58 protein-coding genes are annotated in these 55,342 nt (G+C 61.7%); 29 read left to right on the forward strand and 29 right to left on the reverse strand.

Features of this window, described 5'->3' with window-relative positions:
- The 18 genes from AC1Q7F_RS29865 to AC1Q7F_RS29950 form a co-directional block, all read right to left on the reverse strand.
- On the reverse strand, positions 1-3,305 hold a 3,305-nt coding region (locus AC1Q7F_RS29865), incomplete at its 3' end, for a conjugal transfer protein TraG N-terminal domain-containing protein (RefSeq protein WP_492512212.1).
- Between the two features lie 151 nt (positions 3,306-3,456).
- On the reverse strand, positions 3,457-4,854 hold the full coding sequence (locus AC1Q7F_RS29870) for a conjugal transfer protein TraH (protein WP_298325044.1): 1,398 nt from the start codon (positions 4,852-4,854) through the stop codon (positions 3,457-3,459).
- Positions 4,844-5,656 carry a conjugal transfer protein TraF gene (locus AC1Q7F_RS29875; RefSeq protein WP_298325047.1) on the reverse strand — a complete coding sequence of 271 codons (813 nt, stop codon included), beginning with the start codon at positions 5,654-5,656 and terminating at the stop codon, positions 4,844-4,846. Before AC1Q7F_RS29875 ends, AC1Q7F_RS29870 begins: the two co-directional genes overlap by 11 nt.
- Positions 5,628-8,261: a conjugal transfer protein TraN gene (locus AC1Q7F_RS29880; RefSeq protein WP_492512213.1), complete on the reverse strand. Its 2,634-nt coding sequence runs from the start codon at positions 8,259-8,261 to the stop codon at positions 5,628-5,630. The genes AC1Q7F_RS29875 and AC1Q7F_RS29880 overlap by 29 nt, the downstream gene beginning before the upstream one ends.
- The gene (locus AC1Q7F_RS29885) at positions 8,246-9,487 is read right to left on the reverse strand and encodes a hypothetical protein (protein WP_492512214.1); all 1,242 of its coding nucleotides are present in this window, start codon (positions 9,485-9,487) and stop codon (positions 8,246-8,248) included. Before AC1Q7F_RS29885 ends, AC1Q7F_RS29880 begins: the two co-directional genes overlap by 16 nt.
- Entirely contained in the window at positions 9,480-10,166 is a 687-nt protein-coding gene (gene trbC / locus AC1Q7F_RS29890; RefSeq protein ID WP_492512215.1) for a type-F conjugative transfer system pilin assembly protein TrbC, read from the reverse strand. The genes AC1Q7F_RS29885 and trbC overlap by 8 nt, the downstream gene beginning before the upstream one ends.
- On the reverse strand, positions 10,151-11,155 hold the full coding sequence (gene traU, locus AC1Q7F_RS29895) for a conjugal transfer pilus assembly protein TraU (protein ID WP_298332695.1): 1,005 nt from the start codon (positions 11,153-11,155) through the stop codon (positions 10,151-10,153). The genes trbC and traU overlap by 16 nt, the downstream gene beginning before the upstream one ends.
- The gene (gene traW / locus AC1Q7F_RS29900) at positions 11,152-11,688 is read right to left on the reverse strand and encodes a type-F conjugative transfer system protein TraW (RefSeq protein WP_492512216.1); all 537 of its coding nucleotides are present in this window, start codon (positions 11,686-11,688) and stop codon (positions 11,152-11,154) included. The genes traU and traW overlap by 4 nt, the downstream gene beginning before the upstream one ends.
- Positions 11,689-11,719: 31 nt before the next feature.
- Positions 11,720-12,196, reverse strand: coding sequence for a signal peptidase I (gene lepB / locus AC1Q7F_RS29905; RefSeq protein ID WP_492512217.1), 477 nt, complete (start codon positions 12,194-12,196; stop codon positions 11,720-11,722).
- Positions 12,193-12,555: a TrbI F-type domain-containing protein gene (locus tag AC1Q7F_RS29910; protein WP_492512218.1), complete on the reverse strand. Its 363-nt coding sequence runs from the start codon at positions 12,553-12,555 to the stop codon at positions 12,193-12,195. The genes lepB and AC1Q7F_RS29910 overlap by 4 nt, the downstream gene beginning before the upstream one ends.
- A 279-nt stretch (positions 12,556-12,834) precedes the next feature.
- Complete coding sequence (locus AC1Q7F_RS29915) at positions 12,835-15,444, reverse strand: TraC family protein (protein ID WP_492512219.1); 2,610 nt, start codon at positions 15,442-15,444, stop codon at positions 12,835-12,837.
- Between the two features lie 12 nt (positions 15,445-15,456).
- Complete coding sequence (locus AC1Q7F_RS29920) at positions 15,457-15,879, reverse strand: hypothetical protein (protein ID WP_492512220.1); 423 nt, start codon at positions 15,877-15,879, stop codon at positions 15,457-15,459.
- On the reverse strand, positions 15,879-16,712 hold the full coding sequence (locus AC1Q7F_RS29925) for a DsbC family protein (protein WP_492512221.1): 834 nt from the start codon (positions 16,710-16,712) through the stop codon (positions 15,879-15,881). The genes AC1Q7F_RS29920 and AC1Q7F_RS29925 overlap by 1 nt, the downstream gene beginning before the upstream one ends.
- A complete protein-coding gene (locus AC1Q7F_RS29930) occupies positions 16,709-18,127 on the reverse strand; it encodes a TraB/TrbI/VirB10 family type IV secretion system protein (RefSeq protein WP_492512222.1) in 1,419 nt (472 codons plus the stop codon). The genes AC1Q7F_RS29925 and AC1Q7F_RS29930 overlap by 4 nt, the downstream gene beginning before the upstream one ends.
- Positions 18,120-18,977 (reverse strand): TraK domain-containing protein, encoded by an 858-nt coding sequence (locus AC1Q7F_RS29935; protein ID WP_492512223.1) that lies wholly within the window; start codon positions 18,975-18,977, stop codon positions 18,120-18,122. Before AC1Q7F_RS29935 ends, AC1Q7F_RS29930 begins: the two co-directional genes overlap by 8 nt.
- Positions 18,978-18,988: 11 nt before the next feature.
- Entirely contained in the window at positions 18,989-19,543 is a 555-nt protein-coding gene (locus AC1Q7F_RS29940; protein ID WP_054170000.1) for a TraE/TraK family type IV conjugative transfer system protein, read from the reverse strand.
- Position 19,544: 1 nt separating this feature from the next.
- Positions 19,545-19,859 carry a type IV conjugative transfer system protein TraL gene (gene traL, locus AC1Q7F_RS29945; protein WP_298333562.1) on the reverse strand — a complete coding sequence of 105 codons (315 nt, stop codon included), beginning with the start codon at positions 19,857-19,859 and terminating at the stop codon, positions 19,545-19,547.
- A 6-nt stretch (positions 19,860-19,865) separates the two neighbouring features.
- Positions 19,866-20,210: a hypothetical protein gene (locus AC1Q7F_RS29950; protein WP_492512224.1), complete on the reverse strand. Its 345-nt coding sequence runs from the start codon at positions 20,208-20,210 to the stop codon at positions 19,866-19,868.
- 316 nt (positions 20,211-20,526) lie between these two features.
- Here AC1Q7F_RS29950 and AC1Q7F_RS29955 point away from each other — a divergent pair, with 316 nt between their 5' ends.
- From AC1Q7F_RS29955 to AC1Q7F_RS29975, 5 genes are all read left to right on the forward strand, one after another.
- Positions 20,527-20,748 carry a hypothetical protein gene (locus tag AC1Q7F_RS29955; protein ID WP_298333565.1) on the forward strand — a complete coding sequence of 74 codons (222 nt, stop codon included), beginning with the start codon at positions 20,527-20,529 and terminating at the stop codon, positions 20,746-20,748.
- Positions 20,735-21,283: a transglycosylase SLT domain-containing protein gene (locus tag AC1Q7F_RS29960; RefSeq protein WP_492512225.1), complete on the forward strand. Its 549-nt coding sequence runs from the start codon at positions 20,735-20,737 to the stop codon at positions 21,281-21,283. The genes AC1Q7F_RS29955 and AC1Q7F_RS29960 overlap by 14 nt, the downstream gene beginning before the upstream one ends.
- Before the next feature lie 754 nt (positions 21,284-22,037).
- Entirely contained in the window at positions 22,038-22,418 is a 381-nt protein-coding gene (locus AC1Q7F_RS29965; RefSeq protein WP_492512226.1) for a helix-turn-helix domain-containing protein, read from the forward strand.
- A gap of 600 nt (positions 22,419-23,018) precedes the next feature.
- Entirely contained in the window at positions 23,019-23,240 is a 222-nt protein-coding gene (locus tag AC1Q7F_RS29970) for a hypothetical protein (protein ID WP_492512227.1), read from the forward strand.
- Positions 23,241-23,406: 166 nt separating this feature from the next.
- Complete coding sequence (locus AC1Q7F_RS29975; RefSeq protein WP_492512228.1) at positions 23,407-24,411, forward strand: hypothetical protein; 1,005 nt, start codon at positions 23,407-23,409, stop codon at positions 24,409-24,411.
- Positions 24,412-24,452: 41 nt separating this feature from the next.
- On the opposite strand, the gene AC1Q7F_RS29980 is transcribed toward AC1Q7F_RS29975, so the two are convergent.
- The gene (locus tag AC1Q7F_RS29980; RefSeq protein WP_492512229.1) at positions 24,453-25,442 is read right to left on the reverse strand and encodes a ParB/RepB/Spo0J family partition protein; all 990 of its coding nucleotides are present in this window, start codon (positions 25,440-25,442) and stop codon (positions 24,453-24,455) included.
- A gap of 5 nt (positions 25,443-25,447) precedes the next feature.
- Entirely contained in the window at positions 25,448-26,404 is a 957-nt protein-coding gene (locus tag AC1Q7F_RS29985) for an AAA family ATPase (protein WP_492512230.1), read from the reverse strand.
- Between the two features lie 182 nt (positions 26,405-26,586).
- Between AC1Q7F_RS29985 and AC1Q7F_RS29990 the strand changes: the two genes are divergently transcribed.
- Entirely contained in the window at positions 26,587-27,924 is a 1,338-nt protein-coding gene (locus AC1Q7F_RS29990) for a DUF1173 family protein (RefSeq protein ID WP_492512231.1), read from the forward strand.
- On the opposite strand, the gene AC1Q7F_RS29995 is transcribed toward AC1Q7F_RS29990, so the two are convergent.
- Together AC1Q7F_RS29995 and AC1Q7F_RS30000 are read right to left on the reverse strand one after the other, a co-directional pair.
- The gene (locus tag AC1Q7F_RS29995) at positions 27,849-28,358 is read right to left on the reverse strand and encodes a DUF6884 domain-containing protein (protein WP_492512232.1); all 510 of its coding nucleotides are present in this window, start codon (positions 28,356-28,358) and stop codon (positions 27,849-27,851) included. The genes AC1Q7F_RS29990 and AC1Q7F_RS29995 overlap by 76 nt on opposite strands.
- Positions 28,355-28,831, reverse strand: coding sequence for a hypothetical protein (locus AC1Q7F_RS30000; protein ID WP_492512233.1), 477 nt, complete (start codon positions 28,829-28,831; stop codon positions 28,355-28,357). The genes AC1Q7F_RS29995 and AC1Q7F_RS30000 overlap by 4 nt, the downstream gene beginning before the upstream one ends.
- Before the next feature lie 425 nt (positions 28,832-29,256).
- Between AC1Q7F_RS30000 and AC1Q7F_RS30005 the strand changes: the two genes are divergently transcribed.
- The 6 genes from AC1Q7F_RS30005 to AC1Q7F_RS30030 all read left to right on the forward strand — a co-directional run bounded on the left by AC1Q7F_RS30005 (position 29,257) and on the right by AC1Q7F_RS30030 (position 39,282).
- Complete coding sequence (locus AC1Q7F_RS30005) at positions 29,257-30,432, forward strand: DUF932 domain-containing protein (protein WP_492512234.1); 1,176 nt, start codon at positions 29,257-29,259, stop codon at positions 30,430-30,432.
- 26 nt (positions 30,433-30,458) lie between these two features.
- On the forward strand, positions 30,459-30,785 hold the full coding sequence (locus AC1Q7F_RS30010; protein ID WP_492512235.1) for a hypothetical protein: 327 nt from the start codon (positions 30,459-30,461) through the stop codon (positions 30,783-30,785).
- Positions 30,786-30,959: 174 nt separating this feature from the next.
- Positions 30,960-33,041, forward strand: a complete 2,082-nt coding sequence (locus tag AC1Q7F_RS30015) for a ParB/RepB/Spo0J family partition protein (RefSeq protein WP_492512236.1) — start codon at positions 30,960-30,962, stop codon at positions 33,039-33,041.
- A 73-nt stretch (positions 33,042-33,114) separates the two neighbouring features.
- Complete coding sequence (locus tag AC1Q7F_RS30020; RefSeq protein ID WP_492512237.1) at positions 33,115-33,732, forward strand: hypothetical protein; 618 nt, start codon at positions 33,115-33,117, stop codon at positions 33,730-33,732.
- Between the two features lie 91 nt (positions 33,733-33,823).
- The gene (locus AC1Q7F_RS30025; protein WP_492512238.1) at positions 33,824-38,086 is read left to right on the forward strand and encodes a strawberry notch-like NTP hydrolase domain-containing protein; all 4,263 of its coding nucleotides are present in this window, start codon (positions 33,824-33,826) and stop codon (positions 38,084-38,086) included.
- Positions 38,087-38,376: 290 nt separating this feature from the next.
- Positions 38,377-39,282: a DUF2493 domain-containing protein gene (locus AC1Q7F_RS30030; protein WP_492512239.1), complete on the forward strand. Its 906-nt coding sequence runs from the start codon at positions 38,377-38,379 to the stop codon at positions 39,280-39,282.
- Positions 39,283-39,403: 121 nt separating this feature from the next.
- Here the strand turns inward: AC1Q7F_RS30030 and AC1Q7F_RS30035 are convergent, their stop codons facing one another.
- Together AC1Q7F_RS30035 and AC1Q7F_RS30040 are read right to left on the reverse strand one after the other, a co-directional pair.
- Complete coding sequence (locus AC1Q7F_RS30035; protein ID WP_492512240.1) at positions 39,404-40,612, reverse strand: hypothetical protein; 1,209 nt, start codon at positions 40,610-40,612, stop codon at positions 39,404-39,406.
- A 350-nt stretch (positions 40,613-40,962) separates the two neighbouring features.
- Entirely contained in the window at positions 40,963-41,157 is a 195-nt protein-coding gene (locus AC1Q7F_RS30040) for a hypothetical protein (RefSeq protein WP_492512241.1), read from the reverse strand.
- Positions 41,158-41,365: 208 nt separating this feature from the next.
- Here AC1Q7F_RS30040 and AC1Q7F_RS30045 point away from each other — a divergent pair, with 208 nt between their 5' ends.
- From AC1Q7F_RS30045 to AC1Q7F_RS30080, 8 genes are all read left to right on the forward strand, one after another.
- The gene (locus AC1Q7F_RS30045; RefSeq protein WP_492512242.1) at positions 41,366-41,692 is read left to right on the forward strand and encodes a helix-turn-helix domain-containing protein; all 327 of its coding nucleotides are present in this window, start codon (positions 41,366-41,368) and stop codon (positions 41,690-41,692) included.
- A gap of 351 nt (positions 41,693-42,043) precedes the next feature.
- Positions 42,044-42,688: a JAB domain-containing protein gene (locus AC1Q7F_RS30050; RefSeq protein WP_492512243.1), complete on the forward strand. Its 645-nt coding sequence runs from the start codon at positions 42,044-42,046 to the stop codon at positions 42,686-42,688.
- 286 nt (positions 42,689-42,974) lie between these two features.
- Positions 42,975-43,226 (forward strand): hypothetical protein, encoded by a 252-nt coding sequence (locus tag AC1Q7F_RS30055; protein ID WP_492512244.1) that lies wholly within the window; start codon positions 42,975-42,977, stop codon positions 43,224-43,226.
- 91 nt (positions 43,227-43,317) lie between these two features.
- Entirely contained in the window at positions 43,318-43,539 is a 222-nt protein-coding gene (locus AC1Q7F_RS30060; RefSeq protein ID WP_492512245.1) for a hypothetical protein, read from the forward strand.
- A gap of 55 nt (positions 43,540-43,594) precedes the next feature.
- Positions 43,595-43,849, forward strand: coding sequence for an AbrB/MazE/SpoVT family DNA-binding domain-containing protein (locus AC1Q7F_RS30065; RefSeq protein ID WP_492512246.1), 255 nt, complete (start codon positions 43,595-43,597; stop codon positions 43,847-43,849).
- Entirely contained in the window at positions 43,846-44,178 is a 333-nt protein-coding gene (locus tag AC1Q7F_RS30070) for a type II toxin-antitoxin system PemK/MazF family toxin (protein WP_298333609.1), read from the forward strand. Before AC1Q7F_RS30065 ends, AC1Q7F_RS30070 begins: the two co-directional genes overlap by 4 nt.
- Positions 44,179-44,240: 62 nt before the next feature.
- Entirely contained in the window at positions 44,241-44,459 is a 219-nt protein-coding gene (locus AC1Q7F_RS30075; protein ID WP_298326093.1) for a hypothetical protein, read from the forward strand.
- Entirely contained in the window at positions 44,447-44,737 is a 291-nt protein-coding gene (locus AC1Q7F_RS30080; RefSeq protein ID WP_492512247.1) for a hypothetical protein, read from the forward strand. Before AC1Q7F_RS30075 ends, AC1Q7F_RS30080 begins: the two co-directional genes overlap by 13 nt.
- 13 nt (positions 44,738-44,750) lie before the next feature.
- Here AC1Q7F_RS30080 and AC1Q7F_RS30085 read toward each other — a convergent pair whose 3' ends face one another.
- On the reverse strand, positions 44,751-45,218 hold the full coding sequence (locus AC1Q7F_RS30085; RefSeq protein ID WP_492512248.1) for a hypothetical protein: 468 nt from the start codon (positions 45,216-45,218) through the stop codon (positions 44,751-44,753).
- Between the two features lie 120 nt (positions 45,219-45,338).
- The gene (locus AC1Q7F_RS30090) at positions 45,339-46,259 is read right to left on the reverse strand and encodes a hypothetical protein (RefSeq protein WP_492512249.1); all 921 of its coding nucleotides are present in this window, start codon (positions 46,257-46,259) and stop codon (positions 45,339-45,341) included.
- 740 nt (positions 46,260-46,999) lie between these two features.
- Between AC1Q7F_RS30090 and AC1Q7F_RS30095 the strand changes: the two genes are divergently transcribed.
- From AC1Q7F_RS30095 to AC1Q7F_RS30105, 3 genes are all read left to right on the forward strand, one after another.
- Entirely contained in the window at positions 47,000-47,320 is a 321-nt protein-coding gene (locus AC1Q7F_RS30095; protein ID WP_492512250.1) for a DUF736 domain-containing protein, read from the forward strand.
- Between the two features lie 154 nt (positions 47,321-47,474).
- A complete protein-coding gene (locus AC1Q7F_RS30100) occupies positions 47,475-47,828 on the forward strand; it encodes a hypothetical protein (protein ID WP_492512251.1) in 354 nt (117 codons plus the stop codon).
- Between the two features lie 144 nt (positions 47,829-47,972).
- The gene (locus tag AC1Q7F_RS30105) at positions 47,973-48,911 is read left to right on the forward strand and encodes an SOS response-associated peptidase (RefSeq protein WP_492512252.1); all 939 of its coding nucleotides are present in this window, start codon (positions 47,973-47,975) and stop codon (positions 48,909-48,911) included.
- 266 nt (positions 48,912-49,177) lie between these two features.
- Here the strand turns inward: AC1Q7F_RS30105 and AC1Q7F_RS30110 are convergent, their stop codons facing one another.
- On the reverse strand, positions 49,178-49,534 hold the full coding sequence (locus tag AC1Q7F_RS30110) for a ribbon-helix-helix domain-containing protein (RefSeq protein ID WP_492512253.1): 357 nt from the start codon (positions 49,532-49,534) through the stop codon (positions 49,178-49,180).
- Between the two features lie 491 nt (positions 49,535-50,025).
- Positions 50,026-50,214, reverse strand: a complete 189-nt coding sequence (locus tag AC1Q7F_RS30115; RefSeq protein WP_492512254.1) for a hypothetical protein — start codon at positions 50,212-50,214, stop codon at positions 50,026-50,028.
- 127 nt (positions 50,215-50,341) lie between these two features.
- Here AC1Q7F_RS30115 and AC1Q7F_RS30120 point away from each other — a divergent pair, with 127 nt between their 5' ends.
- From AC1Q7F_RS30120 to AC1Q7F_RS30145, 6 genes are all read left to right on the forward strand, one after another.
- Entirely contained in the window at positions 50,342-51,433 is a 1,092-nt protein-coding gene (locus AC1Q7F_RS30120) for a DUF7146 domain-containing protein (protein ID WP_492512255.1), read from the forward strand.
- 35 nt (positions 51,434-51,468) lie between these two features.
- Positions 51,469-51,654 carry a hypothetical protein gene (locus tag AC1Q7F_RS30125; protein ID WP_054168947.1) on the forward strand — a complete coding sequence of 62 codons (186 nt, stop codon included), beginning with the start codon at positions 51,469-51,471 and terminating at the stop codon, positions 51,652-51,654.
- 19 nt (positions 51,655-51,673) lie between these two features.
- Positions 51,674-52,102, forward strand: a complete 429-nt coding sequence (locus AC1Q7F_RS30130) for a hypothetical protein (RefSeq protein WP_492512256.1) — start codon at positions 51,674-51,676, stop codon at positions 52,100-52,102.
- A gap of 33 nt (positions 52,103-52,135) precedes the next feature.
- Positions 52,136-52,660, forward strand: a complete 525-nt coding sequence (locus AC1Q7F_RS30135; RefSeq protein ID WP_492512257.1) for a hypothetical protein — start codon at positions 52,136-52,138, stop codon at positions 52,658-52,660.
- Positions 52,661-52,931: 271 nt separating this feature from the next.
- Complete coding sequence (locus AC1Q7F_RS30140) at positions 52,932-53,633, forward strand: adenine nucleotide alpha hydrolase family protein (RefSeq protein ID WP_492512258.1); 702 nt, start codon at positions 52,932-52,934, stop codon at positions 53,631-53,633.
- A gap of 371 nt (positions 53,634-54,004) precedes the next feature.
- Positions 54,005-54,592, forward strand: a complete 588-nt coding sequence (locus AC1Q7F_RS30145) for a hypothetical protein (protein WP_492512259.1) — start codon at positions 54,005-54,007, stop codon at positions 54,590-54,592.
- A 119-nt stretch (positions 54,593-54,711) separates the two neighbouring features.
- Here AC1Q7F_RS30145 and AC1Q7F_RS30150 read toward each other — a convergent pair whose 3' ends face one another.
- Entirely contained in the window at positions 54,712-54,942 is a 231-nt protein-coding gene (locus tag AC1Q7F_RS30150; protein ID WP_492512260.1) for a DUF6437 family protein, read from the reverse strand.
- Between the last annotated feature and the right edge of the window lie 400 nt (positions 54,943-55,342).

The following is a 55,342-nucleotide window of genomic DNA, read 5'->3' on the forward strand; positions in this document are numbered from 1 at the left end:
CTGTCAGGAGCAGCAACCGGCACGGGTTGACCCTGAGGCGGTGCGGCTGGACCGGGCACCGGCGTCGTGCCAACCGGATCCAGCGCGGTGTTGGCGCCGGTGGCCAGCATGGTGTGGCTTCGGGTTCCGCCGGCACTGTCAGGAGCAGCAACCGGCACGGTCTGACCCTGAGGCGGTGTGGCCGGGCCGAAAGGTCTCGTGCCGGCCAGTTCGCCCGGTCCAGATGCCAACACCGGGTTGGATTGCGCCGTTGGCGCTGCTGCTAGCTTTTCCCTATCTTTTGCAACGGCATCCCGGCCACCCTGCATGTTCGGCAGCGCCCAATGGGCGCCGCCCGAGGTCTCCGAAAGGGAGGCAATCGCCCGGTCCTTGCCTTCAATACTTTTGTCATACCACTCCAGTTCGGCAGTGCGTTCACCTTCCAGCCCGGCCATATCTCGTCGAGCAGATTGCAGCTCCGCCGGGTGCTCGCCGCTCTCAGCTAACGTCTCGATTTCAGCAGCCTTGGATGTAATCTTCTGATCCAGGGGGCGATCGTCGCCACCGTCGAGCGCCGTTTTCGCGAGGTTCTTGACCCCGGCAGTGATATTGCCCCCGAGCCGTAGCAGCGCATCGCCCGCGGCACCCATGGCTCCGTCTTCCTGCTGCTTCAATAATACGTCGCCTTTGCGCCGCTGTCCCATATCCTCAACCGCGGCAGCACCAGCGCCCACCCCTTGCTCGGCTGCTGCAATCTTGGCATCGACGTTCGTGACCGAACCGATCTGACGGTCTGGTGTGAGCCCTTGTGATGAAGCGGAACTCAACACTGCTGCACCCGCCAACCCTCCAGTGGGCGCTGCCGTTGCCAGCCGTGCCGCCTCATCCTGGTAATCACCCTTGGTAGGCTCAAACGTGCTGGGCGCTGGATTCTGGTCGAGATAAGTGGCGGCACGCTCTTGAATGTACCGGTCGGCGAGCGACCGAACTATCGCCTGGTCCTCCGGTCTCGCAGATGTCGTCAATCCGTCGGCAGTTGTACCGTATGCGGTCCCCGTCCATGGATTGGTCTGCTCACGGGCCCACTCGATGAAGGGCTGCGACAGATTTTGGTGGATCGCAGCACTCTGGAGATCAGTGTCAGTTGCCGCCGTCTGGTATTGCTTGGCGCGCGTATAGTGGGCTTGTGCCTCGGTATCGAGACGCTTCTGTTCACCGTAATCTGATGAGAGACGATGACCGAGGTTCTTTTCGTTTCCATCACGGAAGTCGTTAGACTTCTCACGCATCGCGTTTGTCGCCACGTCTAGTGATCTACGGTAGCCTGTCTGCTGCACGAATTCCTTTGCCTTGGCGTAGGTTTCGCTATCGACCCCTTGGGTATTTAGCGATCCCCCAACAGATCCTTTCACCTTGGGTATAAAACCCAGGCCCGGCGTTTCGCCTTCCACGGCTGCCTGCGCCAGTACAGACGCTGCAACGGCGGAACTGAGGTTGTTGTCCTTCGCGAACCGGTCGGCACCCTGCTTTACTGATTCCAGCGCTTGGACTTCGCTTGCTGACAAGGTTTCTCGAAGTGCGGTAGAGGCCGCAGCCGATGTGGATTGCGTGGACGCATAGTCGATAACGTCATTAAACGATCCGATCTTAGATTCAGCGGATCGTGTGGACAGCTGATCGCCGGCGGATACCTCCTGAGAGCCACGACGCGATAGTTCCCTACCCAGGTTCCTTCCCAGCTCCAAGCCGGTGCCTAAATTGGACGTAGCCCCGGTGTTGTCCGTTATCACACGACCGGAATCACCGATGCGTGTGGTTTGACCACTCCCGCCTTCGATTGAAAAGCCTCCGGCCCTCAGTGAACCGTCAGTGGCAACTTGGTGGAATGACGCGTTGCCGTAGCTGTAGTTATCAGTGCTGTTGTTCCCGAGGGCGACGTTTCCTGTGGCAGTTTCCTCGCCGGCGGCCTGCGCCGCCCGCTGCGGGGCGAACAGTGCGGTTTGAGCAACGCTTGTCGCTGCCATCAGGCCACCGGCAACCGCCGCCGCCAATACCGGTACCGCCAAGTACATATAGGCGCCAGACGCGGCAATTTCCGCATGAACGCCACGGATACCAGACGCGGTGGCGAGCGTCAGGCCTTGACCTCCAGCTGCTGTCAGGGCGGCGATAAGACTGTCAGAGCGCGCGTCTGACGTCGCCACGCGATGCACGATTGCATAGATCGGACCAAAGCTGGCGACCCAGACAAATCCCTGAAGATATGAAATGCCGAGCTTAACGCCGCCCTCTTTTGAAACCATGGCTAGCGGAAAGGACAACACGAATATGCCGACGAACGCCGCCTCCAGCGTCAACTTCAGAAGAGGGAGCCATTTGGTCGCTGCGCGGCCGCCAGCCTGTTGCGCGCGGAGCGTCGAAAGGTCAGTGCGAGCATCGACATAGGCTGTCAGCGCCGCAGTGGAACCGGCTTCCGCGGACGCTTCCCGCATAGCAGCATCGATCACGTTGATCATCATCGACTGCTTGACGGCTTGGCTCGCTGTCTTCGACACCCCGACAAGATACTCATGGGCAACTGGCAATGCAGAAACGAGGAGCGATTGCGCTGTCGTCGCATCGCGGTTTGGAAAGAGCCGCCGGGCGAGCATGTTCACGCCGGAGGTGACCTGGGTGGGCCAGACCAAGTTCAGACGGTCCCGTCCCTCCGTGCACGCAACAATCTCCTTGGTTGTGCCGTTTGTGTAGTCCATGGAAAGCGCTGGGTTGGGTGAGTAGGTGACGGTCAGAAAATTCCAGAGGTCATCCGATTGAGACATGCTGTCTATTGGGATATGACCATTCAGTAGATCATATAGAACGCACTGCTTCATGTAGCTGGAGACATTGCCTCCAAATTCTGAATTGACTATTTCGACCTTTGTGACTTCCTCCATTAATCGCGAGCCAAAGAGCATTCCATTCTTTGCGTAGGTGAGATCGTTTGGGAGCGACGTCAACGCTTCCATTTCACGGGTCGCCCAGTCGCCCACCGTCGTCGTAAGCGACACGATGACTGCAAGCCCAATTGGAACATTGTCAACAACAGCACCGGGTAACGTGGAATTGATACGGTCGACGACCTGGACACGCGCTGGGACCAACAGAAGCGCGTTTATCGCCACCGTCACGAAGACTACCCACTCCATCATAGCCTTAAAGGTCCCGCCAAAGGCGGTCCGGATCAATAGACCGAAGAATCCAACCATTACCGTCAGGGCAAGGAACGATTTGAAGCTATTGACGCTGGACGTTGTTCCAACAAACGAAGCGACGACGTTGAGCATGTCAACATACAGCTCCCCTCCTCCGATTGTCACAACCTGCCAAGCTTCCGTAGCCATGATACCTGTCCCTCAGTAGCCGACAATTTCTGTCATTGGCCGTAAATGCTAGATTTTAACTGCTGCTAATCGGGGTCGCGGACTACAGCGGTGCCTAGCGGCGGGAGAAATTGATATTTGCCGCGAGACGTGGGCCGAGGCGGGACATGAGCTGCCCCTCCACGAACTGCGTGCGTTCGATGAGTTCCATGCTACGATTCATCGTGTCGTAGCTCTGGCTTCGATGTCTGGCCAGAGCCAGTCGGCTCTTAGACAGGGTGTCGAGCCAGTCGCGAAGAAGGGTCTGGTCGGCGATCTGGATCTTCGCGGTGGCGCTCTCTTCCACCATGTCGATCGTCATGCCCAGAAATTCGTAGAGGATGTCGAGCGCGATGATGTCCGCATACTGGTTCGCCTGAATGGCGGCCGCCATAGGCTGGTAGGTAGCCTGAACAGCCAACATCTTCTGGACCGGCAATGTCGTGACCTTCAGAAGGTCGCCTTCTGCGGCTGAATTTGCCTGTCTATTCTTGATGTTACTGATGATGTTGGTGAGCAACCCACTCACCCGCTCCTTGAAGCCCTTGCCGGCAGTGATCGTGATCGTCTCATCGTACCGTCGCAGGTCCAGGCACTTGTTGCCGGCATCCGCGCATCTATGAACCCGGACACTGCCCCCGTTCAGCAACACAGATATCGTTTCAGGGTTGATGACTTGGGGTGGAAGGATGTCCAGCTTGCCTGGTTGGCTGTCATTGTCCGGGGTGACCACCATCATCGTTCCCATGATGGTCAGCAGCAACCGCATGAACTCGGGATCATCGGCAATCAGCGGATGGGCCTTAAGCGCCTCCCAGGTCAGGTTCTTATTGATGGGGATCTGTTCGGCTTCCGGACCGGTGGCTGTCGCCAGCGTGGACGCCAACTGGCCACGCTTCCCGCACCCGTGGCGCGCGGCTGCATAATCGGAAAACAGGCCCTGATTGTTGCCGATCTGCTCACAAATGGCCTTGCTCGATCGTTGCATCTGCGGCCACAGCGAGCCGACCGCTGCCTGCGCTGTCTCGCAACTGTTGATGGACGCCTGATTGATGCGCTGCATCAGATCATTCAGTTCGCCCAGTTTCTCCGCGACGACGGGCGCCAGTGTCTCAATGCCGATTTGGAACGCAAAGCCGGCTGCATTGTTGGCAATGCCCTTCAGTGTGCTCACGAACTCGCCGGCGCTGATGTGGCTGAATGCGCCGGCGAAGGCGTCGATGCCGCCGCAGCCGGCGCGGAAGGATGGCAGCGTGATGGCGGCTAGGTTGGCTTGCCTCACCGGTGTTCGCATGAAGACTCCGCCGCCCGTATAATATCCGGCCTGCTGTCCCTTGCCCGGTTCGGTCACGTTCATCCGGCCGCCCATGTCGGTCCAGAAGTTCGTCATTTTGTTGCCAACGTCGGCCGCGGCCGGCGGCACAGCCAGCAGAGCGACGATGCTGATTGACCCCAGGAGCCGCTTAATAATCATCACCCACCTCCACTCTCGTCTGCAGCAACACGCGCTCGCCGAGCTCGTCGGCCGAGATAGCACCGAAAGCAATCGGAACGACCTGGTTCGTCTCGCTGTCGAACAAGACCGTTGCGGGCACCGGCTTACCGGCGAGGCCCATCTTTGCGACCTGGCCATCATCGAGCTGTGAATCGGGCCATTCGGGCAGCATGGCACCATCCACCGTCACCGGCAGGACGTGGACCCCGTTTGCATCGGCCCAGTGCCGCAGCACGGGGCTATACGCTTGGCAGTAAGGGCAGGTCGACGAGTAGACGAAGATCACGCCGTAGCGTTCGCCCAGAGACGCGGCGGCTTCCTTCTGAGCTTCCCGGCGGGCATCCAGCCAGGTATTTTTCGCCAGGTTGCCAACAGGGCGCTTGAGTGTGTAGTCCAGCTCCGGCCTGGTCCATAGCACGCGCCGCCACGTATCCGAAAAGGTGCCGGCACGATCCACGCTCTCGTTCTGAAGCGCCACGTATTCGGCCACTTTGTCATCGTTTCGTGGATCTAGGAGCGCCGTGGCGCGGGCGCGATCCAGCCGCTGCCTCATTTGAGCGACCTCTTCCAGCGGGTCGATCGCGGTCGGCGCCGGAATCTCGGGTGCAGACGGCGGCTGTGGTCGCGGCCGCTTGGGCGGGTCACAATAGAATGACCACCCCAACTCGCGCTGTTCCGCGCAATAGCTGGTGGCGTCCGCCACTGCCGGCAATGTCACGAACAGGATCACGGCGAGCGTCGCCAGGCCCAGTTCAGTTTCCTGGAGACGGTTGCGAAGCATAGAAGGTCTGAATCCTCTGTTGAAGGTTCTGCTGCGAGGCGGAGACATTGGGAAGCTGGGTTTGCTCGTAGATCTGTGGGTAGAATTCGCGCAGATCGATCCGCGACCAATCGACCGCCTGCAGCTCGTTGATGGTCAGCCCCCGACAATCAGGGTCCTTCGGCGTGCCCCAGGAAATATGCAGTTGTGAACGGCCCTGCTCGTGGACGATGCGGGCCAATCGGGAGTCGAAACCGCAATAGGTGCGCTTCTTTTCAAGGCACACGCCCAGGAACGACGAGGCACAGTAGGTTCCGATATAGACCGTCCGCTTGTCATCCTGCTTTACCCAGAGTTCCTTTTCCTCGGTGTTGCAGGAGGCCAAGCCGATGTCCGTACCCCAACCGGATTCCTCTTTGCAGCAGTTCAACACCCCGGTGAACTGCTTGCGACATTTGTGGCTGTCACCCTTGAACACCTGATTGGTAGCTGGGTCGAAATCCTTCGAGAAGTCGCGTTGCAGGTTCAGCCAAGTGAGTGCCATGGCGAAATCGTCATTGGGCTCCCTGGTGATGCTGTCGCACTCACCATTGATGCAGTAAACCGTCTCACCGCATTGAAGGATCGGCGGGTTCTGCCCGTCCGGGGCGCCCTGCCCGCCACACCGGTAGGTACGTTCATAATTTTTGCAGCGGCCGTATGCATCGGATTGGATGCAGGTCTTGTTTTCGAAGACACAGCTCGCCTCCAGGATCGCGCAATCGTTGGTCACGCTTCCCTGGCACTGGTAGGAGCGCTCCCATTTCCAGCAGGATTTGTGAACCGGCAGGCCATTGATGACCCTGGTTTCTGCGCCCTCGATACAGCGCGTGGTCGGGGGCTGCCCGCATATGTTCCCGTCGGTGTAGGCGCTACAGTCGTTAATGACTTCGTCCCGCGTCACCGTATAGATGGTACCTGTATGGCTGCCGCCGCCGGCTACCGGGTCCGGGCATCGCCAATCCGCTGTCGTGAGATCGCAGCTGCCGTCGAAGAATGTCCGATTGCAGCTGGTCGCGGTCTCTGTGCATCGCCCGTTATAGGCTGAGCAATCGTCGTAGTAGCCCGGATTGGGGCAGGAATAGACGCGCGACCAGGCCCAGCAGTCTCTATAGACCGGTCCACCATTGATCGTCCGCGTCTGCGGCCCTTCGGTGCACCGCTCCGACTGAAGCCCGCAGCCCCGCGAGGTCTGCGACGTGCAGCCGCTGACGACCTCGTCTTTGATGACGGTATATTCGGTGCCGACGCGGCCGCCGCCGCCACTGACCACATCGCTGCAGCGGTAGTTGTGGGTATAGACGGAGCAGCTGCCGTCGAAAGCCGTGCCTGTGCACCGATTGCCGCGATTGCTGCATCCGCTGGCGGCGTAGGCTGTGCAGTTATCAAATGGCGAGGGGTTGGCGCAGGTATAGGTACGGTTCCACTTCCAGCAATCGCGGTGAACGTTCATGCCGTTGATGTTGCGGGTACCGGCCCCTTCGCTACATGTCTCAGATGACAGACCGCAGGTGTTGTTGCCAGTTTGCGCCGTGCAGCCGCTGACGACCTGGTCACGGATCACATCATATCCATAGCCCGTGATCGTGCCGTTACCGGAAACCGGGTCCTCACACCGGTACTCGTAGGAGGTCGTGGCGCAGCTGCCATTGGTGTAGGTCTGGGTGCATCCCAGCGAGGCGACCTGCGCACACCCGTTTCGATATGGGGTGCAGTCGTCACGGTAATCCGGGTTCGCGCAGGTATATGCGCGGTTCCAGGCCCAGCAGTCGCGATAGACATCCATGCCACCAATGTTGCGGGTTCCGGCCCCTTCGGCGCAGGTATCCCCTCCCTGGACACAGGAGCTACGCGATTGCTGGGATGCACAGGCTGCGACATTCGTGTCGCTCACGACACGGTAGACGGTTTGATTCAGCGTGCCGGCGCCGGCGACCTGGTCGGGACAGTTATATGTCGTGCTGTACTGTTGGCAGGACCCGTCCGAATACTGCGACACGCAGCTGGTGCCGCCCGATGTGCAGCCCGGCGCACTGGCATAGGCGGTGCAATGGTCGTAGGGGCTGGGATTGGCGCACATATAGTCACGGCGCCACGCCCAGCAATCCTTCCAGACGTCTTTGCCCCCGATATTTCGGGTTCCCCCTCCCTCGGTGCACACCTCACCGATTTTCGTGCAGGACGTCTCGTGGGACGAGCAACCGTTAACGAGCTCGTCACGAACGATCGTGTACGAGGTATTGATGAGCGTAACGTTACCGCCCTGGGGCGAGCCGCATGTATAGGTCTCGGTATATTCATCGCAGACGCCATCGGCTCCCATCGATGAGCATGAACTGCCGCTGCCGGCGCACGCACCTCGGAGGCCTGCACAATAGTCGGAGTAGCCAGGCCCGCCACACGAATAGGTGTATCTGGTCCGCCAGCAATCCTGATAGACGCTGGCGCCACCGACGCTCCGGGAACCGCCACCTTCTATACAGGTTTGGCCCGATAGGCGGCAGCTCGGGGAGACGGCCGCCGCCGCCCCGACCCAGATGATCAGGATCAGCGCTGCTGTCAGAAGGCGGATCAGATGTTGGCGCATTCGTCCACCATGCTGGCGCCGGCGCCGTTGCAGCAGCCGTAATACCACTGCACCCCACCGGGCGACGGGGCGTTAGTCTGTCGGCACTGGGCGCTAACCGTGACGCTGCTGCGATCGCCTGCCCAACCTTCCGAGATGCTCGGGTTGCCACAGCCACCTCCACTCACCGAGATGCTGTTCTGCGGGGATCCGGATCCAAATGAGACCCCAACATGTGCCATATAGCACCGGTTACCGTTCTGCAGCTGGCAGTCCCACTCCTCCCAGGACAGGGCAACGGCGCCCCCATAGCATTGGCCGATGGAGGTACATTGCGCAGTGTAATAGACGTCACAGGTCTTCGTGACATAGTCACGCGTCCGCTTGCATGAGTAGGTGTAGTCCGCCCGCACATCGATCTGGCGCCCAATGGTGCAAGAGCTAGGGGATTTCTCGCCCGATTTCGCACAGCTATAGATATAGTCGGCATCTGTAGTAACTTGGCGCGTGACCCGGCATTCCTCCGGGCGGGTGGTCGACAGGACATTGCAGCGATAGATCGGGTCGGAATCCACGCCGACATCACGGGTCATCGTGCAGGACTGCGGCGCGGTGGATGACGATACGGTGCAGTCGTACACCGGGTCCTGGTCAACCTGGACATCACGCGTCATGGGGCATTCTTCGGGCCGGCGGTCGTTGGTGCGCTGGCACCGGTAGGTTTGATCCTGGTCAACCTCGACAATCTGCGTGTCGTTGCAGCTCCGCCCCTCGATCTTGGTGTATTCATCGCAGGTGCGGATGCGATCGGTCGGCGGGCTGGTGCCGCCCGGTGCGGACGTGCAGTCGCCGTACTGGCCGGTGAAATCAGGAACGACGCTACGGGGGTCGTTCTGGACGGTCCAATAATTGTCCATCCAAGGATCGTCCCGGCCCACCGGCACCGACGGGCGCCCCTGGAAGGAATCCTTGAGCAGTTGCGCGGCCTCGTCATTGGTCGCGTCGACCACACCGGCATCATACATGTTGCCGTGGATATAGGTCTTCTCGGAAAGGTCCGTGCCGCCATAGCCGGGCACAGTGCCAGCCGCATCGGGCTGGGACAGCGCGTTTCCCGGCAGATTGCTGGTGGCGCCACCAAAGGCCTTCCCGTCCTGGCGGGCCGTTGGCTGCTGACCGCACGCGGGCCACGCCACCAGCGCGATGGTCAGCAGACCGTACCGCAGGTAACGAAAGCAGCTATTCATCGCGCTTGATCCTGGCGAGTCCTTCGGACGCCGTTGCTGCACCAGGTCCGCCTGCGTCCGCGATCGCCTCCAACGCAAACTGCAGCGACACATCGCCCGCGATCCGGTCGTAGTCGGGCAGCCCTTCACACCCCGGTTCACCCTCGCACATGATGGGCCCGACTGCGGAAACCACGACTGCCGGTACAGCATCCACCCGATAGGTGGCGAAAAGGCGAGGATCCACGAGCAGACCCAGCTCCTTCGCCTGGTCGCCAAAGGCTTCGGCCAGGAATGTGGCCGTCTTCGTCAGGCTGTTGTCCACTAGACCGCGCATCACGACCGCTCCGCCGGCACGGCGGGCCTGAGTGGCGGCTGCCTTGATCGACGGCGGGGGCATGGACGAACTGACGAAGATAAGGATCGCGGGCATTCGGGCCCGGTCGGCCGCCGCGCCACTTCCCATGGCAGACGTATCGACCAAAGCCCCCAAGTCGATCCCATTCAGTCCGACGCCGTCGGCCTGCCCCTGCACCGTCAGATCCTTCAGCGCCTCGTGAAGTTCCGTAGCATCGCGCAGAGCCTGAGGATGCTGGCGGAGAATCTGGTTAACGAAATCCTGCGGGCTGTCCTGCCCGGCAGCAACATTCGACGCGACGATGGCCAACCCCGCCGCCAGCAGCTTTAGAGCGCGCAGCAATTCCGCTTCCTCCAGATCAAATAGCCGAAATTCTCGCCGACGACCGGCACCATGCGATTGGATTCATAGATCGTCGTCGTGCGACCGAAGGGGGGGCAGGCATTCGGGCCGCGGCTGGTCGGCACAGGGTTGACCATCTGGCTCCGATACTGGGACTTCCGCATAACCGGCATCGGATAGCGACCGCACATGCCGTCGGAGCCGAATGAACCCCAGAGGATGAGTTCGCGGTGAAGTTTATAGGCCATCCTCTCGGTGGCCAGTAGCGAGCCCTGGACGGCACCGGTCTGTGCCTGGATGTTACCATCGAGCGGATAGAGGCTGCCCTGGCAGCCGGCGCACCAGAACAACGGGTCCAGCGGCAAGCCAGCCGACGCGGCGACACAATCAGCGGCACAAGCCGCCTGCGCAAGCGGCGTGTTGAACAGTGCGGCCTCGGGGTTGATCAGGAACGTGAGTTCGTCGTCCAGCCACATTGGATCGATTTCCGTAATGTAGGCGATATCGAACGTGGACATCTCCAAGCACAGAAAATCGACGAGCAACTCCAACCAATAGATGAGCGGATAGACGTACCAATGTACATGCCAATTGGCATGCCCGGTTCCGCCGCCGCGCGACTGTGTCTTCGCGCCGCCGACCTTGATCGGTGCGGGCAGCTCCAGGCCGCCGAGGTTGACGAAACACCACGGGACATGCGCGACATCGACCAACCGCACCGGTTCCCAGAACCCAATGGCAATCCCAGGCCGGATCAGAAGTGGCGGCGGCGCAGGGCAGGTGCAGAGGGGGAAGCCGGGATTCGAGGTGTCGAGCCGATCGCCACCGACCAGCGTGATCGACCCCAAGGTCAACGGAAATAGGCATGACCAGCAGATGTCGGCGATGGGGTTAACGAACGACCCTGTGCACCCTGAGGAATCGGCCTGTGCTGGCCCTGATCGGAGCAATAGAAGACCAACGAGGCATGCGGCCAACCAGAGTTTCATAGCGCCTCCTCCCTGATGCGGAGTGCTTCCCCATCCTGCTGGACGGTCGCCGGCACCGCCTTGATGCCCCATCTCGTGGTCAGGCGTCCGCCTTGATCGAAGTAGACGGGCACAGACAATGCCCGCATGGCATCGAATACATCGCCGCTTGTCAGGATGATCTTCGCCGTCGGTCCAAACGTCGCGGTCGCATGCCGCACCCAATCGATTTGTGCAGGATCATCGCCATCCAGGAAGATCAAGGTCTTTGTGAATGGCGCATAGGAGAGCGGGTTGACCCGCGTTCCCGCCCGCACGAAGACCACGCCGCGGTGGTCGGCGATGTCGCGCTCCGCAATGACCGACGGATCCACGAGCCAGGTTCTGTTGGTGGACGCGCGCTGGATGCCCGGCACGGGAGGCGGCCGCCGCGCGTTGCGGGTGACGCGGTTGACCATCTCAGCATTCAGCTTGGCCAGCTCTCCGCTCGCCTCCATGCTGGCGAGCCGGTCTTGGATCAATGCCAGGAGATCGGTCTCGACAACGGGATACAACTTTCCATGTGTACCGAGATCCGCTGCATCGCTAGAGCAGAGGAATGGCCCGGCCAACAACAGCAGTGACAGGCACCAAACCGATTTCCGCGTACCGGGAGTCATAGGACCTCTCATGCGAGCCAGCGAGGAACAGATAGCCTTCCGGGATGATGCCGGCCGGGCCAGGTTGAAGGGGACGACCCTGCAAGGTCTGCGTCTGCACAGGGCCGACCCGGCGCCCGGCAACGAACACATCCCCTCCCCGATGCTCCACCACGTCCCCTGGCAGTCCCACAACCCGCTTCACAAACGGCTTCGTGAACATGGGATTGGGCGGTGCGATGAACTGGACAGCGTCGCCGCGCTGGAAGGGATGGCCACGTTCGACCAGGAACAGCAGTTCCGGCAGGCTCTGGCTGTGCGAAACCCCGATTGTGTAATATTGCGACGTGGCGGCGAGCCCGCCGCCGACTGCCGCGCACCATGCAAGATGCACCGCCGTCGCAGGTGAGATCCGCCAGTTCATGGCCTTTCCGCCTTGGGCGCCGGCAGTTCCAGTGCCTCTCGAACGACCGACGTATAATCTGGCGAAGCAGACCCTACGACGGCCGCCGCGTTGATCAGGACCACGCGGTCACGACTTTCAATGAGCCGCGCCGCCTCTTCCAGCTTCTGTCGGAAGGTTGTCGACTTGTTGCGAATTTCATCGTCGGAAGCGCCCGACTGCGCGAGGGCCACGACCATGTCCTTCAGAAGCTGGTCGACGTCAAGCATGGCCACCTGCCGGTCGGCCATGAGAGCCGGCCGGACGATGGCGAGATGATAGGCGCTGATGCTAAGGACGATCAGCAACACCACCGCCGCGATATTGACGACCAGTTTCATCGTACATTCTCCCAAGGCCACAGCGGCCACACTGCTTCCGCCAGGTCCACCGTCCAGCGCCAAACCCAAAGGACAGCGAAAACCGCCATGGCCAAGCCAATAAGGCCAAGGATCGTGGCGTCGTTGGCCACTGCGATCCGGCCGCATACCCGTCGAATGACTGCACCCAGTCCCGTCGTTCCGCCGATGAACGGAAACACGAACCAGAAGCCAACCCACGTGGTACTAACCTCCATGAGAGCACGCCCAGCCACGGCGGCAGCGCTCTTCCTTATTGGATCATGCAGCACGGCGTTGCCTCTCGATCCGATCTGCAACACGGCGGATGGCTTTCTCGCGCGGCTCGCCGGCGCGAATTGCTTTCTGGATTTCCTCGAACTCCGGGCCCTTGGAGCTGTACGTGGCCATCGCCACCGGATCAAGGATGAGCCGGCCGACATGGAATATCTCTGGGCCTTTGATGGCGATCTCGGCGAACTCCCCAGCCACGGTCTTCACGGATTTGAGCAGCATTTCCGTGCGCTCATTCATTTCGATCCGCCCGGAATTCTTGAGGGCGGTGATGCTTTCGGGCTTTTGCGCCATCAGCAGGAAATAGTCGGAGTTCTCAAAACACGCCTTGGCGCCCGGGGTCTTGAAATAATCGTCGACCCCCTGGGTCCCCGTCAGTAATGAGCCGTTGTACTTGCGGCACCGACGAACATATCCCTCAATGAAAGCGCCGCTGGCCTTGCCTTGCAGCAAGTCCCACGCTTCGTCGATGGTTAGGGATTTGATGATATCCCGCGGGGCGCGGTACATTTCGTCGCTGACCAGGAACATGCAGAGCATCAGGACGATGGACTGCAACTCCTTGCGCGACTTGATTTCGCTCAACTCGAAGCCGATCAGCGGGTTGCTCAGGTCGATATTAGCACCGCTGTTGAAATAGCGACCGAACGTACCGGCCTTGCCGAAGCTGGCCATCATCTGCGCTAGGTCCTTGGCGTAGGAATGGCCGTGCTCGGAGAGCTTGCGCATCACCGCCTCAGGGGTGCCGGCCGGACCCTCCGTGTCCCAGACCGAGCGCACGACCTGTTCGATGATTCCCTTCTCAATGTCGTCAACTTCGCCCGAAGATCGCGCCATCTGACGGATGACGAGCCCGACGAAGGTGAGACTGTCGACGGCATATTCGTTGTCGCGTTCGAAAATGCCGGGATCGATCATGGCAAAAGGGTTGATCTGGGGTGCGGATCTCGAACTGAATTCGATGACCTCACCACCCATCAACTTGATGGAGCTCTCGAACGAACGACCATCGTCCAGGATGCGTGCCCGACCGCCGCAGGCCACAACCCCTTCATTAAGCTCTTGCAGGGCCACACTCTTGCCGGCGCCTGATTTTCCGACCACGGAACAGTTATAGTTGCCCGCATTGTTATCGAACGGGCTGAAGCACATGAGCTGGCCACGGCGGCCGGTCAGCAGCAACTGTGGTGTTCGCCCGCCCAGGAACTCGCCCTGGAAGGGAGCGATGTTGGCCACCGTCCAGCTCACCATCTTCTTCGTCCGCTTCATGTCGGCCAGGTCGACCATCAGCCCTTCGGCTGCTGAAAACGGCATTCCCACCAGGAACATAGGCAATTGGAGATATCGTTCGCGCTCTATCTTCCAGCCCTGGCTACCGAAAAGGTTCTTCAGCGCCCGCTCGGCCTGCGCGAAATCTTCAGCCCGAGCAAAGAGATCGACGGTTTGTGCGACTACGAGTGATTTCTGCCCTTCCTCCAGCTTCTGGGAGAAGAAGCGATAGTCCTTGGCTTCGTCCGCCAACATCGGCCGATACGCTGCCCCGCCCTTTTCCAGGTCGTGCATCGTCTTCATGGCCTTCATCGTCGCATGCTGCTTCTCGCTGTTCTGGTCGAGAACGCGGAATGCCAAAGTCATACGGTAGGGGCATCGAATGCTTTGGAAGGTGTTGATCGGGTGTCCGATCAGCCTCTCCATCATCCATTGTGTCCAGAACTTAGGGCGGCCAGTGATGGTGTACGTGCGTGCTTCATAGCGGCCTCCCGCCAAGGACAACCGATCCGACAAGGTCTGAATACGGGCAGCGGGACCACCCACCTGGTCCTGCAAGGGTTCTTCGGCGTCGTACTCCACGTCATCCTGGTAAAGGTAATCTGGCACCGGCCGCTGCCGTAGGTCGGCCCAATCCTTCTCCAAGATTGCTGCGGTATCGGGATCGGTCGCCTGGATCAGGTCGACCGGCTTCTCAAGCCGATTGTCGTCCTCATGGGGCTCAATCCATTCCTTAATGATGCCCAGGAGCTGGCTGGGTTCGACATTCACCGCCGGAACGTTGATCCCGCGCAGCGTCCCTATCAGATTCTGGCGGATCGAAAGCAGTTCATCCACACGCGCATCGGTCATCGCCCCGGGCAAGCCGACAGCGATGAGAACGCGATGGTGCCGCAGGACAATGTTGGTTAACTGTGTCAGCGGTCGCCATGCGGCGCCCGAAAGGTACTTGATCCTCCCGCGCGCGATCTCGCCATGGATCCCGCCCCTGGCCAAACGCGGAGCAGCCCATCGTTCCAGGATCGGTCCATAATAGCGAGACCCCCAGGATATGATCTGAACGCAGCATCCTTTCGGCAGGCCATCGGCGACCAGGCCGGTGACCGTCTTGACGACGTTTTCATCTGCCCCAACGATCGGAAGCATCTCCACAAGGATGCCCGTGGAGCGGTCATTCACGTAGATGGAGGATGCTTCATCGTAGCTGCGGTAGGGGAAAAGTTCCCCAATGGTGGATACACCCGAGACATCCAGCCCCTGCACCGTCGCGATATCGGTGTCACCGAATAGCTGGTTGAAAAGCTTGTGAAAACGGTTCAGGACCTGCATGGCATCGTCCCTTCATTCCTTGGAGGCAGCGGGAATGGTGCCAGCCCAATGCGATGGCTGGACCACGATCCAAACGAAATTCTCTTCGTAGTAGTTGCCGCCTTCATCGAACGGCGCGACATAGACACGCGCTACAACGTCCGGCACGCGGCGGACGTCGGAGCTTTCTGCTGCCGACGATCCCGCTGGCTGGTGTCCCAGCAGGCGGGCAAGGATTCCGTCAAGGCCAGATCCCTTCGGCTTTGGCGCCGTGGCGAGTGGTGCCAATCCGGCCGGTGGCGACGTTGAGCCACGATGCTGGTCTGCCGCTGCGATCGTGACGCACCCGGCCCCTTGCTGGGGCTGGCAACGCCATTCGTCCACCCGAGTGGATGTACCGCATCCCGTCAAGGTCAGCAGGGCAATCAGCAAAACGGCGCCCATCCGCATCATCATCAGTCTCCCAGGCCCAGGAAGGTGCGGAACTTGTCAGGACCAGAAAAGCCGCGCATCACGGCTCCGTCTCCCCTGACAACAACGGGGGTGCCATCCCATCCTTGCCGGCGTGCGAAATCCGCAACCTGGGTCAAGGCCTGTTCGCCCTCCGCACATGCCGTCCCGGCGACGGCCTCGCCGTCGTACATTGCCTTCAGCATGCCTGCGCGGTCCTTGTCGTTGGCGCACATGGTCGCCACCAGGCCAGTGCGCGATGTCGGAATGGTGTTGAAGGGCAGTTCGACCACCTGGACCTGGTCACCGAGGTTCCGAATGGTACGGTCGAGCCGCTGGCAGAAGCCACAATGCGGATCGCCCAGCACATAGAGCTTCAGTTTGGCCTTGGCGCTACCCAGCCGGATGGAGGGAAGCGCCTCCAGCAGCTTGACGTCGATCGTTTCAGGCGCGACATCAGGTGCCTGTTTCGCGGGAGCGCCGACCACGCCGATCGGCTGCCCCGTCTTGAGCTGGTCGACGACAGCTCCCCCCTTTGCCGCGGAGATCACCGGCGCCGTCAGGTCGGTCCCGGCCTTCAGGTCGAAGATTGCACCAACGACCAGGAACTTCACGTCGGGATCCAGATAGACGACATTCTGGCCACTCACCAGCTCATAGAGGCCATCCACCGGCGCGCACCTCAGGGAGCCGATCGGCGTGTTCGGCAGGTTCTTCTTGACTGCCTCCACAGCCTTCTCAAGGCCAGGGCATGACGGGCCCTGGGCTGAGCTCGGTGCGGCGAAAGCTGCGACGGCCAGGAGGCCCATCGGCAGGATCAGACGTGATGCAATTCTCATTTCTTCTGTGCTCCATTGATGGCGTTCAGCACCGTGGGGGGAATGCCAGGGAGATTGGCCGTCACGGCGGTGAGGTCGGGAAGGCTTGCCTCTTCACTGTCACCGGACGGACGGCCGTCCAGATAGAATCCCTCTAGGAAAACCAGTTCCAATTCGGCGCCTGACACGGCGGAGATGACGGGCTGGATCTGCTCCAGACGGTCGATATAGTAGTCGCCGAGGCGATCGCCTGCGGATTGGGCGCCACCGCCCAGCCCACCAAGGCCCGCCTCTTTGAGCTTTTTCCCGGTGGAACGATCATCGCCGGTGCTGATGGAGAAACCGCCGAGTGCAGGGTTCAACGCATTGTTGACCGTCGAGCCCAGGCCGCCGACCAAGCCGGCCATGGCGGCACGGCCCACCAGGTCGCCGGTCCGCTCGGTGACAACGCCGCGAATGCCGGCTGTGCCACGATCAACCAGATAGCCCTTCACCTTGAGCTCGCGCACGGTTCCACCATCGGCCGGGCAGGACATGCGAACGGGCCGCCCATAAACGCGCTCGCTGGGAAGATCTGCCCGCCCTTCCAAGGTGACCAAGCAACCCCGTAGCTCCGTGGTGCGGACCCGGCCCTTGTCAATGACCCCGCGTGCCGGGCCCAGGACGCGCGCAAGCATGGGCTTCGGATCACTCTGATCGGTTACGCCGGCCGTCACGTCCGCACCGGAAATGATCCGAACCGGAGCATATGAGCCCGCTGCCACGTAGAGCTTGGGATTGTGAGCGCGTGATGCTTGGTTTGGTGCCTCCCGCGTCGTCAGCTTGATGTTGACGATGGCAGGCTTTCCGCGTGTGCTTTGATTGCCGCTGCCCCCGGCACCGATATCGCCGGTCAAGCTCTCTGCGGCCCTGCGGCGTTCGCCTGCGTTCCCGAATACATTGGCGCCGGCGGCGAGATCTCCGTACCCGGGTTGACCAGGAATGGTCCGACCGCGGCCGAGGCTCGCCAGGTTGTCGCGGTCTTGCGCCGCGCGTAATCGTGCGATCTCTGCTTCGAGTTTTTCGTTGGCGGCCGCATACTTGTCGATGACCTGCTTGAACTCGCCCTCCAGAGCCCCCATGCGACGCTGCAACTCATCCGAGCTGTTGTCGGGCGGCGCTGCTTTGGTGGCCAGCTGGCTCGCCAGGTCATCCTGCCTCTTTTCCAATTTGCGCAGGTGGTCATCAGCGGCCTTCCACCAGGCTGTATCTGCGCCAGCGGCACGCCCGGCCCCGGCCAACTGAATGGATTGGGGGGCAGTCTGCTGCGGGCTCCTCTTCGACCCGACTTCGGTTACCAGCATGTAGACGAAGAAGAACAATGCGGCAGCGAGACCACCAATTGCCGCAAATACGGCCCATTGCTTGCGGCGAACGACGTTGTTGTCATCAGACATGGCGGCCGACCCAGTAGATGATCCAGGGCTGTTCTGGGACAGGTGTCGGTGTCAGTAGAACGGCGATGGTGCCTGGAATCCCGCGCGCTACGGCACGCTCATCGATGTCACGCCCGGGCGCCGGTTGTACGAGCAACGTGCGACCGACGAATTGCTCACCGACGAATTCAGCCAGGACCAAAGCTTGCAACGATCCGATGGCAACGACGACGTTTGTCGAGCGTCGTTCATAAGCGGGCAGATCCTGATTGGTGGCCATCGCCTTGATGACCGATACGGCATGTCCGGCGGTTCCCTCGGCATCGTCTTCATTACTGGCGATGGCCCGGGTCGGCGCCGCGTCACGCGGTTCGAGTAGGAGTTGCACGGCCGGCACGTCTGCGAGCGTGGCGACGATCTTGAACGTCCTCAAGCTCTCCGTGACGATATAGAAGGAAGTTGCGCTTGATCCGGGCGCGAACTTCACGAACAGCACGCCGTCTTCTGTGGAGGTGATGTCCACACGACCTTCATCGTGAATGACGGTCTTGATGCGGTCATTCACGACACGCACCCTATTCGTGTCCGATTGCGAGAACAGGACCGCGCCCTCGCCATCGGCATCCAGGGTCAGCTTCACGGTGCCCTTGTAGTTGGGCAGCTCCGCCTTCCTGGTGGCTGGTGCGGACTGTTCTGTGGTCGACGCCGGCGCGGCCTGGTTGGCTGGCGCGATCACCGGAGCAGGCGTCGACTTGGTCCCCACAGTGGACAGGGATGCGGCGACGGCGCTCGGATCGGCCGGATCGGTTGGTAACTGGATCGGACGACGTATCTGTTCCTGCTCAGCCTGCGCGACTGGCGCGATGGCCAATGCGGCAACTATCAAAGCGGCTCTTCGCGTAACCCGTACCATTTCGGAACCCCACCGTCGGATTTGAAGGAAATAGTGACCTTGAGCCGCTCGTTGGCGACGCGCTTGTCGCCAACGAACGTCGCGACGGTCGTTATGAGTGTCACCGTCTGTTCCGCCGGCGTGGCGGTGACCGATTCAGGGAAATGGGTGGTGGCCACATCGCGCTCTTTGAGGCGCCCGTCGAGCAACTCTCGTTCGAACTGTTCCTTCAGCGCCCCATACTGGCCAGCATGGGCAACCCGCAGCAGTTCCTCGTTGATCAGCGACGCGTTTGCGGGCGACCGATTATAGAGGCGGTCTGCCACGTAGCGCGCCGCATCGATGAGGTACGATGCCGAAGCGGTGCCATCGGAACCAACCCAGCTCTCCTGAGTGAGCGTAGGCACAAGGACCGTGCGGCTCACGCACACCCGGCCCCACGCACCATTGAGAAGGAGCGCCACAAGGGTCACGCCCAAGCCTGCGACCAATAGATTCCTTTGTCGCGCGAGAACACTCGCGCGACTGTCATTGGGTTTGCCCATGTCAGCCCCAGAAATTCCGCAGATGCGATTTCGGGATGTAAAGATAACTCCGCGTGACCCCCGGCAGATGCCAGTAAAGGAAGTTGCGGAATACGTTCCCGCCTTCGCGCCCCTTAATGGTCTTTAAGATCACGACCCACGCTATAGAAGCGCCGAAAGCACCGAGAAAGCCCATGGGGCCGAAATGGAACTGAAGCACGAAGCCGGCGGCGAGAAGCCCAGCTCCGCCAGCGAACTCCCCGATGGTGAACGGCCCCACACGCCAGGGCTCGTCCAACGCACCGGGGATATAGTATTGCTCCATTTCGTTAGACATCGGCGGTCAGATCAACGCAGTCACCAGCGCGCCGATAATCCCGGTCCCGACGCTGGCGCCGAGGCCGACACCGACGGGCTGCATCAGCGCGGCGGACTCGAAGTTCCAGGACACTTTGGCCAGGTTTCTTATCAGGGAAATGGAAGCAAACAGCGCTCCAGCAGATCCGGAAGCCCAACCGGTCAGCTTCGCATCGGCCGCGTCGAAGGTAGTATCGGCCCCGGCATAAGCCGCCGACGCCAGCAGCAGAGCCGGTAAAGCAATGGCCAAGATGCGTAACGCGGAAACACCACCGTTCTGCTTTGCCTTGCCATCGCATACAATCGTATTCACTTCCTCAATGGTCCCCATATCCTTCTCTCCACTGCTACAGGTGCCCCCGAAGGGTTACCAATGCTGGGATTTCTACAAAACACGTCTGAAGTATGCAAGAGGCGTTTTCTTACAGAATGGCAACTAGAGTGAAGATTACGGCGGATTCAAGTAAGGTATAGCCAAAAGATATGTGATATCTTTGCACGGCATATGCAATGTGAACCGTCCCCGGTTCCTTTTTATACTTGAAAGAACCGCCGGCGGTTCGTACAAGTCATCGCCTCAGTTCGGAATGTTTTTTCTTGCATTTCGGATTTCTATAAATCACAACGCTCCCGGAGAGAGGGATGTGATGCCCAGCAGCATCTTTGAGACGCAGGATAACTTCTACCTACCGAAGGACACCAAACAGCGGTACCGGATGCTGCTAAGGAAGATGACCCTCGCGAGGGGCCGTCTTGTTTCCAAAAAGGCGATGTACACGTTCCTGGTCGAGAAGTTTTTGGAAGACGACGCGCTCCGGTCGGAGTTCGTCGGATGGTTTGAGCGATGGCGGGAAAATGAAGAGCGGTAGCGCCTGGATGGCGATTGCCTATGCGTTCTGGTCAGCATCGCCCGTAATGGGTGCGGACCGGTGCCTGGAGGCTTTGCGGTCTCAGAAACTGGTCGCGCCGCCTTCCATCGTGGCTGCCATCATTGCTGTGGAATCTAGCGGCAATCCAATGGCGCTCAACGTCGAAGGGCGAACCATTGCGGCGCGCAGTTGGCGCGAAGCGGCTGATGTTGTCGAACAAGCCGTCGCTGCCGGCCGTTGCGTAGATATCGGCTGCATGCAGGTCAACACTTGCTATCACTCGCATCGGGTTCAGGAGCCGGTCGATCTGCTCGATCCCGCAACCAATGTTCGAGCTGGTGTTGCCTTTCTGACGGAACTACGGTCCACCAAGGGAAATTGGGTGGCCGCAGCGGGGGCCTACCATAGCTCGACACCTTCGCGAAACGCGATCTATCGGTGTCGGCTGGCAACCGTGATTGATCCCACCTATCGCAATCCCGGCTGCATCCAATTGCTGGCGCGTAACGGAGGCTCTTGGCATGCACCATCGTAGCACAGTGATAGGTGTCGCGCTCGCGCTGGCGGTAAGTCAGGCAGTAGCCGCGACCGCAGCGGAGAGTCCGCCGATAACCAGATGGCAATGCCAGGATTGGACCATCGACCTCCAATCCGCCAATGCTACCATTGGTTATAGCAAGAACTCCGTTAACCTACCTGTAGTGTTGGATGCAAAGCCGGGACTGGTTATGGCGGGGCGCATTGATGATCGCCCTCTCTATTATATCCTAGTTCTGGACCTGGAAAAATCCACCTTTGCCGTGACCGAGGTAAGCACTCATACGGCCCCCAGCACGAAAGTCCACAAATGCAACCGACCAACTGGGGCGGCCCGCCCCTAGTTCTCCGAAGGTGCCGATTTTCTCTTGGCCAAACTTTCCCGATGCCGGATTTCTTTATCTACGGCCAGTCGAATGAAGTCGGCGCGGGATTCGACTTTGGCACAAAGACCATCAATGTGCGTCAAAGTCCCGTCAAGGAACCGCACAAGCTGGGTTTCAGTAAATTTCTTCTTCGGCGCCATCGCGCCTTGTCGCGGAGAGGCCTCCCTTTGTCAAGGCGGTATCCGTCAATATATCGATCCCGACATCGATTACTTTGACTGGACAGATATCTATATTGATATCTATTAGATATTTGTATCGATATCGATATAGATATCTATGTCATTCGCTAAAAGCGTAGAAACACTAGATATTCTGAAACATCGCGCTTATGGTCGATGCGGTGTATCCGGGGGCAACGGTGCTATGGTGGGGTATATCGAGAAACATGTCGGCAGAAGGATAGCCGAGCGCCGCAAGATGCTTGGGCTTGGCCAAGCGATCGTGGCCCAGTGCCTTGGCGTGTCCAGGCAGCAGATCTACAAGTATGAGAGCGGCACCCGGAAGCTGAGTGCAGCCGAACTCGTCAACATCGCCCGCACTCTGAAAGTTTCTGTGGGCTATCTATTCGAAGGCTTGCCGGACAGCATGGCAGACGACCGTCGCCACGCTCTGATCGATGCCGTATCTGCGCTACCTGAAGAACTGATCGATAGTCACCTGGCCCTTGTGCGCGTTACGGCCGCCCGCATTCAGAACGTCGCTTTCGATGGCGCACCTCATGCGGAAGCGGGAAGCGCGGCATGATACGGTTCGCATGTCCCCTGACCAATCACGGCTATCGCGTAGAGATCGCATGGGATCGTGACATGGATACGTCCATCCTGCGAGTTTGGAGACCGCTTGGTAAGATCTGGTGGCTGATTTACGGTCGCGGCTTGGTCAGATACGACGTTAGGAGTGTGTGGGAACTACTTGATATAGCGTCAATATATATCGCCATTCTACCTGCACACCTTTCTGCATTACGGGCCGCGCAGCACCGCACCTTCACTGAGCGCGCTGCTACGTTGGCCATCCCAGCATTTGAGGTGAGCAATGTTCGCTAAATGCCTCATTCCATGGGAACAATCGACAGTCATCGCACGCATCACAGATTCGAGCTTCACAATAGCCGGGGAATCGACGAATGGTAATCGGTTCGAGTCACGGAAAGCACAACATCTAGATAGGCCGATTCTAGGCGTAGTGGCTGCCCAATGCGTGGCAGCGTCTGTGAATCTGGCTCCTTTTCCGCCGGTTTGGAACCGCTTATGGGAAAATATCCCCCAATCTGCAGAAAGTCCTTGCGTGCCGATAGGCGTTGGTATCAACAGGACTATAGGACCTTGGACTATAGGACCTCGCATGGCCGTCACTCCCGATATGAAACGTCTCGCCTATAAGCAGAAGAAGGCCGAAGGAAAGACGTTGGTGCAGGTTATGCTTGGGCCTGACCTGATCAAGCTTCTGGATACGATGAAGGAGACCCAGGGAGGCGTGCGTTCGCGCGGCGCCGCTGTGGAGCATCTGCTTCGAGAGATTGCTTGCGGAACAACCAATGGAGGCGCCAACGCGCAGACCCCATAAACGAAGACACCCCTAACCCAAAGGGTCAGGGGCGGCTCCAAGATACTGATAGGTTACTTCGCACGTCCTTTGTATCTCGGACCCTCCCTGACATCAAGCGAAAAATGCCGGCTTCCGGCCATGGCGGAGCTTTGCCCGCCCCGGCGGCCGCACAGGGATGGCACTCATGGAAGACATTGACACGAATGGCCGTCGGCGCCCCGACGGCTACGCGGAGTTGCTCGCCCAGGCAGCGCAAGCCGTACTGGAGAAGCCCGTCGCAAAATGGCAGGCTCTTAGAGCCGTGCATCTATGCCCGACATTGGACGATGCCCAAGCACGGCTGCTTGGGATCCTGATCGAGCTCGCCGGCGCCGAGACCTGGTCGAATGGCCAGCCCGCTGCGGGCGCCGGTACGGAGCTGCTGTGTGAGCTGTCGGGTTGGTCGCGAAGCAAGGTGATCCGTGTGGCACGATCGCTAGAGGCACAAGGTATGCTATTCCGGCATTTCACGGACGATGGTCATCGCTCGCCGGGCGATGGGTGGGACTTGAGCCCCTTGTGGCTGCACCTGGACGTAATGGTGGCCACGGTGGATGGGATCTTTGAGCGGCGGCGTGCGGCCCGGCGGTGCGGGACCATTGTGCGTGTCGAAGCAAATAAGGCACGGGGGGGTGTCACTGATGACACCCCCAGTAATACAGACTTCCACCAAACTTTAAAAAAAGTAGAACCATGCTCGCCAGCGGTTGAAGCGGCCTTGGCCGAGGATCACCGTCCTAAATCGGCTAGGCCACGTTTCCAACCCCAGACGATCAGGGAAACGCCAACCCACAGCCGTGCTATCGAGCAACTGCGAGCTGTCAGCTGGGCGTTCGACCGTGCTTTGCTCCAGCATGCTTATGATCCCGACGATCCAAGCATGTCGGAGGTGTCAAAGGCCGTCGTGGACATGGCACGTCAGATGGGCGTTCCGTTGGCTGACGTGGGGGCGGCCCAGGATCGACATCCAATCCTGTCGATCGCGGCCATAATCTGCTTGGCCGCCAACCGCTCTCATCCTAGGTATCCAGGGAAATGGAAGGTGGCCAACGGGCCCGGCTGGGCCCGCACAATGCTCGGATCCCCGGCGTCCGCCATTGATGTCTGGACGTCGGTCGCCCAGGATGTGCGTCTGCGACAGCTCAATTGAACGGGCCGGCAGATGCCGGCGCCGACCAGTGTCAGCCGCTGTCACCCGGCATCCAATGCAGCCTGAATCTCAGTCATCAGTTCCGCAAGGATTGTACGCTCCTCGTCAGACAGATGGCCTCGGATGAAGCGCGTCCGGAGAAGATCGGCCGCCCGGCCGACCGTGCGCGTAGACACAACAGACTCCTGGGCCTGCGGTGGGTCAACGCTCAGCTGTGCAGCGTGGCGTTCGAACGGCGATCCCGAAAGGGAGGTAACGACAGCAACACGCATTTCGCTGTCCGTCGTTGGCTCACCCTGCCGGTGAATGGACGTTGGCCTCACAGGACCAGCTGGTGCCTTCGGCCGTGCCGGCGGGGCACGCAGTGCCTTGGCAGCACGTACGCTCAGGTCGCCAGCCTTGGCGCGCGCCCAGGCTTGGTTCTGCTGCTCGCCAAGGCCCATTCGTGAAATCTGGATCAGCAGGTTCGCAGAGATGTCGGGTTGTTCCAGAGCCTCCTGCTGAATGAAATCTGGCAACCTCAGCATGGATAATGTATCGGTGACCCACTGACGGGCGCGCCCAACTGCTCGCGCCGCGACCTCGTGCGTGTAGCCATGCGTTTCCAGCAGTGATTTCAAGGCCCACGCTTCCTCGATTGGGCGCAAATCCTGCCGCTGCATGTTCTCGACGAGCGCGATCTCGGCCGCGTCGCCGGTCGTCAGGAGGACGTGCATGCTGCTAAGACCAGCCATCTTGGCTGCTCGCCAACGACGCTCGCCGGCGATGATCTCATAGTCGCCGGGCGTATCCAGTTTGCGTACCAGCGGCGGCTGCAGGACGCCGACGCGAAGGATGCTGTCTGCGAGCTGTTGGAGTTCTTCCCCGTCGAAGTACCGGCGCGGCTGGTCCGCCCATGGTGTCAGACGGTCTAGCTCCACTTCGAGCAGACGCGGGCGAAGGTCGTCGTCGCGGAAAATGCCCGATGTGACAGCTGCCGACGATTGCCCCCGACCGCTTCCACGAGCTTGCCTGTCCAGTTTCACGGCCATGTTCTTCACTCCACCAACTGGATAATGCGGGCAGCGATGTCGTGATAGACCCCGATTGGGTGATCCCGGGGCACGATGGCCAGCGGGATTGAGCCATTGAAGAAGGATCTCTGCATGTCGGTCACTGCCGGCACGAACTGAAATATCTCCATCTGTCCACCATAGGTGTCCCGCATCTCCTGGAGCAGCGTTTGGTCCACCTGGTGGCGGGGATTGATTCGCGTGGGCAGTAGGCCCAGCACCTTCAGGTTCTTATTCGCCCACTCCTGGGCTTCGGCGATCTCCGGCAGGATCATTTCGACCCCGTCCATATCGAAGACACCGGCACTGCACGGAATTACCACGTGTGTCGCTGCGATGAGCGCGCTTTCGGTCATGATCCCCAGATGTGGTGGACAATCGATAATGATGTAGTCGTAGTCGATCTTGATGGAAGCCAGCGCCATCGCCAATCTACCGCCGGCATTGGCTACGGCACCTCCCCTCTTTTCCGCCCGGCTAAGGCGCGCGCCGGAGGGCAGCACATCCAGCCCCTGTGCGTGCAGGATGAATTGTGCGATATCGGGGCGGCCAGTTTCAAAGAGCGCGTCGGAAATGATCCGGCGGTCTGCGCTCAACTGGCGCTGGTTCAGGCCCATCGCGGCGGTGGCGTTCGCCTGCGAATCAGCGTCGATGAGCAGCACCTTGTATCCCGCCTTCATGATGGCATAAGCGATGTTGACGGCACTGGTGGTTTTGGCCACCCCACCCTTCTGGTTGGCGAACGCGATGACGCGGGCTGGCGCTGCCCTATCCAACCACGACTGGATAGTGTCGGGCACGGCTTCCGCCCCCGTCTCCCAACGTGAGATGTTGGTCTGATTGTAGGCGCGGCCGGTCACTTCGCAGACATGTTTGGCGAGGCGCTTTTGGGTCCATCCGCGCCGTTGGCGGAACCTGGACAGGGCATCGGCATAGTTCACTTTTCACTCTCCAGATCACTATCAACCAGGAATACATTACATCAGATATTATGCTTTTCGTAAACCTTGTTTCTTTTATGTTCTTATTTTTTGGTGGATAAATGCTTTTAAGGAACTGTTTTGGTGGATTCCTTGGCATGTCGTACCATGATATATGTTGGCTCATCACCAAGGAGGCGCCCTTGTCCACCGACCGCACCGCATATGACGTCACCTTTGCGGATGGCCAGATCTTCACCGGTACTGACCGCAAGGACAAGGCGGCCGCCTTCACCACCGCCATGGCGGATCATCATGGACGGTCAGGGGGCGAAGGTGTTGTGTTCTGCCGGTGCCAGGGGCCGGATTGCACTGACACGAAGCTGTATATTTCCCATCGGGAGAACGCAGGCACCTATCATCTGGGTCGGTATCCCAACACGGGTCCCGTTCACGCGACGGACTGCGAGTTCTGGGAGCTGCCCCGGGAAACATCGGGCCTGGACGGATACGACATCAGCGTCGTCCAGACCCTCAATGATGGCACGATGAAGGTCAAGCTCCGGCGTCCGTTGCGCCAAAACCTGCAACCCAACGAAGCGCCAGCGACCCCACCCGCATCCGGGCAGGCGGCCACGGGCCGCCGATCACAGACGGCAATGACAACACGAGGTGTGTTGGATCTGCTGTGGCAAACCGCCGATCTCATCCACTGGCGACCGGGTATGGCTGGAAAGCGGCAGAGCGGAATCGTCCACTATCACCTTGTCAGAGCTGCCCGGCTTATCCGAGCGTCCCGCGACCTGATCGACGATGTGGCGGTGTTTGGCTTCAAGGACATGCCGGTCCGGGATTATGCCGACATGTCCCGGCGGAATGCTCGTGTTCTCGACGCGCGACACACCCAGTCGACACCCAAAGAACGGCGGCTCATCCTGGTCATCGGTTCCATCCAAGGCATCAAGGAAACGGTGACGGGCTATCGTATTCAGGTCGACGGTTTCGGAAGTCAGCGCATCAGCTTGGAGGTTAGTCTCAAGCTGCTGGACGGTATGAGCCGCATGTTCCCCGTCTTCGCTCGGCTGCGGGCCGGCACCCTGTTCCCCGGCGAGCGCGCGATCGGCCTGTTCCACGCGCGCATAGAGGAGCGGGCGAAGGACAAAGAGGGCTGGACCAGGCTAGAAGCCGACGCCGGTGCCTTCATGGCAATCACCGATAGCTGGATACCGGTCGAGAGCTCCTACGAGCTGACCTTCGCGCAGTTCCTAGTGGAGCAGCAGCGGTCATTCGTGAAGCCGCTACGGTATGACGCCACCAGTGATGTCCTGTTCCCGGACTTTTTGCTTACCGACTGCGGGCCACCCCTGACGCCTGTAGAAGTCTGGGGCCGCGATGATGCGGACTATGAGGCCCGGCGCCTGGTCAAAATCGAACAGTACAAGGGGGTCTATCCCGACGCGCCGCTCTATGAGTGGGACGCTACCAAGGATGAAACACCCCCTGCCCTACCACCCAAGCGTTCCCGACGGATGCGGTCGTGATGCGTCACCGGTCCGAGGACGGCGCCGGCGAGAAAGGACTTCTGATCACCGAACCCCAGACGGGCCATGGGCACCAATCCCCGCGCTCCGATCCAGGGCGCTAGCGGCTTGCGATAGTTGAATCCGGCGAGGATAACGACAGGCGCGTCAGTCGGATAGTCGATGGCCTGGAGTTGCTGCAGCACGCGGTTCCCCCACGCGCGCTGATCCGAAACCCGCATCTTATTCAGTGTCAGCTCATAAGGGGCGATGGCTTGGTCCGGGTGGACCAGCCCATACTTGGCCGAAAGGATGCACCAGTGGTCTGTCCGCTGTTCCACATAGCGGCGTGCCTTAATGAACCAGTCGGAACAATAGAGATCCCGGGCTGCCATCGGTTCAGGTCGCTTCACCTTCACACAGGCGACCAGGTGCAGGATGGATCGGTTCATCATTCGCAGGCGCTCCGGCGCCGGCGCTGGTCCAGCTGCCGCTCAACTGCTTCCCGGGCCTTCCACGCCGCCTGTCGCCGGTAAACGGCTTCCCGATACGCCTCGACGCTTTGGCGCTGGTCCGCCAGCGCCCTTTTATGCGCGGTAAACAGCTCGTCGATATGGAAGCGCCGGCGTGCCAGCATGTGCGCATCCATCTGGCCATCAGCGACCGCAAGGTCGATGGCGTCTGTGATGGCCGACAGCACTGCCGCGATCTTCTCTGCGATCTGATTTACCGATCCCCACGCTCCATCGGTGGCATCTTGGGCCAGTTCGACATCAGCTTCGGCGGCACGGCACTCCTGCTCTGCCGCCCACCATTTTGCGTCGTCCTGTTGCCGCTGTCGCTCGCGACGCATTGCTCGCCGTTCGGCGGGGGTTAAGGCGGTCTGCCCAGGTGGCAAGCGTCGGCGATCATTGGTGTTGGCCGGCATGGGTAGATACCGTGACACGGTTTCGCGTCACGGTGTATTCGCACAACTAGCGTGACAGTCAACGGCGTCGCGGTAGTTTCGAATGTGAAGTTGGGCGCGCCACGCGGCGCGTGGCCGGGCTCTATTTCGCGGCCACGGCCGCTTCACGGAACCCCGCACGCGGGTTTCCGCCCATGCGGGTGACGATCCCTCGCACGACCTTTGTAGAACGTTCTACAAGTATAGCCAGCGGCCGGCATCCTTGAGTGCAGACGGGGCTGGCTTGTAGCGCATTTGCGTGCCGCCAACGGTAGGCGTTGTAGAACGTTCTACAATCCGGCGCCGTTGTGCGGCGGCGGCGTCAGAGTGGGAGGGCAGCAGGGAGTGGGTGAACCTGGCGCGGGGCGAGAGAGCAACGCGCGGTTAGCCTGAGAAGGATTTTCGCTATGAATGCCATGCACCCCCCCGGCAGCTTCAAGATCGACCCGACGCGCGGCACGATGAGCACGGCCGTCTCCAGCCAGTGGTGGAGCCGTCCTGAGGACCAGCGCTTCCTGGACCTGAACAGTCTCTACGATGCGGTCGATCGGCGCCGGCGGATCGCCGATGTCCGTTCGGTGCATGCGGACAAAATCCGGTTGGAGACCAGCCGCACCGACCCGGACAAGATTTCGCTCTATCTGCCGCAAGAGCAGAACCCCGTCGAACCGACGAACTGGTCCTTCGGGCAGTTGTGCAGCCTCGTGCAGGCCCCGGCGGGCTATCTGCGGGAGCTACCGGCGACGCTGGCGGCAATCAATCTGCAGCACGGTCTGGTGTCCGATCGTCGCGAACTGATCAAGACCATGACGTTCGACGATGGCAGGCCCGAGCTTCGCTGTGCGACGTCGGAGACTTATGGCCGGGTCTGGGATGCCGAGCTGGTGGAGGCCATCCAGCGGATCGCCGGCAATGGTGTCGGGGATACGCGCTGGAAAGTGCCGGGCCAGATCGACTGGAGCAGCATGCGCTATAACCCGCACGTCGATATCACCAAGGATACGACGACGCTGTATGCCAGTGACCGCGACGTCTTCGTGTTCCTCGTGGATGATCAGAACCCGATCGAAGCCGGTCGCCTGCCGAACGGCGATCCGGACTATTACTTCCGGGGTTTCTATGCCTGGAACAGCGAAGTGGGGTCCCGTGCGCTGGGGATTGCCACCTTCTATCTGCGCGGGGTCTGTCAGAACCGGTGCATCTGGGGAATGGAGCAGTTCGAGCAGCTTCGGATCCGCCACACGAAATTCGCTGGGAGCCGCTTCAGCGCCCAGGCGGCCCCGGCGCTGGAGCACTTCGCCAACAGCAGCCCGCAGGGCTTCGTTCGCGGGATCAAGGCGGCCCGCGAGGCAGTGGTGGCGCGCACCGATGATGAGCGCCGTGATTTTCTGATCGGGCGGGGCTTCGGCGCCAGGGAGACCAGGGAAATCATTGAGACTGTGGTGCGAGAGGAGGGCCGGCCCCCTGAAAGCATCCTGGATTTTGTCCAGGGCATTACGGCACGAGCACGTTCGGTCCCTCAGCAGGACTCGCGTCTGGACCAGGAGAAGCGGGCGCAGGTGCTCATGGCCCGCGCCCTTTGAACCCGCTGCGACAGGAGGCGACGACGATGCGAAGCGTTCAAGAACTTTTCCCGACACATGACCACCTGACCACAGCCAAGGACGTCTTCTCGGCTGTTTTCCAGGGGGTGGATCAGCCGCAGGACTATACCGGCGGCATTCTGCCGGTTGTGTGTGCTGCCGCCCTGGCACTGCGACACCGCGTGGCCACCAGCACTGAGGGCTGGCAGACTTGGGAGCGGGAGGGCTTCCGGGACTATCGGCCGGTCGAGACCGCCGACTGGCTGGCGGACTGGTACGCCAATTCGGTCGGGGGAAGCGTCCTCGCTGACTATCGGGCGGGGCGTGTCAGCAGGATCCGGGCTACCGGTTGATCAATCCTTCCACACCGTTTCCTTGGCCGCAGGACCAGCGCGTTCTGCGGCCTTTTTTCTTGGACGCCTGCCGGAGCGCTGCTGGACCGTTTAGAGGCAGAGGACGGCCAGGGCCGGGTGAAGGGCAGAAGCTGGGAGAGAGGCTCCCGGTGCCCCGAACCAGGAGAATGAGCCATGACCCGCCGTCGGAACGCCAAGGCAGAAGCCCCCCGCAGCAACGTCATCACCCTGCCCCAAGCCGCGAACGTTCCCCTCGACAGCCTGGTGCTGAGCCAGCGCAATGTCCGGAACATTCAGAACGGCGTCAGCATCGAGCAGCTGGCCATCGACATCAAGCACCGCGGGTTGCTCCAGGCACTCAATGTCCGCGTGGTGACGAACGCCGATGGGTCGGCGAGCGGCGTCTATGAAGTCCCTGCCGGCGGCCGCAGGTATCGCGCGCTGCACCTCTTGCTGGCCGCCGGGGATCTGGACGCCAAGTCGCTGATCCCGGTGGTGATCAAGACCGGCGGCAGCGCGGCCGACGACAGCCTGGCGGAGAACGCCATGCGCGTGCCTCTGCATCCGTTGGACCAGTTTCGGGCCTTCAAGACCTTGCGCGAAGAAGGGCAACCGATCGACCACATCGCCGCCACCCACTTCACCACGGTGGAAATCGTCAAGCAGCGCCTGCGCCTTGCCGGGGTCGCACCGGAGATCCTGGACATCTACCAGTCGGGTGGGCTCCAGCTGGAGCAGGTCATGGCCTTCACCGTTGCGGATGACCAGGACCGCCAGCTTCAGGTGTGGGAGGCCATCAAGAACCTCGGCAGCTTCGACCGTCGGCCGCATGATATCCGCCGGCGTTTGACCGAGACTTCCGTGGTCGCTTCCGATAAGCGGGTCCGCTTCGTCACGATGGAAGCCTATGAGGCTGCCGGTGGGCGGGTGGACCGTGATTTATTCTCCACGGACGACACGGCCTGGTGCGTTGATGTGATGTTGCTGGAACGCCTCGTCCAGGACAAGCTCGCCTCCGTCACCCAGGAGCTGCTGGAAGCGGGGTGGAAGTGGGTCGACGCGGCAAGCGACCTTCCGTTCGATGTCACCTATGGTCTGCGCCAGCTCACCGCGAACGGGTTGGACGAGGAAGAGCGGGAGCGGCTGGCCACCCTCCATGCCGAGCGCGATGAGATTATGGCGGCCGTGGCGGAGGACGAAGATCTGTCCGACGAAGGAGACGCGGCGCTGGCTGAGTTGGAGGAGGAGATCGACGCGCTGGAACAGAAAGGCGGCACCTATTCTCCGGAGGACATGGCCATCGCTGGCTGCCTCGTGTCGATGACGCGCGAAGGCGTGCTCGTCATCCGCCAAGGCTATGTGCGGCCCCAGGACGAGATCCAGGTGGAACAGCCCGAGGCGGCGATCGAGGATATGGTCACCGACACGGGAGAGGATTGTAGAACGTTCGACAATGCGGCGGCCGTGCCGACCGGGGACACCGAGGAGATGGAGAATGTCGAGCGACCGCTGTCCAGCACGCTGATCGCCGAACTTGGCGCCACGCGAACCATCGGCATGCGCAATGCCTTCGCGCAGAATCCCGAGGTCGCTTTCAACGTGATGCTGGCCCAGCTCGTCATCCGGCACTATGTGCGCCGTAGCACGGACATGCTCGACGTCCGCGTTGGTGATGGGTATCTCCCCGTCACCGCCCCGGGCATGCAGGATCTCGACAGCGCCTTGGCGATCGAGGAGCGCGACCAGCATTGGCGTAGCCAGGTCTCGAATGACGATGTTCTGGGCTGTGTGGAAAGCTTGGATATGGATGCGAAACTGGCGCTGCTGGCTCACCTCTTGAGCTATGGGCTCACCGTGCCGGCCCGACGGGACGCCCTTGCGCCGGCGGATCCGATCGGCGAGCGGGTGGCCTTCGACATGGCCAGCGAGTGGCGCGCGACGAAGGCGAACTATCTGGAGCGGGTGACGAAGGGACACATCGTCCGTGCAGTCAGCGAGGCGTGTGGTGCCGACATGGCCGCGCGCATCGAGCATATGAAGAAGGGGCCGATGGCGGCGGAGGCGGAGCGCCTGCTTGCGCACACCGGCTGGGTTCCCCTGGCCCTGCGCCTCGGGCCGGACGCGGTTGAGACCGAGACGGCGTCAGAGGACGAGGAGGACACGTTGCCCGCGTTCCTGTCCGGTGATGCCGATAGCGCCGATGACGCGGAGGCGGCTCCCGTCGAGGGTCTGCCCCCTGCGATCGCCGCTGAATGAGTGGCTGGCCCGGCCGCGCGAAAGCAGGTCGGGCCCCGTTCCCTTTGAAGAACTGTCCAGACAGGAGGCCATCATGGGCGCTTCCATCATCTTCGAAATGCAGGCCATCCAATTCCCGGAAGGCATTCCCCACGTCTCCGCGTGGGCAGGTACTACGACACAGTATCTGCTGCTGGCGCAGATCGGTTGCAGCAATGTCTTCGACGCCAGCAATCGGCGGGCGCGGCGCTGGCAAGCTGTTGCGTTCGGGGCGCGCTATGAGGTCATCGCCGAGATGACCAAGATTGCGGCCGACGCGGCCGGCGGCATGCTACGCCTCGGGGGCATGCGACAGACGACGCCGGAGGCCATCATCCGCCAGACGCGCACGCGACTGACCACGGCGATCTTCCCCGAAGAGGCCCGTCAGCGCAGCATGTCTGTGTCAGGGACGGTCACGCTCCCCGACGGCTTCCAACCAAGCGCCCACCAGCGTGAGGATTTCGCGACCCTCACTGCCAGGGACAGCGGCCCGATCGAGGATCGCCCAGTGGCGCACAGGCGCTGGACCTTCGATCTTCTGGACCGTGACGAACTGGGCCGCTGGTTATGCTGCCGATCCTTGGAACAAGAGAGCTATGCGGGAGGCGTCCGGGCACCCGACGTCTGGCGGCAGATCGACCTGCAGCCAGGGCCAACCTTGGCGGCGTGACGCTGCGGTGGCGGCAGAGTGGGAGGACGGCAGGGAGGGGGTGAGCCGGTACCGCTGGAGCGTGCCGGCACTCCATTCCGAGGACGCCAACATGATCACCACTCCCCTGCCCGCTTCACCGCTGCTGAAAGCGGCACGCCGGATCCTGGCCACCCTGAATGTCGGCGGCCGCGTCGATGCCGTCATTCTGCGGGCAGCCATGGAAGAGGCCTATAGCGGATCGGACGCCCAGGGCCTGTGGGACTGGAAGTCGGCCTATGATGCCTGTGAAGCCGCCCTTGTCCTGTTCCTGGACAAGCACGGGCCGGGAATGCTCCGTCGGGCCGGGGAGCCGGTGGCCATGTTGCCCATGTTGGAGCGGCTGGCCAAGCTGCTGCCAACCCAGACCCGCAGGTCGGAGGAGAGCCAGCTCCGCCAGCAGTTCTCCACTCCCCTGCCCCTGTCCCTAGCTTGCGCGGCCGCAGGCGATCTGCGGTCGTCGGACGTCGTCTTGGAGCCGTCGGCCGGCACCGGGCTGCTCGCCATCCATGCCCGCATCGCCGGCGCCCGCCTGATACTGAACGAGCTCGCCGAGGGGCGCAGGCGTCTGCTCCAGGGGCTGTTTCCCACTGCGGAAGTCTTCGGGCACGATGCCGGCCAAATCGACGACTTGCTGCCGCAGGACCTGCGGCCGAGCGTCATTCTGATGAACCCGCCGTTCAGTGTGACGGCGGGCGGCCGCCATGCCAGTGACGTCGGCCTGGTGCATATCCTCGCGGCCCTGCACCGGCTGCTTCCCGGCGGCCGCCTGGTTGCACTGACCGGTATCAACCAGTGTCCCACGAACCCGGCCTTTGCAGACATCTTCTCGCGGATCCGCGACATTGGCAGCATCACGTTCTCTGCCCCCCTGCCCGCTTCCGCCTTTGAGGCCCATGGGACCAATGTGGATACCAGGCTGACCGTGATCGACCGCGTGACATCCGGGTCGGCCCAGGAGTGCATGATCGACCAGGTGCAGGACCTGCGGCAACTGTTCGCGGTCATGGCCCAGACCCTGCCAGCCAGGGCGGAGCTGTCGATGCCGAGCGGCAACGGTGCGCCATCGGCACGCGCTACGGCTATCCCGCAGCGCTGTCAGGTCCAGCGTCGGGCGGTGCGACCGACGCCGGCGCCGGCTGGCGTGGAGCTAGTCTATGTCCCGGCCGACGAACAGGCGACCAGTACCGAACGGGAGGGCGATGTCTATCAGCCGTACGTCATCCAGTCGATCCGGATCCCCGGCGCCCATCAGCATCCCGACAAGCTGGTCCAGTCCGCCGCCATGGCGGCCGTGGCGCCGCCGGTGCCCACTTATCGACCCCATCTCCTGCCCCATGTCGTCGGCGGCGGGAAGCTGTCGGGGCCCCAGCTCGAAACCGTGATCTATGCTGGCGAAGCGCACGGTCAGCTCCTGGGGGGCTGGTGGAAGGCCGACGAGACGTTCGACAACGTGCATCTGGTACCGGAGGGAACTGAAGGAGCGGTGCAGTATCGCCGCGGCTATTTCATCGGCGACGGCACGGGTGCGGGTAAGGGGCGCCAGGTCAGCGGCATCCTGCAGGACAATTGGCTGAAGGGCCGGCGTCGGCACCTCTGGCTGTCCCTGTCGGATAAGCTACTGGTGGACGCGCAGCGCGATTGGACTGCCTTGGGCATGGAAAAGCTCCTCGTCACGCCCCTGGCCAATTTTGCGCCCGGAACTGCGATCACTCTCGCGGAGGGCATTCTCTTCGTTCCATACGCCACCCTGCGCGCCGGTGCCGGCATCTCCGGCCGGTCTCGACTGCAACAGATCCTGGACTGGGTTGGGCCGGACTTCGACGGTGTGGTCGCCGTCGATGAAGCCCACGCGCTGCAGAACGCCGTCACGGTCGACAACGACGATGAGCGCGCCAACGAGCCATCCCAGCAGGGGCGCGTCGGCTTGCAGCTACAGCATGCCTTGCCCAGCGCTCGGGTGGTCTATGTATCCGCCACCAGCAGCACGTCCGTCGCCAAGTTCGCCTACACGCAGCGCCTGGGCCTTTGGGGTGGCGAGGATGCGCCCTTCCCCACGCGTTCGGCCTTTATTTCAGCGATCGAGGACGGCGGTGTCGCGGCGATGGAGGTGCTGGCACGCGATCTCAAGGCTTTGGGGCTGTACTGTGCCCGGAGCCTAAGCTTCGAGGGTGTCGAGGTGGAGCCGATGGTTCATGACCTGACACCCGAGCAGATCCGCATCTACGATGCCTATGCCGACGCGTTCGTGGTTATCCATCAGAACCTGGAGGCGGCTCTCATGTCGGCCGGTGTTGTTGATCGGGACGGCACGACGCGCAACCGTGCCGCACTTGCGGCTGCGCGCAGCGCTTTTGAGAGCACAAAGATGCGGTTCTTTGCAGCTCTGATTGGTGGCATGTCAGTGCCAACGCTGATCAGGGCGATGGAGGACGACTTCGCCAATGGGCGTGCGCCTGTCATTCAGCTTGTCAGCACGGGCGAGGCATTGATGGAGCGACGGCTTGCGGAGATCTCGCCAGAAGATTGGCATGATCTCCAGGTTGACGTGACGCCCCGCGAGTACGTCCTGTCCTATCTGACCGCTGCCTTTCCCACGCAGCTCCACCGAGAGGTCCAGACTGCCGCCGGCGCCATGGTCTCGGTGCCTGTTACCCAGGACGGCAAGATCGTCCATTGTCGGGAGGCACTGCGTCAGCGCCAGAAGCTGGTGGAGCAGATCGCCGCCCTGCCCCCGGTCATTGGTGCCCTGGACCAGATCATCCAGTATTTCGGGACCGATGTAGTGGCTGAGGTTACCGGTCGTCAGCGCCGCATCGTGCGGGATGGCCACAAGCTGCGGGTCGAGAGCCGGTCTGGCATGGCCAATCTGGAGGAGGCCGATGCCTTCATGGGACGGCGCAAGCGGGCGCTGATGTTCAGCGAAGCCGGCGGCACCGGCCGTTCATACCATGCGGACCTTGCCTGCGCGAACCAGGACCAGCGGGTGCATTATCCGTTTGAGCCGGGCTGGCGGGCCGACGTGGCCGTCCAGGGCCTGGGCCGCACTCACCGAACGAACCAGGCCATGCCGCCGATCGTCAGGCCCTTGGCGACCAATGTGGCGGCGCAAAAGAGGTTCCTGAGCACGATCGCCCGGCGTCTGAATGCCCTGGGCGCTCTTACCAAGGGGCAACGCCAGACTGGTGGCCAGGGGCTGTTCCGACCCGAAGATGACCTGGAAACACACTATGGCCGTGATGCCCTGCGGCAACTCTACCGCCAGCTTGTCGATGGCCAGGTCGCCGGAGTCAGCATTAGGGCGTTCGAGGAGATGACCGGGCTGAAACTGACGACCAAGACCGGCATGAAGGAGGAGCTTCCGCCGATCACGACGTTCCTGAACAGGCTTCTGGCCCTGCCCATCGCCATGCAGAACCATATCTTCGCCGTCTTTCAGGCGGGGATCGAGGCGCGCATAGAGGCGGCAATCGCTGCGGGGACCTATGATGCCGGCGTCGAGGTGCTGCGGGCTGATAGCTTCGTCGTTCAGCGCCGGGAGACAATTGCGGTGCATGCGGCCACAGGTGCCTGCACCGAGTTGGTGCAGGTCCTCGAGCGACGGAGCGCAGAGATCGTGGGTGTTGACCGGGTGGTTCGCCGCATCATGCAGGGTGAGGGGCGCCCCATGATCAATGACCGCACCGGCCGGGCTGCTCTGGTGGTCGATGCGCCGACGCTCATGGCCAAGGACGGGAGCTTTCCGCCCCGGCTCCGCTTTATCCGGCCGGCAGAGACCGAGCACATGGCCGCTGCCCAGCTCGCGGAGACCTATTGGCGCGAGGTGGAGGTGGCCGAATTCCGGGCCGCGTGGGTCGCGGAATGCGCTGAGCTTCCGCTGTATGTCGAGCAGTGCCGGTTCATGGTGGTCGGCCTCCTCCTGCCGATATGGCGCGAGCTGCCCGCATTCAGTTCTGCCGTCTACCGCCTCACCACTGACGATGGCGAGCGCCTGCTTGGCCGCCAGGTGCCGCCCGGTTGGCGCAGCTTCAGCGACAGCCCGGTAACGCCCGTCGACCCGGCCAGCTATTGGGAGGACATCCGAGCTGGTCGCCTCGCGGTCGAACTGGCCCAGGGCCTGCTGGTGCGGCGCGTGAAGGTGATGCACGAGGGCCGCGTCGAGATCTCGGGCTGGTCCGATACCGACCGCGAGTGGCTGAAGGCCGCCGGCTGCATGTCGGAGATCATCTCTCACCGGCTGCGCTTCTTCATCCCGGTCGACAAGCCGGAGGTACTGTCGGCAATCGTGCGCCGGCATCCCGTGGCACGGGTCATCGACGAGAAAGCAGCGGCGTAGTGGGGCAGGGCAGGGGAGCGGTCTCATCCGGAGGCCGCTCCGCTTGCCTTCTGGAGGGCGAACGGACGCCTCTCCCTTCCTTCGGCGCAACCTGGTGGAGGAACTATTTTCCGCCGCTGGTTTTGTAGAACGTTCTACAAAACCAGCTTTGCATCGCGAAGCAAAATAGCTCCCCCAACCAGGTCCTTCGCTGACGCTTCGGCCGCCAGAGGCGGTGCGCAGCAGGGCAGGGGAGGCGTTGACCGTCGCCACGAAGGCCGCACGGAGCGGCTGAAGATGGAGACACCAAAATGCCCGATACCCACACCGCCACCGCCCGTTTCTGCGACGATGCCGAGCTTTTCGGGTTGCGCCCCGGCGATGACGAGATCGACACCCGGCCGATGCCCGAGGATAACCGCTCGCTGGGTGCTGTCCATGACATGGTTGATGCCGTGGTAGCCACGCTCCAGGGTACGCGCATGGAACCGGACATCGAGGAACTCGTGTCGGGGATCGTGAACATCTTCCATCGCTACGCTGCCCGGCTGGAGGGCCAGTTGGACCGCAACGAACTTGACCAGCGGGCCGCCCAGGAGCGCCAAGATGGGTCGGAGGTCGCTGCCACCGAATTGGAGAAGCTGATCGCCATCGGGCGGACCATGATCGAGCGCCGCAACTGGATGGAGGCCATGCGTGACGAGGCGGCCGAGCTGTTCGAGGTTCACACGGGCAGCGTCTGGCGGCCCCGCACCGGGAGCCAGGTCAACAACAGGCACATGACGGCAGCCTATCTGGACAGCAAGGATTTCATCGCCGCGAGGCGCACGGCCCAGACGCAGACGATGGTTCCGACTGGCACCAGGATCGCCGTGATCGGCGGGCCGGAGTACCAGGATGTCGACGCCTTGTTCAACCGGCTGGATCTGATCCGCAAGCGCTATCCGGACATGGTCCTGCTCCATGGCGGGGCAAAAGGCGCCGAACTGATCGCCGATCGTTGGGCGGCAAACCGCGGCGTGACCCGCATTCCCTTCAAGCCGGACTGGAACCGTCACAAGGGTGCCGCACCCTTCAAGCGCAACGATTTGCTCCTGGCCGAAATGCCCCAGGGCGTTGTGCTCTTCAATGGGGGAGGCGTGATCGGCAACCTGTTCGACGGGTGTCGTCGCCGCGGCATCAGCGTCTGGGACCTGCGCACGGAGGGGGGGGCGTGAAGTCCCCTTATTCCTGCGACCGTCGTCGGTGGTTGGCCGGCGGCCGTGAGCGGCCGATGGGAGGGGCGTGGGCCGCCCCTTCCCATTCCCTACCCCGCCCCGCCGGGGGCGGGAATGTTACTTACGGTCGCCCATCGCTGGCTCCGGGCGCGGCCCCGCGTCCTTCCAAACTGTCTGCGGGGGCGGCGGGGTCGGCATGGGAGGAGGGGGAGGAGGGGAGGGAGATTGGGACATGCTGGTGTTTCTCCTGTTGAGGCATTTGACTTGCTGCACCAGGTCCGGTTCCTAGGCCTTCGATTCCGACAGTGCCTGGATCATCTCCCGCACCTTCCGCCGGCTCACGGGCTTCAGTTCCTTGGCGTTCAGTCCCGTCTGGATCACCCTCACCGGCGGGGGGGGCGGGACCTGCTTCACCAACACCGAGCCGTTCGAGCCTTGGACGGACACGAATGTCCCCTGATGGCGGCGGCCCGTCTTCTTGATTGCGTCCCGGATATGTTCGGACGTGACCGTCCGGCTGGGGTTCTGCTGCTGCGTCGTGACCCGCTGCACCGTCGCTTTCACCTGTTCCGGCGTCACCGCCCTTAACCTCAACCTGTGGACCTTGGCCAACATCTGTCGCAAGCGGCTGAGACGCTGCTGATCTTGATTGTCGGTCATCTTGGTTGCTCCTTGCCAATGCGGCGCGTTCCAGAAAGACAATAGCACAGGCCAGAAGCACTGCCAGCACCACGGCAACGCTGAGAATCAAAAACATCTGGGCACGCCACGCCATCCGGCTCAAATTGGTCAAGCGGACGGTTTGCGTGTAATTCGCCGTATCGATTTGCATGAAAGCTCTGATAACAGCATGGGCTTGCTTCTCCGCTGGTTCAACGGTCCGTGACACGACATCGCGGGCCATGGCTCCCTTCCAGGCTGCCGATGTGCTCTTGAGGGTATCTAGTGCTTTGTGCCGCCGTTCTACGTCGCTGATCGCAGCAGATTTGAGACGTTCCGCTTCGTCTTGGAAATGGCGGGTGAGGCTTTCGGCGTAATCGATCAACTCCGTTTCAGCCATTAATTGGTTCTGCGCCTGTGGGATGGTCGCCCGCCTCATCATCCAAGCGATCGCCAGCACGCAGATGACAATTCCGAAGGCGAGCAAATGCGCTATGATGGACAGCCAGTACCAGTGGGCTGCTGCCAACGGCTTAATAGTCAGCCCCAAAAGCGCGAGAAGGGCACCGATCGCTGTTGCAAAAAGTGGCAAGCTGCGGACAACGTTCTCTTCCTGATCCACTTCGCGCTTCAGGTTATCAGCCAGGACCTTGTCGATGTACTCGGCCATGTGCGGCCGTAGTACCTTGGCGTCGGCTCGGGGAGCGCGCGATGGCACTCCCTTACCTCTCTTGAACTGCAGTAGGGTCTTTATCGTCAATAGGTTTAAGGCAAGAACCATTTGATGACCCTTCTGCGCGCTATGGCAGTGCAGATCATAGAATATTGGCATCAGGGACGTCACCGCCCTTCTGGGCGGTGATCGCGGCGCCGGCGCCGCGACCTGCGGTACCAGTCCTAAGGGTCCAGCGCGCCCCTTCGGGACACCCTAGACCCCAAGGACTGCCAAGCCCCGGCAAAGCCGGGTCTCGGGCTGGCGCGTAGGGCAGGCGGGCCGTGCGGGTCGGTGGTCAGATAATCTTAGGGGCCAGAGCCGGCGTCGATGTCGATCCCGGCGAGGTTCTGAGCCCGCTCCAGCTCATCCAACTCCCGAAGCACCAGATCCCGGATGAAAACAGTTTTCCTACCGGGGCCGGCAACCTTGTCCAGCCGCTCCTTGGTGCCGGGTGGCAAGGGAAGCAAAAGCCTCTCCGTCTGCGTGCGTGGCTTGGCCATGCGCCTTCATAACCGCACGACGTCTGCGGGTGCAACTACCATGTAAGACAAAGGCTTACAGCTCTCTGGCCGGGGTGGTGCTGGTGTTTACGATATATACCGTATTGTCAATAATCGCCTTAACGGTATATATCGTAAGCGTCTAGACGGCGATCTTCGCATATCCTGTTCCGGGCGCTACCAGCCCCACCCTGGAGGTTCCAACCCAATGCAGACCGAAGCACGTTTCTGCCCGACCTGTGGCCAGACACTGACCCACGACAAGATGTTGAACACTTCGTTGGGGCCTGTGCCGGCCAGCGCATTGCGACCGCTGGGCAACCAGCAACTCTCGCCGCGTCAGCGCCAGATCTTGGGCCTGATGGCCCAGGGGCTGCCCAACAGGGCGATCGGAGACGCCATGGACATCACAGAGGGCACCGTTAAGATCCAGATTACCGCCATCTTTAAGGCTCTGGGCGTGAAGAACCGGACGCAAGCAATTGCCATGGCGCCCACGGTCGCCTCTACCCCTGTCAAGGCACCAGAGGAATGAAGGAAGTCCCTCTGCCCTTGGGATATGGGCCAGCACGCGTCCGTCACCGCAAGGAGGTAGACGCCCGGCCAGAGGCGATTGATCTCCATCAGGCGGTGGTGGCCCTGCGCCATAGCGGGAAGGCCGTCTATCGATCCGGTGCGAACCACAAGGTCGATGGTGCAGTGCTCACCTATCAAGAGCTGCTGCGGCTGCATGCGGCAATCCCCCCGAAGGACGCCCACCGTCGGCAGCCGCGGACATCCACGCCGCCGGGGGCACCGGTGCCAGGGGCCAGTCGGCAGCTCAGCCTCTTCGGGTAGAGTTGGAGGGCAGTCAGGGAGGAGGTGACCCCTTCCTGGAGTGAGAGAGATGGACTGTCAGCTTCCCATCACAATGATCGACTTGGCCAAGAACGCGGCCCCCGATCGCATGACCGACGATCAACTCCTCATGGAGATGGCATTCGCCCTTGGGATCGACGCCGGCCCCTGCCAGACGCTGGGTGACCTCTGGGGAATGTTTTCAGCGACGGATCTCCAGCTCGTTCTCGCCGGCTTCACAGCGGCAGATGTTGCACGGGTCCGCCTGCTCCAGACAGTTTGTCGGCGGGTGAGGGTCCGCGAACTGGTTGGCAAACCGGTGCTGTCATCCTGGCAGAAGCTGCTGGACTATGTCGCCCTGGCTTATGCCGGCCAAACGGTCGAAAGTTTTCGCGTCCTGTTCCTCGACCGCAAGAACCGGCTCATGCTCGACAAGGAAGTTCAGCGTGGTACGGTCGACCACACTCCCTGCTACCCTCGCGAGCTTGCTCGGTTATCGCTGCTCGTAGAATGCGCTGCCGTGATCCTGGTTCATAATCATCCAAGTGGGGCGCCAGACCCAAGCCGGGCCGATATCGACATGACGCGCTCTGTAGATGCCGCTCTGAAGGCATTGGGGATTGTTCTCCATGACCACATCATCGTTGGGGCTGGTGGGGCCTATACCAGCTTCAAATCGTCCGGCTTGCTATGATGGGGGCCGGGCAATGAGGCAAGATGCGCCATCGCCGCTGCCACTTCTCCGTATTGGGGACGCGGTGGAGGTTTACAGCTTCGGCGTTCACCCGGGCGTGATCACAGGCTTCGCACCAGTCGTCACCATCCAGGGTCGCACCATTTCGCGCACCGGCTGGGTCCGCGTTCATCTCCAGGATGGCCGCATATGGAACGGCACTGTCTCCGATGTCGCCCCTGTAGAGGGTGGGTTGCCACCGTTTTGATTGTCGAACGTTCGACATAACGTAGACAGGAACATTGTTATGAACCGGATCGTCATCACGATGGACGGTGGGCTGATCCAGCATATCTGCTCGGATCGCCCTGGGGACATCCAGGTCATTATCGTCGACTTTGACGTGCAGGGCACCGAGGAGAAAACGGTGCGTGTGAATTTCTCCGATGGAGCCAGCGAAGAGGCGCTGGTCTCGATCTATCCGGTTGAGGTTGGAGACACCTGGTTGGATACGGCTCAGGTTCTGGCGTCCGCCGAGGGAGGGCTATCCGGTGAGTAAAGACGAAACCGGGCCAGCCGCTCGCACCATAATGCGCAGTTCCCGCCGGGACGTGCGAAACCCCGTCCTGCGGCTGCCTGCAACGCTGGGAATGATCGAAGAGATCCCGCCAGACATCCGCCGTCAGCTGGGAACCCTCTTGCGCCAACTCGCCGACCAAGCCGCCGCCGAAGGTGAAAAATGCTGGCGCGGCGGGAAGGCGATGATGGGTGCCTATTGGCGGGTGGTTGCCGTCTATTCGAAACACATCGCGCATGCCATCGATCCCCGCAGCACCGTGAGAAAGGTCGGACACGATGTATCTACACTGTAGACACCGGCGCCTATATGGTTGTATCGTCAATGTAGATACGGCCTTGGAGGAAATGATGCATGCGTCCCTTGCCCAGTGGGGCAACAGCCTCGCGATCCGGATTCCGAAAGCAGTCGCTGAGCAGTTGAACCTGTCGGCGGGAAGCGACGTCAACATGGAGGTGTCAGGGGCTGGGCTCGTGATCACGGCCGCGCGGCCGCGCTATACGCTGGAAGAACTGGTGGCCTTGATGACGCCGGAGAATTTGCCGGATGAAACCTTTGACGTGAGGCCAGTGGGCGCGGAGGTGGTTGAATGGGACCCCAAGTGAAGACCACCGTTGATCGGGGCGATCTGATTTGGATTGACTTCGACCCTCAAGCGGGAAGCGAACAGGCTGGTCGTCGTCCTGCTCTGGTAATCTCCCCGCGGGTCTATAATTCCAAGAGCCGTGTCATCATCGTTTGTCCGATCACCACCAAGGTGAAGGGATTTCCGTTCGAGGTCATGTTGCCCGCCGGTGCAGCCGTCAAGGGCGCAGTACTGGCCGACCACATCAAGAGCATGGACCATGCGGCACGTGATTTGGAACTGATCGGCAGGGCGCCGCAGAGTGTCGTAGACGAGGTGCTGGCGCGGGTGGCACCGCTGGTGAGCTGAGGCTGGGCTGCATCATTGTCGAACGTTCGACAATGATGCTTCGCTAGGGATGTGAGGAAGACATGCCGCAGTTGCTATTGGAAGCGCACTATTTCGCGGTGTCGGTCGCCGAGCGTAATGCGGCAAATGCCGCCGGAAACGCCCTCCCTGTCGGCGTGCTGCGGTTCGCGCACTCTGCTGGTGGTCATAGGCACTGGCTGGAGGAAGATGTGTATGTATCGGGTAAGCGCGAGGCCAGAAAGATCGTGGCTGAACGTGGCGCAAAGGCATGGAATTTCTGAAATCATCCCCGAATGTCGGAAAGATCATGACCAGTAATCTCCCGCCTATCCGCCAGGATCTGTCACCGGCCATGGTCGCCGCCCTAATCAGCTATGCTGAGGGACGCCCTTGGCATCATCTGTCGGGGCGATCCATGCACGGGGGTGCATCTGGCACCGTGTACGGCTTGTCACGTCGGGGCCTGTTCGACCCAACTAAATACGAGCTTACCCCCGACGGCTGGATGGAGGCGCATGCGCTGGTCGCGCATCGTAACCAGCGCCGGCAGTCGCGCTGACCGTTTCCACCAGTTAGGTCTTGAGGTCGAAGCGGTAGGAGACACCGTCCTTCTCGCGCGTGATCGCGCCCTTCTTCAGATCCTTCAGTGCGAAGGTGTCCGAGAAGGCGACATATCTTGGATCCTTCGACGGATCAGGATAGGGCACCAGGGCCTGAAACCGTAACTCGATCTTGCCGCCGGTGATGCGTGCGGCCAAGGCGCGGCTTCCCTCGCAGTCCAGCGTCTTCCGCCAGGTCGGCCCGTCGAAAGCCGTGTCCTGCATCATCACATGGATGGCAGGGGAGACGGAGACGGTCACGCGGTAGTCATAAAGGTCGACCTTCGCTCCGGCCGTCGGAACGGGCTTATCCTTGGTCTCGCATGCTTCCTTCAGCAGCGCCCGCTCTGCTGGCACCGCATCTATCTCACTGCCACCGTAGGCGGGGTTGGCCAGGGACAGTGCGGTCGCTGTGATTGCCAGAACGAGCAGATGCTTCATGGTTCCCCCAAGAGGTAAGCGCCAACCTTCTAACCGCACTGTGGGAGCCCTGCAACAGGCACTGCCGACAGGGTAAGAGTACGGTCGGATCTGGCATAACGGTCGCGACAGTGGCGTTGGTCAATATATGTCCAGGGCCTGGAGTTTCATAGGATCGCTCGTTTGCCTAAAGCGGCACGGAACATCCAGAAACCCCAAGATCAACTGGGCGTTATAATATTGCAGTGCATGAACCAGATCATGCCCCGTCGTGCTGACCGAATAACCGATCGGCTCACCACACCACCGCGCTTCATGGATGAGCTCATTGCGAAGGCCGCTGAGGACAGTTGCGTCGCCTGCGCCGAACGCAGTCGGCATCGGCGATCCATATTTCTGGCCGAGCACTCCTGGGCGCCTGCCATGTGGACTGCGATTATTGAGGCTGCCGAACGCCGGATCAGTGAGGCACGTCAGCCTATAGATGTTATCCATCACCGTGTATTGCCAAGCGAAGCGGTCATGCTGTTGACGGTAGGAATGCGCCGTCAAATGCCAGTGTATTGCTGAGAATGCGAGGGATCGGACCTCTGGCGGCTGTGGCAGCCAAAAGTTCAATGCATGTCTCAGAACCACGAGGATATCCCGTTTATCTGCATAGAATGGGCTCAGAGTTCGTTCCTTCCACGGGGTGGCCATGAGATGTCCGGTTCCCTGCGGGGTGAGTTTCAGGCCGAGACAGAAGCCCAGCACCAACACGAGAAAATCGCCCTGGTCGGCGTCATAGGCATGGCCCGTAACAGTGAGACAGTGAGTGACCGGGAGCTCAAACCGGTCGCAGGGCAAGCATGTGCCTTCAGTCATGGAGTGCAAAATAGGTGGGTGGAACCATTTAGGGCCAAGGGATTCGGCAACTCGCACCTCTTCGACCGCCTGTGTGAATCTCTGGACGGGTCTGATTTCAAATAGTTCATCCCCGAAATCCGTATTGCTATCCCACCAACCAAAAAGGTAGCGGGCCTGCGGAATCAATGTTTCTTCCATTATGTCGCTGTTGGTCATGTTGAACACCGTGGCTGGCTATGTAGATGTTCTCGTTAACCTACAAGAACTTTCGTAAGGTGCAATAACCATTGTTTACTCGTTCAAAAATAGGACAAAATGGACGAGTTCTCGCACTTTTTGTGTTTATATCAATTGGTTACGAGAGGACAGAAACGGCATGTTGACCTGTGTCGGCTGACGGTCGAGATTTGCCTCGTCCCCACCCACGCGGGCAGATGGTTGTGGGAAGGAACTCGGTCACATTCCCTCAAGCGGCTAGATTCCGGTTGAGCGCATTGAGGCTTCGCTTGGCTTGCAGGAGCGTGATGGACGTTCGTCGGTCGTCGGTCGTCGGTCGTCGGTCGTCGTCGGCCGGCTGCCGGTAACCGGGGAAACTGCCTGCGATTGTAGCGGCCCGGTCCTCGTGCTGGCTCGGGGTGAAGATTGCTCGCGACCGGCGTGGATGATTGGGAGCCGCGGGCCGTCATTACCCCTGCAACAGTGGTAGCCGTTGGCATGGGAGCATTGGCCTGGTTCTGGCAACACCGACGCCGCCGTGGCCCTTTTCGACTATGCGCCATTCTGTCGGATAACCATCGCGTCGGACGGCAGGCCCAGCCCCGCACCCCTTCGCATGGCTTGCAGCCAAGCGGGCGTGCAGGCCCGGCCCGCTACGACGCAATGGTCATCCGCCATCCTGCCGCATGACGTCGGGGCACGCGGCGACGCTGGTGTCGCCAGAACCCAGGAGAAGCTCCATGTCCACAATCATCGGCACCATTCGCAAGACCGAAGACGGCAGCTATCGCGGCAACCTCAAGACCCTCACCGTTCGGGCGGAAATCGACATCGTTCCCGTAGACAATCCCGGCCCCAACGGCCCCCACTTCCGCATCTTCGCGGGCACCGGTTTCGAGGCCGGCGCGGTCTGGCGCAAAACCTCCCGAACCAACGGCACCACCTACCTGTCCTTCAAGCTGGATGCACCGGAGCTTCCCCAGACGCTCTATGGCAACCTGGGACGCCAGCCCGGCCAGGATGATGAGGACGTGCTGTGCCTCATCTGGTCCCGCGACTGACCTCTCGCGCGGGGCCGGCCGCCAGGTCGGCCCCGTGCCTCCATTCGCCGGCGCCGGCCAGGTCGTCGTGCAGGACCTGGACGCTCGGTGCGGCCGAACTGAAGCACGCGGCGTCGGCGTTGGTGCAAATGCTTGCGCAGCAGAGGGGCGGAGTGTGAGCGAGGGAAGCGGCCGCCTCAATGATGCGCGGTGCCCCCAATTTTGCCGCAAGCGACAAAATCGGCTCCCCCACGCCCCGCTACGCGGCGCCTTCGGCGTCATTGACCCGGCCGCTTCCCCCGCCCGCCGGCTGGCCCATCTACAACTTCAGCAGATGGACAACACCATGTTCGCGGAAACGACCACGTATAGCGTCCTCGATCTTGGCCTGACCGATCAGGAGCTTCTGGCACACATGGCGGCGCGGCGCGCGGCTGCTTCTATACGTGCCCGCCGTCCTCGCTCCCCGGAGTATGAGGCCGAACTGTTGGCCGACCTCGACAAGATCGAGGCCAGTTGGGGGCGCTGAGCCCCCTCTTCCAAGCCGCCACCTGCTCTCTCGGAGCGGGTGGCGGTTGCTTGCGCTCTTTTGGTGGGGTTGAGAACAAAAACAGAACATCGTATGGTCACCGTTCCGCGGCGTGGTTAGGCCGCATTTGCCGGCGTGCTGATCATGGACCAGGTCGAAGGAACGGATGGGGCGGGCGGAGAAGAGGAAATCCGCGCCCTGAAGGATAAGGTGGAGCGTCTGTTCTGGCAGGCGGCCGCCGCCGAACGATTGCTGGACGGCGTTTTGCGGCGGATGGGCGTTGACCAGGCGGCCATTACCCGTGTTCATCAGGCGCAGAGCATGGACCTTGTCCACGGAATTGGTGCCGCCAATCTGGTGCATGAATGGTTGACCGGCGAAAGCCTCTGGAGCCAGTACGAGGACAGCATGTGCGGACGATACGCGATCACCGCTGCACCCAGCGATCTGCGGGCCCTGTTCGGGACGTCAAACCCGCTGGTCAATTTCGATCCGAATTACAACGCCGCGCCCACCCAGGCCCTGCCGGTGGTCCGTCTGCATCCTAAGGACGGCACGCGGCACCTGGACTTGCTGCAATGGGGCTTCGTACCGTCCTGGGCCGATCCGGCCAATCGGGGGCCGCAGCCGACCAACGCCAGGGCGGAGACGCTCCTGGAGAAGCCCATGTTCCGGAACCCGTTCCAGCGTGGCCAGCGGTGTTTGGTACCGATGAACGCCTTCTACGAGTGGAAGAAGCTGGGGAACGTCAAACAGCCCTACGCCTTTGCCCTACGGGGTCGGGAGCCTTTCGCCGTGGCGGGCCTGTGGGAGTGGAAGAAGCTCGCAGGAAACGAGGTTCTGCGGTCGTTCACCGTCATCACCGGCAAGCCGAATGAACTGGTCCAGGATGTTCACGATCGGATGCCGATGATACTGCCTGAAAGCGCTTGGTCCACCTGGCTGGGCGAGATCCCGAACGCCATGCCGGACAGCGTGTTGAAGACCTTGCCGGCCGAACTGATGCAGGCCTGGAAGGTGGATGTGAAGGTCGGGTCCGTGAAGAACAACAGCCCCGATCTTCTGGAACCTTTGCCGGAATAGTCGGATAGGGCAGGGCCTGGAACACAGAGGGCAACAGGGAGTATGGGGGGCCGCCCCGCCAGGGCGGGGCAACCTGCGTCTCCTTCGGAGCCGCAGGTTGTCCGAACGGTACCAGTTCTAAGGGTCCAGCGCGGCCTATGGGCCGCGCCAGACCCTAAGAACTGCCGAGCCCCGCAAGCGGGTCTCGGGCTATCGCGTAGGGTTCGGACGGGGGGCTGCTCCCGGCCGCAGTGCCGGCCGGTGCCCATCGGCCTGCGGGACGCGCGTTATTCGCTGGCGGCCGCCTGGTTCTGCCCCACCTCCACCAGCTCACCCGTCGTGACGGGGAGGGATGGGGCCTGGATGAGAAAATAGTTCACGCAGAAAATCCGGATCGCTCCTGTCAGGGAGGCAGCACCCCGCTTGACGTCCAGCACGTCCAGCACGTCGGTGAGTGACCGTTTCTCGGTTTTCACGATCAGCTCAATGGCATCCCAGAACGCTGGCTCCAGTCGCAACGAAGTTCGCTGACCGCCAATGTGGATATTCCGAATAATTGTTTTCTGCGTCAGGTCGGTTTCCTGAAACAGCGGGTGGGCCGGGGGAGGGGAGGACGACGGTGTTGGCTTGCGGAGCGGCGGCATAGTCTAGAAACGCGAGTTATTAATTATAAATACATATCATTGCGCGAGACACGATGCCATGGCTGAGAAGCCAAGTTTCTTCGTTGGCGCTGCCCAGCTGGTGCTGAGAAGCGGTGTCGGGCTGACGCCCGACGAGATGTTCGTCGTCATTTTCGGAGCCTGCCGTCGCTCGCGTGGATGCGCTGGCGGAGAGGGGGGCGGAAAATGCCGGTCAGGCAGCGCGGCCGCGTCCGTCGCAGGTCCTCCGGCCCCGCGCCAGCCGCACCCGAGCCACCCTCCCTTTCCCATTTGCCGCCCCCCTCTCCGCCAGCGCTTTAAAATCCACGCGACGGCAGGCTCCGAAAATGAAGCAAACACCCCATTGATAGCCATTTCTCGCTACGCTCGAATGTCATCAAATAAATGCTCTGGCTCACCAAAAATGAGAGCATTTGTCATGCCAAGTTGTGAGGTAATATTACTTTTCTTGATGTTTTTAATTGCTTCTCTCTTTATTGGTGTTTTGTTATAGTAATCGTGTTGGTGTTCTCTAGTTGATGGTGTTTTCGTTGCTGCTGGATATTCGATTTTCTCTCGCGGTTGGCGATGTCGTCGACATCTTGAACGAGCGCGACCCGCGTGCCGGCAGAGGCTGGGTAATCACCCACATTGATGGCGATCTGGCGCTCATGCAGCGCCATCCAGACTTCCAGTGCTGCTCAGGCCCAGGGATCGGGCGTCATGTCCGGGACCTCGCACCAACCAGATACAGACACATGCGCCAGGTCGATCCAGCCGATCTCCTGGCCGAACATGGGGGTGGTGATCATGGCATTCAGTGATCCTGAATTATCCGACTTAGCAGCGCAGGCCCGTGAAAACGCCCTGCATGTCTGCGCTCATCTGTTTCCCAACGGATATGTGGCCGGTCGCAGCTTCTGCGTCGGCAACATCGCGGGCGATGCCGGCGACAGCCTGAAGGTCAACTTGGCCAAGGGGCGGTTTCGGGACTATGCCGACGATACCTGCAACGGCGACATCCTCAACCTGGTGCATCTTGCCAGCGGCGGGCATGATTGGTCGCGCACGAAGCAGCGTCTGCGCGAGATCCTGCGCCTGCCGGTGCCGGAGGAGTTCCGGGCCAAGCCCAAGGGACCCGTCAAGTCCACGGCGGAGCTGCAGGCTTTGGCCCAGAGGATCTGGCGCGGCGCCCGCAACCTGCGCAACACCCTGGCGGCGCGGTATCTCCTGCGCCGTGGCGTTGGCCGGCACCTCTCCAACCTGGCTTTCGACGCCAGCTGCTGGTGGGGATGGTGGCAAAAGACCCGTCCGGGCGAAAAGGGTGTCCAGCACACGGGCAGGGGGCCGGCGCTCATTGCCCGCTTCCAGGACCTGCACGGGCGGTTCGCCGGCATCCACCGGATCTATCTGAGCGAGGACGGTGGTAAGGCCGACATGCCCGATCCGAAGATGTCGCTCGGCGACCTCTATGGAGCCGCCTGCCGCTTGCAGGGCCGGGACGTCCGGGTGCTGTTCACCACCGAGGCGGTGGAGGACGGCGCTGCTGTGGCCACGCCCTTGCCGGAGCTGGCCGTCTGGGCCGCTTCGTCGGCCGGGCACCTGGGCGAGATGGATATTCCCGTCGGCACCAGGATCCTGCTCGTCGGTGCTGACAACGACAAAGCTGGCGATGCCGCATTTGAGCGCCTCGTCGAACGGCTCCAGGACCGGGATGGTCTTGTCATCGTTCGGGCCCGGCCGGTGCTGAAGGATTGGAACGAGGACCTGCTCAAGCTCGGCCCGCAGGCCGTCGCCGCGCGGATCCGCAGCCTCTACCGGCACCTGGTGCAAGAAGAGGCCGATACCGCTGGCGCCAGCTGGTGGAGCCGCTGGCGCAGCCCCGTCCAGGCACTGGCCTAAACTCCCGTTCGCATCCTTTCTCTCGGAGTATCCACATGTCCGACCAGCCCAGCATCGCCGTCAGCGACATCCCAGAAGCCGAGGTGGCTGCCGCCCTCACCTTTGCCATGGACTTTATGGGCGAGTTCGAAGACGACACGGAACAGCAGGGTGTCGCCGCCGCCCTGGCCAAGCTCCGTGCGGCTCGCGATCAGGGCTATCGCCTGATCCGGGCAGCCTGACCAGGCTAGGAGACCCGCTATGTCCCGGTCCTCCCTGATGAGCGTCCTTACGGTCGGCTGGCTCAACCCATATACCCAGCCTCCGGCTGATACGGACACTATCGATGGCCGGCTCGTCTGGACCTGCACCGTGCTGGATCGCGCCTATGAGCGCGCCGTCCAGGAAGAGCACAGGCCGAAGGTGAGGCCTGGGTCCGGCTGGAACTACGGGTGGACGTGCATTTACCCCGAGCCGCGGCGGTGGTCGGCAGAGCGCAAGGCGGCCACGCGGCGCCAGAACCTTCGCCGGCGTCTGCAACAGCGGTTCCCGCTGTTCGCCGCCGAACTGGAGGAGCGCGAGCTTGGCCGGCGACCGTACTACTACGATCCCCTCTGCATCGAGGCGGGCACCGACCTGCGACCGGTCAACCGGCAGCTCGGTCACAACGGCGGCCCGCCGCTCCATTGACCTTTCAGCACCTTCATGCAACGAGCAATGAACATGAGCTATCGCGACCTAACCGATGAAGAACACGACGCCATAGAGGCCTTCGCCGACGAACATGGCCGGCGCTGGAAGGACACGCTGGTGATGACGTTCTGGTACAATGCCCGCCTCTGGCAGGGGCCGGCGCCGACCATGGGCGCCACCCTGCACGCGCTCCGCAATGAGTTCGGGAACGGCTGGCTCTACAAGCACTTCGTCCCGCGCGCCGGGAGCCCCGCCGACGAGAAGCCCACAAGGGAGCAACTGAAAGCCCTCCAGGAGATCCGGGGCGGCGCCGTGCGGAAGGTGAAGCATGGCCAGCACCGGTTCCTGATCACGGGCCCTGCGAACCCGTCGCTCGTCGGACGCGTCGTCGCTCTGCGGTGGGCCCGGTGGCCTAAGGGCCCCTTTGCCGAGCAGGTCTGTGAACTGTCCGAAGTCGGCATCCGCGTGCTGGAGAAACACCAGCTGGCAGGCGACGACACTGTCAGCAACGCCGCTGGCTCCGCTCCGCGCCAACGGCGGGCGGTTGCCGCATGACGATGCCGATCGGTGCGATGCGGTCGTGCCGACACTGACCAGATTCTGGCCACCAGCACATCGGTTGGTGGTTACCGATACACCTCTCGGCAGCACCCTGAGCCCAAAGGATCTGGGTAGCTGACCGCGATCTCTCCGCCCGCTGTCGGCACAGCCGGCCGGGCGCCCTGACGCACGCCATACCATCACGAGGTTTATTATGCCGCGCTTGGCAGCTTGCGCGAACGCCCTTCTGCGCCCCGTTGACGCCCCAGTAGGCCTTGAACCGGTGGTGGTCGCCTACGGCGGCGGCGTCGATAGCACGGCCCTCCTGGTCGGGCTCCACAAATGCGGCCGCCAGGTCGACCTGATCCTGTTCGCGGACACCGGCTCGGAGAAGCCACAGACCTATGCCTATCTCGACATCATGGACGGGTGGCTGATCCAGCGTGGCATGCCCGCAATCACGCGGGTCAAGCGCAACAGCCCACGTGCCGGTGACACCAGTCTGCATGGCGAGTGCCTGCGGAAGTCGGTTCTGCCCAGCCTCGCCTACGGCAGGCACAGCTGTTCGCTGAAGTGGAAGGTCGACCCGCAATGGGCCTTCTGCCGCCGGCATTTCGGTTGGCATTCCCGCCGCCAGACATGGGCCCACGGCCCATCCATCACAAAGATGATCGGCTACAATGCCGGTCCCAAGGACGCGAAGCGGATACGCAACGCCGTCGGCAAGTGGCCTCCCGGCCACCGGTACGAATACCCGCTGGTCGAGTGGGGCTGGGACCGCCAGCGCTGCGAGGACGAGATCCGGGCGGCTGGTCTGCCGGTGCCCTTGAAGTCCGCGTGCTTTATGTGCCCGGCCAGCAAGGAGCCGGAGGTTGTGTGGTTGCAGGGCAATCATCCTGACCTGGCGGCGATCGCGATGGAGATGGAGGAGAGGGCGCATCGGCAACACAGGATCATCCCGCGGAGAAGGACCAGTGGGCGTTGGTGATCTGGTTTTGGCGGTGGGGAAGGGGCCTTCCTGGCCTGCGGCCGGGTCCAAGATGTGGCCACAGAGCCTATCATCGAAGCCGTCGGGCTGGTGGCTTCTCCAGATAGAAGCGCCTGCCGGCGCCGGATGCTAAGGGGCTTCGCCCCTGGCGCGCAGAAGGGACAAGCGCCGGCTGCGCCGTCGTCGCCGGAGAGGTATCCCCAGCTCTCACTTCGCTACGCTCCGTTGCGAGCCGACCGGCACGCCGGCCGCCCTTCGGGTGGGTGATCCCCCTCCTCTCCGGCGATCCCTTCCACTTGCCTCCCCGCCTCGCCGGCTGGCAGCCGCCGGTGCATGCGCATCGGCAGCAATTAAAGGAAAGGAAGCCAGAAATGATCAACACCAGCAGCAACCGCGAGCTTATCAACGGCACGCCCGAGTTCTACCGTGCAAGGGCTGTCGCGTTTGCTCTGATCGGTGAACTGGAAGCCCAGGATGATCGGAACTTCCAGTTCGCATTGCTGGAGGCTCGTGACAGCCAAGTGGTGCGGGACATCCTTCAGGCGCAGGGACGGCTGTCGTTGCTGTCGCCTTGCTTTGACATCGAGGACGAAGAGGTCGAAGAGGATGGCGACTTCGACATCCTGAAGCAACGTTACACGCGCCGCTTCTACAGCAAGGCGCACGGTGGGATCGTGACGGTTACGGTCTCCACCTGCTCCGACTGTGAAGGGTCGAGCTACGAGCGCACGACGACGCTCAACGGGTTCTGTCATGACGTCGATGGGCCTGCCAGGACCGTTCGGAAGAACTACCACATCCCCGAGGAAAAGCACCTCAATGAGGACTACGTGCAGCACTTCCTTTACGGCCTTCTTCGGAGCACAGTCGAGGATACCGCTGCTCTCTGTGCGCGCCTTACCGAGAGCGAGGCACGCTATTTCGGGTGGGATGATCGTGGCGACCTGGAAGCCGCTTAAGGAGCACCTGGGACCCGGCGAATGAATGTAGCGGACAGTTGGTTCCGATGAGAAAAGGCCCCCGCGCAAAGCGGGGGCCTTTATCATTTGGGTCGATGGTGCGACGATAAGCCGTCACATCACGATGCGGGAACCTGCTTCACCAGGTCCTTCGCGGCATCAATGATCCGGCTCAATTGAGCATCGTTGATACCCAGCAGGCCCGCCGCCTCAAATGCCTTTCCAATCTCCGTCACACGTCGTTCCTTGAGCTCCCGCCGCCGGGCGGCAAGGTCAGCTTCCTGACGGTCGAGTGCCGCCAGTTCCTCAAGGACGGACGGGGAGCCGGGACGTTTGCGCTGAGGGGCCATTGTGAAATCCTTCGTGTGATTGGATGGCGGAAGCTATCACCCGACAACGCTGAGTTCCACTTCATTGCGGCTGTGTGGCGGCACCGTGGGCGGGGAGGGGCTCGCTGCGCCCCTCCCCTGCATCCCCACCCGCCGGGGGGTGAAGTATCCTCTCTCTGACTTCCGATGGTGTCGCGCATTCCGGTCAGCGTCAATGATGCACGGTACCCCCAGTTTTTTCCGCAAGCGAAAAAAATCGGCTCCCCCGCGCCCCGCTCCGCGGCGCCTTCGGCGTCATTGACCCTGCCCGGCCTGCGTGAAGCGCAAAGCCGGCGGGAGTGGGTAACTGCTCCTTGCCGGCTTTTCGCGTCAGAGGAACCGGCGCCCGGCGGCGACCCTGGGGCCCCGGCCTTCGGCCACC

This window comes from Niveispirillum sp. GW835-FHT14G11 (assembly GCF_058793615.1).

Excerpts from the sequence above, each read along its gene's own strand:
- AC1Q7F_RS30125 (WP_054168947.1), top strand. The coding sequence starts at position 51,469 with ATGTCCGACCAGCCCAGCATCGCCGTCAGCGACATCCCAGAAGCCGAG.
- AC1Q7F_RS30065 (WP_492512246.1), top strand. The coding sequence starts at position 43,595 with ATGCATGCGTCCCTTGCCCAGTGGGGCAACAGCCTCGCGATCCGGATT.
- AC1Q7F_RS30115 (WP_492512254.1), bottom strand. The coding sequence starts at position 50,214 with ATGGCGCTGCATGAGCGCCAGATCGCCATCAATGTGGGTGATTACCCA.
- AC1Q7F_RS30080 (WP_492512247.1), top strand. The coding sequence starts at position 44,447 with ATGGAATTTCTGAAATCATCCCCGAATGTCGGAAAGATCATGACCAGT.
- AC1Q7F_RS29925 (WP_492512221.1), bottom strand. The coding sequence starts at position 16,712 with ATGAGAATTGCATCACGTCTGATCCTGCCGATGGGCCTCCTGGCCGTC.
- AC1Q7F_RS30035 (WP_492512240.1), bottom strand. The coding sequence starts at position 40,612 with ATGGCCGAGTACATCGACAAGGTCCTGGCTGATAACCTGAAGCGCGAA.
- AC1Q7F_RS30145 (WP_492512259.1), top strand. The coding sequence starts at position 54,005 with ATGATCAACACCAGCAGCAACCGCGAGCTTATCAACGGCACGCCCGAG.
- AC1Q7F_RS29965 (WP_492512226.1), top strand. The coding sequence starts at position 22,038 with ATGGTGGGGTATATCGAGAAACATGTCGGCAGAAGGATAGCCGAGCGC.
- AC1Q7F_RS29875 (WP_298325047.1), bottom strand. The coding sequence starts at position 5,656 with ATGCTTCGCAACCGTCTCCAGGAAACTGAACTGGGCCTGGCGACGCTC.
- AC1Q7F_RS30075 (WP_298326093.1), top strand. The coding sequence starts at position 44,241 with ATGCCGCAGTTGCTATTGGAAGCGCACTATTTCGCGGTGTCGGTCGCC.
- AC1Q7F_RS30110 (WP_492512253.1), bottom strand. The coding sequence starts at position 49,534 with ATGCCGCCGCTCCGCAAGCCAACACCGTCGTCCTCCCCTCCCCCGGCC.
- AC1Q7F_RS30040 (WP_492512241.1), bottom strand. The coding sequence starts at position 41,157 with ATGGCCAAGCCACGCACGCAGACGGAGAGGCTTTTGCTTCCCTTGCCA.
- AC1Q7F_RS30000 (WP_492512233.1), bottom strand. The coding sequence starts at position 28,831 with ATGCCGGCCAACACCAATGATCGCCGACGCTTGCCACCTGGGCAGACC.
- AC1Q7F_RS30055 (WP_492512244.1), top strand. The coding sequence starts at position 42,975 with ATGAACCGGATCGTCATCACGATGGACGGTGGGCTGATCCAGCATATC.
- AC1Q7F_RS29920 (WP_492512220.1), bottom strand. The coding sequence starts at position 15,879 with ATGATGATGCGGATGGGCGCCGTTTTGCTGATTGCCCTGCTGACCTTG.
- AC1Q7F_RS30030 (WP_492512239.1), top strand. The coding sequence starts at position 38,377 with ATGCCCGATACCCACACCGCCACCGCCCGTTTCTGCGACGATGCCGAG.
- AC1Q7F_RS30020 (WP_492512237.1), top strand. The coding sequence starts at position 33,115 with ATGGGCGCTTCCATCATCTTCGAAATGCAGGCCATCCAATTCCCGGAA.
- AC1Q7F_RS30105 (WP_492512252.1), top strand. The coding sequence starts at position 47,973 with ATGGACCAGGTCGAAGGAACGGATGGGGCGGGCGGAGAAGAGGAAATC.
- AC1Q7F_RS30015 (WP_492512236.1), top strand. The coding sequence starts at position 30,960 with ATGACCCGCCGTCGGAACGCCAAGGCAGAAGCCCCCCGCAGCAACGTC.
- AC1Q7F_RS29995 (WP_492512232.1), bottom strand. The coding sequence starts at position 28,358 with ATGATGAACCGATCCATCCTGCACCTGGTCGCCTGTGTGAAGGTGAAG.
- AC1Q7F_RS30060 (WP_492512245.1), top strand. The coding sequence starts at position 43,318 with ATGATCGAAGAGATCCCGCCAGACATCCGCCGTCAGCTGGGAACCCTC.
- AC1Q7F_RS29940 (WP_054170000.1), bottom strand. The coding sequence starts at position 19,543 with ATGGGCAAACCCAATGACAGTCGCGCGAGTGTTCTCGCGCGACAAAGG.
- AC1Q7F_RS29930 (WP_492512222.1), bottom strand. The coding sequence starts at position 18,127 with ATGTCTGATGACAACAACGTCGTTCGCCGCAAGCAATGGGCCGTATTT.
- AC1Q7F_RS29885 (WP_492512214.1), bottom strand. The coding sequence starts at position 9,487 with ATGAATAGCTGCTTTCGTTACCTGCGGTACGGTCTGCTGACCATCGCG.
- AC1Q7F_RS29910 (WP_492512218.1), bottom strand. The coding sequence starts at position 12,555 with ATGAAACTGGTCGTCAATATCGCGGCGGTGGTGTTGCTGATCGTCCTT.
- AC1Q7F_RS30025 (WP_492512238.1), top strand. The coding sequence starts at position 33,824 with ATGATCACCACTCCCCTGCCCGCTTCACCGCTGCTGAAAGCGGCACGC.
- AC1Q7F_RS30090 (WP_492512249.1), bottom strand. The coding sequence starts at position 46,259 with ATGACCAACAGCGACATAATGGAAGAAACATTGATTCCGCAGGCCCGC.
- AC1Q7F_RS29950 (WP_492512224.1), bottom strand. The coding sequence starts at position 20,210 with ATGGGGACCATTGAGGAAGTGAATACGATTGTATGCGATGGCAAGGCA.
- AC1Q7F_RS30095 (WP_492512250.1), top strand. The coding sequence starts at position 47,000 with ATGTCCACAATCATCGGCACCATTCGCAAGACCGAAGACGGCAGCTAT.
- AC1Q7F_RS30045 (WP_492512242.1), top strand. The coding sequence starts at position 41,366 with ATGCAGACCGAAGCACGTTTCTGCCCGACCTGTGGCCAGACACTGACC.
- lepB (WP_492512217.1), bottom strand. The coding sequence starts at position 12,196 with ATGAACTGGCGGATCTCACCTGCGACGGCGGTGCATCTTGCATGGTGC.
- AC1Q7F_RS30005 (WP_492512234.1), top strand. The coding sequence starts at position 29,257 with ATGAATGCCATGCACCCCCCCGGCAGCTTCAAGATCGACCCGACGCGC.
- AC1Q7F_RS30010 (WP_492512235.1), top strand. The coding sequence starts at position 30,459 with ATGCGAAGCGTTCAAGAACTTTTCCCGACACATGACCACCTGACCACA.
- traL (WP_298333562.1), bottom strand. The coding sequence starts at position 19,859 with ATGTCTAACGAAATGGAGCAATACTATATCCCCGGTGCGTTGGACGAG.
- traU (WP_298332695.1), bottom strand. The coding sequence starts at position 11,155 with ATGAAACTCTGGTTGGCCGCATGCCTCGTTGGTCTTCTATTGCTCCGA.
- AC1Q7F_RS29915 (WP_492512219.1), bottom strand. The coding sequence starts at position 15,444 with ATGCAGGTCCTGAACCGTTTTCACAAGCTTTTCAACCAGCTATTCGGT.
- AC1Q7F_RS29970 (WP_492512227.1), top strand. The coding sequence starts at position 23,019 with ATGGCCGTCACTCCCGATATGAAACGTCTCGCCTATAAGCAGAAGAAG.
- AC1Q7F_RS29975 (WP_492512228.1), top strand. The coding sequence starts at position 23,407 with ATGGAAGACATTGACACGAATGGCCGTCGGCGCCCCGACGGCTACGCG.
- AC1Q7F_RS29955 (WP_298333565.1), top strand. The coding sequence starts at position 20,527 with ATGCCCAGCAGCATCTTTGAGACGCAGGATAACTTCTACCTACCGAAG.
- AC1Q7F_RS30135 (WP_492512257.1), top strand. The coding sequence starts at position 52,136 with ATGAGCTATCGCGACCTAACCGATGAAGAACACGACGCCATAGAGGCC.
- AC1Q7F_RS30150 (WP_492512260.1), bottom strand. The coding sequence starts at position 54,942 with ATGGCCCCTCAGCGCAAACGTCCCGGCTCCCCGTCCGTCCTTGAGGAA.
- AC1Q7F_RS30120 (WP_492512255.1), top strand. The coding sequence starts at position 50,342 with ATGGCATTCAGTGATCCTGAATTATCCGACTTAGCAGCGCAGGCCCGT.
- AC1Q7F_RS29960 (WP_492512225.1), top strand. The coding sequence starts at position 20,735 with ATGAAGAGCGGTAGCGCCTGGATGGCGATTGCCTATGCGTTCTGGTCA.
- AC1Q7F_RS29870 (WP_298325044.1), bottom strand. The coding sequence starts at position 4,854 with ATGATTATTAAGCGGCTCCTGGGGTCAATCAGCATCGTCGCTCTGCTG.
- AC1Q7F_RS30085 (WP_492512248.1), bottom strand. The coding sequence starts at position 45,218 with ATGAAGCATCTGCTCGTTCTGGCAATCACAGCGACCGCACTGTCCCTG.
- AC1Q7F_RS30130 (WP_492512256.1), top strand. The coding sequence starts at position 51,674 with ATGTCCCGGTCCTCCCTGATGAGCGTCCTTACGGTCGGCTGGCTCAAC.
- AC1Q7F_RS30050 (WP_492512243.1), top strand. The coding sequence starts at position 42,044 with ATGGACTGTCAGCTTCCCATCACAATGATCGACTTGGCCAAGAACGCG.
- AC1Q7F_RS29980 (WP_492512229.1), bottom strand. The coding sequence starts at position 25,442 with ATGGCCGTGAAACTGGACAGGCAAGCTCGTGGAAGCGGTCGGGGGCAA.
- AC1Q7F_RS29880 (WP_492512213.1), bottom strand. The coding sequence starts at position 8,261 with ATGCGCCAACATCTGATCCGCCTTCTGACAGCAGCGCTGATCCTGATC.